Raw genomic sequence first — 56,115 nt, forward strand, 5'->3', positions numbered from 1 at the left:
CGCCACGGGCGCGGGTAACGCCGTGGGCGTGTTCGCGGACGAAATCGGCAGCGTTGGCCACCGCCATGCCCAGCCCTACACGGCGGATCACCGGCAAGTCTGGCAGATCGTCACCGAGATAGGCGACTTCCTCATAGCTTAGGCCCAGTTGCGCGAGCAGGCCGTCGAGCACCACCAGTTTGTCCTCGCGCCCCTGAAACAGGTGCGGGATGCCGAGGTTCTTAGCGCGTCGCTCGACCACCGGGGTCTTGCGGCCACTGATGATCGCCGTTTGTACGCCGGCATTCATCAGCATCTTGATGCCCTGGCCGTCGAGGGTGTTGAAGGTCTTGAACTCGCTGCCGTCTTCGAGGAAGTACAGGCGCCCGTCGGTGAGCACACCGTCGACGTCGAACACTGCCAGTTTGATCGCTTTGCCGCGTTGCAGCAGATCGTTGCTCATTACATGACTCCTGCGCGCAGCAGATCGGAGAGGTTGAAGGCGCCGATCGGGCGATCCTCCTCGTCGACGACTACCAGGGCGTTGATTCGATGGTCTTCCATGATTTTCAGGGCTTCGGCGGCGAGCATGTCGGGCCGGGCGGTCTTGCCGTGTGCAGTCATCACCTGGTCGATGGTGGCGCTGCGGATGTCGATGGCGCGATCCAGCGTGCGGCGCAAATCACCGTCGGTGAAGATCCCGGCGAGCTTGCCATCGGCCTCAATAATAGCGGTCATGCCCAGACCCTTGCGGGTCATTTCCATCAGCGCGTCCTTGAGCAGGGTGCCGCGTTGTACCTGCGGCAGCTCCTGTCCGGCGTGCATGACGTTTTCGACTTTCAGCAGCAGGCGACGGCCAAGGGCACCGCCCGGATGCGAGAACGCGAAATCTTCAGCGGTGAAACCACGAGCTTCCAGCAGCGCCACGGCCAGGGCATCGCCCATGACCAGTGCGGCCGTGGTCGAAGAGGTCGGTGCCAGATTCAGCGGACAGGCTTCGTGCTCGACATGCACATTGAGATTGACCTCGGCAGCCTTCGCCAATGGCGACTGTGGATTGCCGGTGACGCTGATCAGCTGGATACCCAGGCGTTTGATCAATGGCAGCAGCGTTACGATTTCGTTGGTCGAGCCGGAGTTCGACAGGGCCAGAATCACATCGTCGCGGGTGATCATGCCCATGTCGCCGTGGCTGGCTTCGGCCGGATGCACAAAAAACGCCGGAGTGCCGGTGCTGGCCAGGGTGGCGGCGATCTTGTTGCCGATGTGCCCGGATTTGCCCATGCCGACTACGACCACACGGCCCTTGCTGGCCAGAATCATCTCGCAAGCGCGTACGAAATCGGCGTCGATATGGGCCATCAAGCCTTGGACGGCTTCCACTTCGAGGCGGATGGTGCGTTGTGCCGATTGAATCAGGTCGCGGGTTTTGCTCATGTCAGAATCGTATGGGCCGATGAAAAGGCGGCGATTATAGCGGGTATGTGGCAAAGCCTCACGCAAGTTCGACGTGCTTTGTCATTACTGGTTACCAAAACCCTCTGAAAGTCGCTCAGGCCCTCTTCAGTCGGCGATCTTGGCCGGGTTCTCGCTTGGGCGCTCAGCCTTTGCAGTGATATAGTTCGCCGCCAGTTCGGCCTGCCCGGGATGCAGGTGTTTCCGAGGAAAGTCTGGCATCCCAGTGAGAGGCTGCATCGCAAGGAGTTTAGATGAGTGCCGATAACGCCTACGCGGTCGAGCTGAAGGGAGTCTCCTTCAAGCGCGGTGCGCGGAGCATTTTCAATAACGTCGATATCCGCATCCCGCGCGGCAAGGTCACCGGCATCATGGGGCCTTCCGGCTGCGGCAAGACCACGCTGCTGCGCCTGATGGGCGCGCAGTTGCGGCCGTCCGGCGGCGAAGTCTGGGTCAACGGGCAGAATCTGCCGACGCTGTCGCGCAGTGATCTGTTCGATGCGCGCAAGCACATGGGCGTGCTGTTTCAGAGCGGTGCGCTGTTCACCGACCTGGATGTGTTCGAGAACGTGGCCTTTCCGCTGCGGGTGCACACGCAACTGCCGGAAGACATGATTCGCGACATCGTCCTGCTGAAATTGCAGGCCGTGGGGCTGCGTGGCGCCATCGACCTGATGCCGGACGAACTGTCCGGCGGCATGAAGCGCCGCGTGGCGCTGGCCCGGGCGATTGCCCTCGATCCGCAGATTCTCATGTACGACGAGCCCTTCGTGGGCCAGGACCCGATCGCCATGGGCGTGCTGGTGCGCCTGATCCGCCTGCTCAACGATGCACTGGGAATCACCAGCATCGTGGTCTCGCACGACCTGGCGGAAACCGCGAGCATTGCCGACTACATCTATGTCGTGGGCGATGGTCAGGTGCTGGGGCAGGGCACGCCGGATGAGCTGATGAATTCGGATGACCCGCGTATCCGCCAGTTCATGACCGGTGATCCCGATGGCCCGGTGCCGTATCACTTTCCAGCGACGGATTACCGCGCAGATCTTCTGGGGAAGCGTTGATGCGCAGAATTTCATTGATGGAACGCGTGCGTCGGTTCGGCGAATCGGCGATCGACGCGGTCGCGGTGTTTGGTCGGGCGACCCTGTTCCTGTTTCACGCCCTGCTGGGCCGTGGCGGTATCAGCGGTGGTTTTGGCCTGTTGGTCAAGCAGCTGCATTCGGTCGGCGTCATGTCGCTGGTGATCATCGTGGTCTCCGGCATTTTCATCGGCATGGTCCTGGCGCTGCAGGGCTTCAGCATTCTTTCCAGCTATGGTTCAGAGCAGGCTGTAGGGCAGATGGTCGCCCTGACGCTGCTGCGTGAACTGGGGCCGGTGGTCACGGCGTTGCTGTTTGCCGGGCGGGCCGGTTCGGCGTTGACCGCCGAAATCGGCAACATGAAATCCACCGAGCAGCTGTCCAGCCTGGAAATGATCGGTGTCGATCCGCTCAAGTACATCATTGCCCCGCGCCTGTGGGCCGGCTTCATTTCCCTGCCGGTGCTGGCGATGATTTTCAGCGTCGTCGGCATCTGGGGCGGTTCGTGGGTGGCGGTCGACTGGCTGGGCGTCTACGAAGGCTCGTACTGGGCGAACATGCAGAACAGCGTGAACTTCACCAGTGATGTGCTAAATGGCGTGATCAAGAGTGTCGTTTTCGCCTTTGTCGTGACCTGGATCGCCGTATTCCAAGGCTATGACTGTGAACCCACTTCCGAGGGAATCAGTCGTGCCACCACCAAGACCGTGGTGTTTGCCTCGCTGGCAGTGCTCGGTCTGGACTTTATTCTGACCGCTTTGATGTTTGGAGATTTCTGATGCAAAACCGCACCCTGGAAATCGGTGTCGGCCTGTTCCTGCTGGCAGGGATCCTGGCTTTGCTGCTGCTCGCCTTGCGCGTCAGCGGCCTGTCTCCGACTTCGTCCACCGACACTTACAAGTTGTATGCGTATTTCGACAATATCGCCGGTCTGACGGTCAGAGCCAAAGTGACCATGGCCGGGGTGACCATCGGCAAGGTCACCGCAATCGATCTGGATCGCGACAGCTTCACCGGTCGGGTCACGCTGCAAGTGGATAAAAAGGTCGACAACCTGCCGGTCGATTCGACTGCATCTATCCTCACCGCGGGTCTGCTGGGCGAGAAATACATCGGTATCAGCGTCGGCGGTGAAGACACCCAGTTGAAAGACGGTGGAACCATCCACGACACGCAGTCGTCACTGGTACTGGAAGACCTGATCGGTAAATTCCTGCTCAATACCGTTAGCAAAGACGCCAAATGAGGAGCTTTTGAATGATCTCTATCTTGCGACGTGGCCTGTTGGTGTTGCTCGCGGCCCTGCCGTTGATGGCTAACGCTGCACCGGGGCAATCGGCTCATGACCTGATTCAGGACACCACGAACCGGATGCTTGCCGACTTGCAGGCAAACAAAGAGAAGTACAAGCAGGATCCGCAGGATTTCTATGCGGCGCTCAACAACATTGTGGGGCCAGTGGTGGATGCCGAGGGCATCTCCAAAAGCATCATGACCGTGAAGTATTCGCGCAAGGCCACGCCTGAGCAGATGCAGCGCTTTCAGGAAAACTTCAAGCGCGGTCTGTTCCAGTTCTATGGCAACGCTCTGCTGGAATACAACAACCAGGGCATCACGGTTGACCCGGCCAAAGACGAATCGGGCGACCGCACCAGCGTCAATATGACCGTCAAGGGCAGCAATGGCGCGATCTATCCGGTGCAGTACACGCTTGAGAAGATCAGCGGCGAGTGGAAACTGCGCAACGTGATCATCAACGGCATCAACATCGGCAAGCTGTTCCGTGACCAGTTCGCCGACGCCATGCAACGCAATGGCAACGATCTGGACAAGACCATCGATGGCTGGGCCGGTGAAGTGGCCAAGGCCAAGCAGGAAACCGACAAAGCCGCCGCGAAGCCAGCGCAATGAGTGAGGCGGCAGTTCGTATGAGTGATGTCGACGAGCTGGTGCTCAGCGGCGTGCTGGATTACCGCACCGGGCCTGAGCTGCGCAAGGAAGGGCAGGCGCTGATCAAGTCGAGCAAGGCGTCCGCGCTGGTCATCGATTGTTCGGCGGTGCAGAAGTCCAGCAGCGTCGGCCTGTCGTTGCTGCTGTGCTTCATGCGCGATGCCCAGGCGGCCGGCAAGGCCGTCAGCATCCGTGCGATGCCTGAAGACATGCGCGAAATCGCTCAGGTCAGTGAACTGACCGAGCTGTTGGCGCAACCCTGAACCATCATCTATAAAGAAGCCCCCCGTCAGAGTCCTGCGTTGCGGGGTTCGCAGGCGCGGGGCTTTTTTGTATGATGTCCGACCCGTGCGCACAGGGCGCCGATTGAGGTTGAGCATGCAGGCCGTAGAAGTGAAGAGCTTCCTTGAAGGAAAGCTGCCAGGAACGCTGGTAGAAGTTGAAGGCGAAGGCTGCAACTTCCAGCTGAACGTGATTAGCGATGAACTGGCGGCGTTGAGCCCGGTGAAGCGTCAGCAGCAGGTCTATGCCCATTTGAACCCATGGATCACCGATGGCAGCATCCATGCGGTCACTATGAAATTTTTCAGCCGCGCGGCCTGGGCCGAGCGCACCTGAGCCCTAGGGCGTCGAGATACTAATGGATAAATTGATTATTACCGGTGGCGCTCGTCTTGATGGCGAGATCCGCATTTCCGGCGCGAAGAACTCCGCCCTGCCGATTCTGGCCGCGACCTTGCTGTGCGATGGCCCGGTCACCGTTGGCAACCTGCCGCACCTGCACGACATCACCACCATGATCGAGCTGTTCGGGCGCATGGGCATTGAGCCGGTAATCGACGAGAAGCTCAGCGTCGAAATCGACCCGCGCACCATCAAGACCCTGATCGCGCCGTACGAACTGGTGAAAACCATGCGTGCGTCGATCCTTGTGCTCGGCCCGATGGTCGCGCGTTTCGGTGAAGCCGAAGTCGCACTGCCTGGCGGTTGCGCCATCGGTTCGCGTCCGGTCGACCTGCACATCCGCGGTCTGGAAGCCATGGGCGCGGTCATCGACGTCGAAGGCGGCTACATCAAGGCCAAGGCACCTGAAGGTGGTTTGCGCGGCGCGCACTTCTTCTTCGACACCGTCAGCGTGACCGGTACCGAGAACATCATGATGGCCGCTGCACTGGCCAAAGGCCGCAGCGTGTTGCAGAACGCCGCGCGCGAACCTGAAGTGGTCGACCTGGCGAACTTCCTCAATGCCATGGGCGCCAAGGTTTCCGGCGCCGGCACAGACACCATCACCATCGATGGCGTCGAGCGTCTGGGTTCGGCTTTCTACAAAGTCATGCCTGACCGTATCGAAACCGGCACCTATCTGGTCGCTGCTGCCGTGACCGGTGGCCGCGTCAAGGTCAAGGACACCGATCCGACCATTCTCGAAGCGGTGCTGGAAAAGCTGCGTGAAGCCGGTGCGGAAATCACCTGCGGTGAAGACTGGATCGAGCTGAACATGCACGGCAAGCGCCCGAAGGCGGTCAACGTGCGCACCGCGCCGTACCCGGCGTTCCCGACCGACATGCAGGCCCAGTTCATCTCGCTCAACGCCATTGCCGAAGGTACTGGTGCGGTGATCGAGACAATCTTCGAAAACCGTTTCATGCACGTGTACGAGCTGCACCGCATGGGCGCGCATATCCAGGTTGAAGGCAACACTGCCATCGTCACTGGTATCGAGAAGCTCAAGGGCGCGCCAGTCATGGCCACCGACCTGCGCGCATCGGCCAGTCTGGTGATCTCGGCGCTGGTTGCCGAAGGCGACACGCTGATCGACCGCATCTACCACATAGACCGTGGTTACGAGTGCATCGAAGAAAAACTGCAAATGCTGGGTGCCAAGATCCGTCGCGTTCCGGGCTGATCGCTGCATCGGGACACAGGGACGTGTCCACTGAATTCGTTTCGAGTCGAGGGTGTACGCACCCTCGATGTGTGTCCGGCGCCGATTGCGACCGGGCATGAGTACCTTGATAAGGACTGACGTTTCCCATGTTGACCATCGCACTGTCCAAGGGCCGCATCCTTGACGACACTCTGCCGCTTCTCGCTGAAGCGGGCATCGTGCCGACCGAGAATCCGGACAAGAGCCGCAAGCTGATCATTCCCACGACCCAGGACGACGTGCGTCTGCTGATCGTGCGTGCCACCGACGTGCCGACCTATGTCGAGCATGGCGCGGCCGACCTCGGCGTCGCCGGTAAGGACGTGCTGATGGAATACAGCGGCCAGGGCCTGTACGAGCCGCTGGACCTGCAGATCGCCCAGTGCAAGCTGATGACCGCCGGCAAGATCGGCGCGGTCGAGCCCAAGGGCCGTCTGCGCGTGGCGACCAAGTTCGTTAATGTTGCCAAGCGTTATTACGCCGAGCAGGGCCGTCAGGTCGACATCATCAAGCTGTACGGCTCGATGGAACTGGCGCCGCTGATCGGGCTGGCCGACAAGATCATCGACGTGGTCGACACCGGTAACACCCTGCGCGCCAACGGCCTGGAGCCACAGGAACTGATCGCCACGATCAGCTCGCGTCTGGTGGTCAACAAGGCTTCAATGAAAATGCAGCACGCCCGAATCCAGGCGTTGATCGACACCCTGCGCAACGCAGTGGAATCGCGACACCGCGGCTGATCTACCAGCGCGGCCCGAGGCCGCGCCGTCTATCCGCCTCATAGCCAGAATTCTCAGGTGCCCAAGCGGATCGAATGCTAGTTTCGGGCGCCTGAGTTTTTTGCCAATTCCTATGAGGCTCTCGCTATGACCGCACCGACTGCAATTCGCCGACTCAACGCTGCTGACCCGGATTTCGCGCATCATCTGGATCATCTGCTGAGCTGGGAAAGTGTGTCTGACGACTCGGTCAATCAGCGCGTGCTCGACATCATCAAGGCTGTGCGCGAGCGCGGTGACGCGGCGCTGGTCGAGTTCACCCAGAAGTTCGACGGTCTTGAAGTCGCCTCGATGGCCGATCTGATCCTGCCGCGCGAGCGTCTCGAACTGGCCCTGACCCGCATCACGGTGCCGCAACGCGAGGCCTTGGAAAAAGCCGCCGCCCGCGTGCGCAGCTATCACGAAAAACAGAAGCAGGATTCCTGGAGCTACACCGAGGCTGACGGCACGGTGCTCGGCCAGAAAGTCACGCCACTGGATCGTGCCGGCCTGTACGTGCCAGGTGGCAAGGCTTCGTATCCGTCGTCGGTATTGATGAACGCGATTCCGGCGAAGGTGGCCGGCGTGACCGAAGTGGTCATGGTCGTGCCGACCCCGCGCGGTGAAATCAACGAGCTGGTGCTGGCCGCTGCCTGCATCGCCGGTGTCGACCGCGTGTTCACCATCGGCGGCGCGCAAGCGGTTGCCGCACTGGCGTACGGCACCGAAAGCGTGCCGCGTGTCGACAAGGTTGTCGGCCCGGGCAACATCTACGTCGCCACGGCCAAGCGTCATGTGTTCGGCCAGGTCGGCATCGACATGATCGCCGGCCCTTCGGAAATTCTTGTGGTCTGCGACGGCCAGACCGATCCGGACTGGATCGCCATGGACCTTTTCTCCCAGGCCGAGCACGACGAAGACGCGCAAGCGATTCTGGTCAGCCCCGATGCCGAGTTCCTCGACAAGGTAGCCGCGAGCATCGACAAACTGCTGCCGACCATGGACCGCGCGACCATCATCGAAACTTCGATCAATGGCCGTGGTGCGCTGATCCAGGTCACTGACATGGCCCAGGCCATCGAAGTCGCCAATCGTATCGCCCCGGAACACCTGGAGTTGTCGGTCGCCGATCCACAAGCCTGGTTGCCGCAGATTCGTCACGCCGGTGCGATCTTCATGGGCCGCCACACTTCCGAAGCGTTGGGCGATTACTGCGCCGGTCCGAACCACGTGTTGCCGACTTCCGGCACCGCGCGGTTCTCCTCGCCGCTTGGCGTCTACGACTTCCAGAAGCGCTCGTCGATCATCTTCTGCTCCGAGGCCGGCGCTTCCGAGCTGGGCAAAACTGCATCGGTACTCGCCCGTGGTGAATCGCTGAGCGCCCACGCGCGCAGCGCCGAATACCGCATCAAAGACCAAGACTTTCTGAAAGGGCAGGGGAACTGAGCGATGAGTAAATTCTGGAGCCCGTTCGTCAAGGATCTGGTGCCCTACGTGCCGGGCGAACAGCCGAAGCTGACCAAACTGGTCAAGCTCAATACCAACGAAAATCCGTATGGCCCGTCGCCAAAAGCGCTGGCGGCGATGCAAGCCGAACTCAACGACAACTTGCGCCTGTATCCGGACCCGAACAGTGATCTGCTGAAAAACGCCGTGGCCGAATATTACGGCGTGCAAACCAGTCAGGTGTTCCTTGGCAACGGTTCGGACGAAGTGCTCGCGCACATCTTCCACGGTCTGCTGCAACACGATCAGCCGCTGCTGTTCCCGGACATCAGCTACAGCTTCTATCCGGTCTACTGCGGTCTGTACGGCATTGAATTCGATGCGGTGCCACTGGATGCGGAATTCCAGATCAACCCGGCCGACTACGCCAAACCGAATGGCGGGATCATTTTCCCCAACCCGAACGCCCCGACCGGATGCCTGCTTGCGCTGGACGCCGTCGAGCAAATCCTCAAGGCCAGTCCAGATTCGGTTGTAGTCGTGGATGAGGCGTACATCGACTTCGGTGGCGAGACGGCGATCAATCTGGTGGATCGCTATCCGAACCTGCTGGTGACGCAGACGCTGTCCAAGTCACGCTCGCTGGCCGGCCTGCGTGTCGGTCTGGCGGTAGGGCACCCGGATCTGATCGAGGCGTTGGAGCGGATCAAGAACAGCTTCAACTCCTATCCACTGGATCGTCTGGCGATTGTCGGCGCGGCGGCGGCTTTTGCCGATCGCGAGTATTTCGACAAGACCTGTCGTCAGGTGATCGAGAGCCGCGAATGGGTGGTGGCGCAGTTGCAGGCTAAAGGCTTTGAAGTGCTGCCGTCGGCGGCCAACTTCATCTTCGCTCGCCACCCGCAGCATGATGCGGCGGGCATGGCGGCCAAGCTGCGCGAGCAGGGCGTGATCGTGCGGCACTTCAAGCAGGAACGGATTGCGCAGTTCTTGCGGATATCGGTGGGTACGCCGGAGCAGAATCAGGCGTTGATCGACGGCCTTGGCGACCTCTAAAAGCAAAAGCCCCTCACCCTAGCCCTCTCCCAGAGGGAGAGGGGACTGAATGGGGAATATTGCAGAGGTTCACCGACTTGAACGATTTGTATTGAATCCATAATCAACTCGGTCTTTCAGGTCGATGTATCCCGCAAGACAACTCGGTCGGCCCCCTCTCCCAGAGGGAGAGGGGACTGAATGGGGAATATTGCAGAGGTTCACCGACTTGAACGATTTGTATTGAATCCATAATCAACTCGGTTTTTCAGGTCGATGTATCCCGCAAGACAACTCGGTCGGCCCCCTCTCCCAGAGGGAGAGGGGGCTGAATGGGAATATTGCAGAGGTTCACCGACTTGAACGATTTGTATTGAATCCATAATCAACTCGGTCTTTCAGGTCGATGTATCCCGCAAGACAACTCGGTCGGCCCCCTCTCCCAGAGGGAGAGGGGACTGAATGGGAATATTGCAGAGGTTCACCGACTTGAACGATTTGTATTGAATCCATAATCAACTCGGTCTTTCAGGTCGATGTATCCCGCAAGACAACTCGGTCGGCCCCTCTCCCAGAGGGAGAGGGGACTGAATGGGAATATTGCAGAGGTTCACCGACTTGAACGATTTGTATTGAATCCATAATCAACTCGGTCTTTCAGGTCGATGTATCCCGCAAGACAACTCGGTCGGCTCCCTCTCCCGCCGGGAGAGGGCTGGGGTGAGGGTGTGCTTTTATTCGTGATGCGGCTCGCCAACGAATGTCAGCGAACTGAACAACCCACGACTGTCCACATCCACACTGTCCTTCACCGGCACTTCAACCTGCGCCGCAATCACATTCAACCCTTCATTACGCACCAGCACCTGCGCACGCCCGTCCTTGTCGGTCTCGGTGCTCAGGGTGTTTGGCGCGCTGCGATAGTCGCCATATAACTTCACACCTGCCGCCGGTTTGCCATCGAGCAGCACCCGCACCGGTAACGATTTGCCCGGCCCGACCGTCAGCGGATCGACCTCCGGCAGGATCAGCAGTTTGATCTGGTCCAGTTTCGGCAATTTCGCCCCCGGCTGATAGATCGACAGGCTGTACTTGAAGGTCTGCGTGGCCTCGGTAGCGCCGGGCACTTTGCTGCGTCCTTCGTTGATCCACTTCTTGTCCGCCGTCTGCGCCCACATGCCATTATTCAGCGCCACGGCCATCACCGCCGGCGGCTTCAATGGTTTCAAACGGGCATGATCGGCCAGGCGCTCGACGCTGACCGGGATCATTTTGCCGCTTGCGTCATAAGCCCAGGCACCGCTGACTTTTTGTGCCTTGAAGGCGTTATCTTCGGCGCCGTGGCCGTAGATCACTTCGATGTTGCCGCGTCGTTCCTCTGTCCACAGGCCGTGGGCCGACACTTGGCCGGTGAATAGCGCAGCGATGAGCAGAAGGGATTTGCCGTAGTGCATGGTGACGTCCTTTTACAGGTTGAGTGTCAGGCTTACGGTGAAATTGCGCGGCTCGCCGGGGTTGACCCAGTAGTTGCTGTAGGAGCGCTCGTAGTATTTCTCGTCGAAGATGTTGTTCAGGTTCAGGCCGACCGTGACGTTGTCGCTGGCCTTGTAATGTGCGAGCAAGTCGACGGTCTGGTAGGCCGGCAATTCGAAGTCGCTGCCGGATTCGCCCGAGCGATCGCCGACGTAGGTGAACGCTGCGCCGACGTCTGAACCGCGCAGACGGCCATCCTGAAATTCATAGACGCCCAGCAGACTGCCGCTGCGTTTGGCCACGCCGAGGATGCGGCTGCCGGTGGGAATGGTCGCGTCGCCCTTGGTCACCTCGGCGTCGATGTAGGCGAAGGCGCCGATGACCCGTATCGCGTCGGTCACCTGGCCGCTCACTTGCCAATCGAAACCCTGACTGCGCGCCTTGCCCATGGCGCGGCTGGTGTCGGTGCCCGGATCGAGGGCGAGGACGTTTTCCTTGTCGATGTGGAAGAAGGCGAGGGTGCTGCTCACCCGCTCATCGAAGAGTTCGTTCTTGATCCCCACTTCGTAACCGACACCTTCTTCCGGGTCGAAGGATTTGCCCGATGCATCCAGGCCGTTGTTCGGTTTGAACGAAGTCGAGGCGTTGGCGAACAGGCCGGTATTAGGCGTGAGCTGATAGAGCAGGCCGGCGCGTTGAGTCAGCGCGTCGTGGCGTTGCTGACTTTTGGCGTTGCGGCTGTGATCGTCGATGCGCTGATCGAAGTGCTCGAAGCGCGCGCCGACCATGCCGCGCAGCTTGTCGGTGAAGATGATCTGGTCCTGCAGATTCAGCGCATGACTTTCGACGTGTTCGAAGAAGTCGGTGCCCGAGCGTGCGCCGTTGGGTTTCGGCTGGCCGTAGACCGGCTTATAGATGTCGATGGCGTAGGGGCCGCCAGCAATGGTGGTGACGCGTTCGTCCTTGCGGTAATTCTCGTACTCGGTGCCGATCAGCAATTCATGCTGCCACGGCCCGAGGTCGAACAGACCGCGCAGTTCCAGTTGGGTGATGCTGTCGTGCCAACTCGTGTCGCGTTCGCGCAAGCGGCGGTTGACCGTATGGCCGTCGGCGTTCAGCGCGCGTTGTTCCGTGGCGTCGCCCCAGAGCTTGCCTTCCTTGTAGTGGCTGGCCAGACGCAGTTTCCAGCTGTCGTTCAGATGGTGTTCAAGAGTGGCCTGGAGCAGGTTGTTGTGGTTGTCGATGTTGCCGTCGTTGGGCTCGCCCAAGAACGTCGAGCGCGATACGCCGCTCCATTTGTTGTTCGGCGCCACAACGCCACGATCGAACGTCGAGTTGTGACGGACGATTTCGCTCTCCACCAGCAGCGAGGTGTCCGGGCTCAACTGCCAACTGATCGAGGGCGCAACGAAGACCCGCTGGCTGTCGACGTGGTCGCGAAAGTTGTTGTTGTCTTCTACGGCGAGGTTGATGCGCGAGAGCACATTGCCCTGATCATCGAGGGGCGTGTTGACGTCCAGCGCGGTGCGATAGCGGTCCCAACTGCCGGCGCTGGTTTGCACAGTGGTGAACGCTTCTGGCTGCGGTTTCTTGGTGACGATGTTTACCGTGCCGCCAGGATCGCCCCGACCGTAAAGGCTGGCGGCCGGGCCTTTGAGCACTTCGATGCGCTCGATATTGGCCGCATCCGGCGTGCTCGGGTAACCGCGATTGGCGCTGAAACCGTCCTTGTAGAACTCGGACGTGGTGAAGCCGCGCACGCTGTATTCGTAAAGGGTCAGGCCGCCGAAGTTGTTCTGCTTCGATACGCCGCCAGCAAAATCCAGTGCACGTTCCACGCTGCTGCTGCCCAGATCCGAGAGCACACTGGCCGGGACCACGCTGATGGCTTGCGGAATATCGCGAATCGCCGTGTCGGTTTTGGTCGCACTGGCGGAGCGAGTCGCGCGATAACCGCTGACCGGGCCGGTGGGTGATTCGTAGTCGGAGGTGACGCTGATGGCTTCCAGCTCAACGGGCTGCGGCTCATCGGCGAAGGCGGGATCGCAGAGCAAACCCAGAGTCAGGCCCAACAGTGAGGCCTTTTTGCGAGACGACATGTTATGTTGTTCCAATTGCTAAAATTGAAACAATATAACATGCCCGTTGAGAATGTCTGTTATTCGCGCCGTTGGCGCGAAGACATTTTTACTCTTCTTTTTCTTTCACCGGTGCCGGCGGTGGACGCAGGCCGATTTCAGCGGTCAGCTTCAGTTCCTTGCCGTTGCGCATGACCTGAATTGTCACCTTGTCGGTCGGTTTGATCCGCGCCACCTGGTTCATCGAGCGGCGACCATCGCCGGCGGGCTCGCCATCGATGCTCAGAATCACATCGCCCAGTTGCAGGCCGGCTTTCTGCGCCGGGCCGTCACGGAAGATTCCGGCGACGACGATCCCAGGGCGCCCGGACAAGCCAAACGACTCCGCCAGTTCCTGAGTCAGCGGTTGCACTTCGATGCCCAGCCAGCCACGAATCACCTGGCCGTGCTCGATAATCGACTTCATCACTTCCATCGCCAGTTTCACCGGAATGGCAAAGCCGATGCCTTGCGAGCCGCCGGACTTGGAAAAGATCGCCGTGTTGATTCCGGTGAGGTTGCCGTTGGCATCGACCAGCGCACCGCCGGAGTTGCCCGGGTTGATCGCCGCATCGGTCTGGATGAAGTCTTCGTAGTTGTTCAGGCCCAACTGATTGCGGCCGGTGGCGCTGATGATGCCCATGGTCACGGTCTGACCGACGCCGAACGGGTTGCCGATAGCGAGCGCGACGTCACCGATGCGAATGCTGTCGGAGCGGCCGACGGTGATTGCCGGGAGGTTTTTCAGGTCGATCTTCAGGACAGCCAGGTCAGTCTCCGGATCGCTGCCAATCACCCGTGCGAGTGTTTCGCGACCATCCTTCAACGCCACGACTATCTGGTCGGCGCCGCTGGTGACGTGGTTGTTGGTGAGGATGTAGCCTTCCGGGCTCATGATCACCCCGGAACCGAGGCTCGATTCCATGCGCTTCTGTTTCGGCGAATTGTCACCGAAGAAGCGGCGGAACTGCGGATCCTCGAACAAGGGATGCGCCGGTTTGTTGATGACCTTGGTGGTGTACAGGTTGACCACCGACGGCGCGGCGATGCCCACCGCATCCGCATAGGACACCGGCCCCTGTTGCACGATCGTGGTCTGTGGCGCCTGTTGCAGATTGACGTCGAGGCTCGGCAGCCCGACCCACTCGGGGTAACGCTGAATAATCAACAGAGCGATAAGCACACCGGCCAACAGCGGCCAGCCAAAAAAACGCAGCGCCTTGAGCATTAAGCACGTTCCTGGAAAGGTTGCAGGCGAGGTCAGACCGCCCATAATGTCGCGCATTATACGAGGCCGCGCGTGCCTCTGAACGGGATATTTAGGAGTCTTTCATGGCCGTTGCCCTCAGCACCCTCGTCGAAGAAGCCGACCGTTACCTGGGCAGTGCGAAAATTGCCGATTATTGCCCCAACGGTTTGCAGGTCGAAGGCCGCCCGCAGGTGATGCGCATCGTCAGTGGCGTCACCGCCAGCCAGGCGTTGCTCGATGCCGCCGTCGAGGCCGAGGCCGACCTGATCCTGGTCCACCACGGGTATTTCTGGAAAGGCGAAAACCCCTGCGTCACCGGCATGAAACAGCGCCGCTTGAAAACCTTGCTCAAGCACGACATCAGTCTGCTCGCTTATCACCTGCCGCTGGATCTGCACCCGGACGTTGGCAACAACGTGCAACTGGCGCGTCAGCTCGACATCACTGTTGAAGGGCCGTTGGACCCGAGCAACCCGAAAATCGTCGGGCTGGTCGGTTCGCTGAATGAGCCGATGACTGCGCGGGATTTCGCGCGCAAGGTGCAGGAAGTCATGGGCCGCGAGCCGCTGCTGATCGAAGGCAGCGGCATGATCCGCCGCGTCGGTTGGTGCACCGGCGGTGGCCAGGGTTATATCGATCAGGGCGTGGCGGCGGGGGTCGATCTGTTCATCAGTGGCGAGGCCTCCGAGCAGACTTTCCACAGTGCGCGGGAAAACGACATCAGCTTCATCGCCGCCGGCCATCACGCCACCGAACGCTATGGCGTGCAGGCGTTGGGCGAGTATCTGGCGAAGCGCTTTGCCCTTGAGCACATCTTCATCGATTGCCCCAACCCGATCTGAGCTCACCGCAAACTCCTGTGGGAGCGAGCCTGCTCGCGAAGGCGTCAGACCTTCAATACAAAGGTGCCTGACACTCCGCCTTCGCGAGCAGGCTCGCTCCCACGTTCGGCCCTGACGGCCGAACTGGTGGGCATATTCATATACCCTTTCGATCTAGTTGGCGTCCTGATTAGAAGAGGTCGCTGTGCTAGGATTCTTCGCTCGAACACGGCCCGCTGGCCGTTCATAAGAAAGCTTTCGTGAGTAGCCATGGTCGACAAACTGACGCATCTGAAACAGCTGGAGGCGGAAAGCATCCACATCATCCGCGAGGTGGCCGCCGAGTTCGATAACCCGGTGATGCTGTACTCCATCGGTAAAGACTCCGCCGTGATGCTGCACCTGGCACGCAAGGCGTTCTTCCCGGGCAAACTGCCGTTTCCGGTGATGCACGTCGACACCCGCTGGAAATTCCAGGAAATGTACAAGTTCCGCGACAAGATGGTCGAAGACTTGGGCCTGGACCTGATTACCCACATCAACCCCGATGGCGTGGCGCAGAACATCAACCCGTTCACCCACGGCAGCGCCAAGCACACCGACATCATGAAAACCGAAGGCCTGAAACAGGCACTCGACAAGCATGGTTTCGACGCAGCGTTCGGCGGCGCCCGTCGCGATGAAGAGAAATCCCGCGCCAAAGAGCGCGTGTACTCGTTCCGTGACAGCAAGCACCGCTGGGACCCGAAAAACCAGCGTCCGGAGCTGTGGAACGTCTACAACGGCAAGGTCAACAAGGGCGAATCCATTCGTGTGTTCCCGTTGTCGAACTGGACCGAGCTGGACATCTGGCAGTACATCTATCTCGAAGGCATTCCGATTGTGCCCCTGTACTTCGCCGCCGAACGCGAAGTGATCGAGAAGAACGGCACGCTGATCATGATCGACGACGAGCGCATCCTCGAGCACCTGTCCGAAGAAGACAAAGCGCGCATCGTGAAAAAGAAAGTGCGGTTCCGCACCCTTGGCTGCTACCCGTTGACGGGCGCGGTGGAGTCCGAGGCCGAAAGCCTGACGGACATCATTCAGGAAATGCTCCTGACGCGAACTTCCGAGCGCCAGGGCCGGGTCATCGACCACGATGGCGCAGGCTCGATGGAAGACAAAAAACGTCAAGGCTATTTCTAAGGGGCTGTCATGTCGCATGTTTCTGATTTGATCAGCGAGGACATCCTCGCCTACCTGGGCCAGCACGAACGTAAAGAGCTGCTGCGCTTTTTGACCTGCGGTAACGTCGATGACGGCAAGAGCACCCTGATCGGGCGCCTGCTGCACGACTCGAAGATGATCTACGAAGATCACCTCGAAGCGATCACCCGCGATTCGAAGAAAGTCGGCACCACCGGTGACGACATCGACCTGGCATTGCTGGTCGACGGTCTGCAGGCCGAGCGTGAGCAGGGCATCACCATTGATGTCGCTTACCGCTATTTCTCCACCGCCAAGCGCAAATTCATCATCGCCGACACCCCCGGCCATGAGCAGTACACCCGCAACATGGCCACCGGTGCGTCCACCTGTGACCTGGCGATCATTCTGGTCGACGCCCGTTACGGCGTGCAGACCCAGACCCGTCGTCACAGCTTCATTGCTTCGTTGCTGGGCATCAAACACATCGTCGTCGCCATCAACAAGATGGACTTGAAGGACTTCGACGAAGGCGTGTTCGAGTCGATCAAGGCCGACTACCTGAAGTTCGCCGAAGGCTTGAAGATGAAGCCGACCAGCATGCACTTCGTGCCGATGTCTGCCCTCAAGGGCGACAACGTGGTGAACAAGTCCGAGCGCTCGCCGTGGTACACCGGCCAGTCACTGATGGAGATTCTGGAGACTGTGGAAGTGGCGGGCGATCGCAACTTCACCGATCTGCGTTTCCCGGTGCAGTACGTCAACCGTCCGAACCTGAACTTCCGTGGTTTCGCCGGCACCCTGGCCAGCGGCATTGTGCACAAGGGCGACGAAGTCGTAGTGCTGCCGTCGGGCAAGAGCAGCCGCGTGAAATCCATCGTCACCTTCGAAGGTGAGCTGGAACACGCAGGTCCCGGTCAGGCGGTAACCCTGACCATGGAAGACGAAATCGACATCTCCCGTGGCGACCTGTTGGTGCATGCCGACAACGTGCCGCCGGTCACCGACAGCTTCGAAGCGATGCTGGTGTGGATGGCTGAAGAGCCGATGCTGCCGGGCAAGAAATACGACATCAAACGCGCCACCAGTTACGTGCCGGGCTCCATCGCCAGCATCGTCAACAAGGTCGACGTGAACACATTGGAAGAAGGCCCGGCGAGCGCGTTGCAGCTCAACGAAATCGGCAAGGTGAAGATCGCGCTCGACGCGCCGATCGCCCTCGACGGTTACGAAAGCAACCGCACTACCGGCGCGTTCATCGTCATCGATCGCCTGACCAATGGCACCGTTGGCGCCGGCATGATCGTCGCTCAGCCAGTGGCCCATGGCACCGCCACCCACCACGGCAAACTGGCGCACGTGGCGACCGAAGAACGTGCCCAGCGCTTCGGCCAGCAACCGGCCACCGTGCTGTTCAGCGGCCTGTCCGGCGCGGGTAAAAGCACCCTGGCGTATGCGGTCGAGCGCAAGCTGTTCGACATGGGCCGCGCGGTGTTTGTACTGGATGGCCAGAACCTGCGTCATGACTTGAACAAAGGTCTGCCACAGGATCGCGCCGGGCGTACCGAGAACTGGCGTCGAGCCGCCCACGTGGCGCGTCAGTTCAACGAAGCGGGGCTGCTGACCCTGGCCGCGTTCGTCGCGCCAAGTGCCGAAGGTCGCGAGCAGGCCAAGGAACTGATCGGCAAGGATCGCTTGCTGACGGTCTACGTGCAGGCCTCGCCGACCGTGTGCGCCGAGCGTGATCCGCAAGGGCTGTACGCTGCTGGCGGCGACAATATCCCGGGCGAATCCTTCCCGTACGACGTGCCGCTCAACGCCGACCTGGTGATCGACACGCAGTCGCTGAGTCTGGAAGAAAGCGTCAAGCAAGTGCTGGAGCTGTTGCGGCAGCGTGGCGCGATTTAAGCGTTAGCCATCAATGAAAAGCCCGCCGGTGAGTGATCATCGGCGGGCTTTTTAGTGTTGGGTGATCCTTCCCACGCTCCGCGTGGGAATGCCTCATTGGACGCTCCGCGTCCGCTTCGGCAGGGACGCGGAGCGTCCCGGGCTGCATTCCCACGCGGAGCGTGGGAACGATCAACTGTGGAGCGAGCCTGCTCGCGAAAGCTTTATCTCATTCAACATCTTTGCAAGCTGATCCACCGCTTTCGCGAGCAGGCTCGCTCCCACAGGGGTCAGTGTTTGGGTGGATATTCGCGGTGCATCTGCTCCAGCAACGCATCCTTGTCCAGCCACAGCTGATTGATCCAGCCCTGGAACTGCAATCTATACTCGCCGTCCTGGTCGTAGTTCTTGCCGATGAATGCCGGCGGGATTTTGATTTCCTCAAAATGCACCACCACATCGCGCACATTGCCGCAGAGCAAATCCCAGAACCCTGGACGCCCCGCTGGATAATGAATCGTCACGTTGACGATCGACTCCAGCTGTTCGCCCATCGCATCCAGCACAAAGGCGATCCCGCCGGCCTTGGGCTTGAGCAGGTACTTGAACGGTGACTGCTGCTGCGCATGCTTGCCTTCGGTGAAGCGTGTGCCTTCGACGAAGTTGAAAATCCCCACCGGGTTATGGCGGAATTTCGCGCAGGTCTTGCGCGTGGTTTCCAGGTCCTTGCCTTTCTTCTCCGGGTGTTTTTCCAGGTACGCCTTGGAGTAGCGCTTCATGAACGGAAAGCCCAGCGCCCACCAGGCCAGCCCGATTACCGGGACCCAGATCAGCTCCTGCTTGAGGAAAAACTTCAGCGGTTGAATCTTGCGGTTGAGCACGTATTGCAGCACCAGAATATCCACCCAGCTCTGGTGGTTGCTGGTGATCAGGTACGAGTGCTGATAGTCGAGGCCTTGCAGGCCGCTGACGTGCCAGCGGGTGCGCCGAACCAGATTCATCCAGGCTTTGTTATTGCTGATCCACGCCTCGTGAGTGTGGCTCATCAGCCAACCGGCAATGCGCTGGGTAAAGGCAAACGGCAGGGCCTTGACCAGCGCCACACAGAACAGGAACGAGCACAGCAGAATCGTGTTGAGCGCCAACAGCAGCGAGGCGATCACGCCGCGCACGGGGGCGGGTAGAAAATCCAGCATTTACACATCCATAGGTCGGTTGGCGGCTTGAATCGCGGTGAGCGCGATGGTGTAGACGATGTCATCGACTTGCGCGCCGCGCGGCAGGTCGTTCACCGGTTTACGCAGGCCTTGCAGCATCGGCCCGAGACTGACGCAATCGGCGCTGCGTTGTACGGCTTTGTGCGTGGTGTTGCCGGTGTTCAGATCGGGGAACACAAACACCGTGGCGCGCCCGGCGACCTGACTGTTCGGCGCCAGTTGCCGGGCGACGTCGGCGTTGGCGGCGGCGTCGTACTGCAACGGGCCGTCGATCAGCAGCGAATTCTGTTGCTCATGAGCCAGCAGAGTCGCCTCGCGGACTTTCTCGACTTCTTCACCACGAGCCGATTCACCGCTGGAGTAGCTGATCATCGCCACCCGTGGAGTGATACCGAATGCGGCCGCCGAGTCGGCGCTTTGCAGGGCGATCTCGGCCAGTTCTGCGGCGCTCGGGTGCGGGTTCATCACGCAGTCGCCGTAGACCAGCACTTCTTCGGGGAACAGCATGAAGAATACCGACGACACCAGCGTGCAGCCCGGTGCGGTCTTGATCAGTTGCAGGGCGGGGCGGATGGTGTTGGCGGTGGTGTTGATCACACCCGAAACCAGGCCGTCGACCTCATCCAGCGCAAGCATCATGGTGCCGATCACCACGGTGTCTTCCAGTTGTTGCTCGGCCATCGGTGCGTTGAGGCTTTTGCTCTTGCGCAGGGCGACCATCGGCTCGACGTAACGCTCGCGGATGTGGTCCGGGTCAAGGATTTCCAGACCCGGCGGCAGCACGATACCTTGCGCGCGGGCGACCGCTTCGACGTCTTCGGGCTTGGCCAACAGCACGCAGCGGGCGATCCCGCGTTCCTGACAGATCGCCGCCGCTTGCACGGTGAACGGCTCGCTGCCTTCGGGCAAGACGATGCGCTTGTTCGCCGCTTGCGCTCGCTGGATCAATTGATAGCGGAACACTGCCGGCGACAGGCGCATCTCCCGAGGCGTACCGCAGCGCTGATGCAGCCAGTTGGCGTCGAGGTGGCTGGCGACGAAATCGGTGATGATCTCCGCGCGCTCGCGGTCATCGATCGGGATTTCCTTGTTCAGGCCATTGAGCAGATTGGCGGTGTCGTAGGAGCCGGTGCTCACCGACAACACCGGCAAACCGGCCTGCAACGCGCCTCGGCACAGGTCCATGATGCGCGGGTCGGGCAGGGTGTCGCTGGTCAGCAGCAGGCCGGCCAGCGGCACACCGTTGATCGCTGCGAGGCTGACGGCGAGGATGATGTCGTCGCGATCGCCCGGCGTCACCACCAGCACGCCGGGTTTGAGCAGCTCGACGGTGTTGCGCATGGTTCGTGCGCAAATGATGATTTTGCTCATGCGCCGGGTTTCGTAGTCGCCCGCGTTGAGCACTTGCGCGCCCATCAGGTCGGCGACGTCGCGGGTGCGTGGCGCATTGAGTTCCGGCTGAAACGGGATGCAGCCAAGCAAGCGGAAATCACCGCTGCGCAGCAACGGCGAATGCTCCTTCAGACGCGTGGCGAAGGCGTCCATGCTCTCGTCGGTCTTGACCTTGTTGAGGATCACCCCGAGGACTTTCGGATCTTTCGGGCCACCGAACAATTGAGCCTGAAGCTCGACACGGCCAGAAAGCTCGGCGAGCACTTCGTTTTCCGGCGCCGAGACCAGAATCACCTCGGCATCCAGACTCTTGGCCAGGTGCAGATTGACCCGCGCGGCGTAACTGGCACTGCGGGTTGGCACCATGCCTTCGACCACCAGCACGTCTTTGCCGACCGCCGCTTGCTGATACAGGGCGATGATTTCTTCGAGCAGTTCGTCGAGCTGACCGTCGCCGAGCATGCGTTCAACGTGCGCCAGGCCTAACGGCTGCGGCGGTTTCAGACCGTGGGTGCGCGCCACCAGTTCGGTGGATCGCTCAGGGCCGGTGTCGCCGGGGTGCGGCTGGGCGATCGGTTTGAAGAAGCCGACTTTCAGCCCGGCGCGTTCAAGCGTGCGCACCAGCCCGAGGCTGATGGAGGTCAGACCCACGCCAAAATCGGTGGGGGCGATAAAAAAAGTTTGCATGGGAATTCTCTATGCAAGGGTGTCAGCCTATGTCTGGCCGACTACCGAAATTCAGTCGCCAAGGTTATCGCTAACCGAGCCTTGTGCACACCAACCGCAGGCAAAGGGTTGACCTGTTTTTTCAATACGTTGCGCCGGATCCAGGACCCAGGCGCGGGTTTGCCACGGCGGCTGGTGGCGCAGGTGCTGGGTGTGGCCACAGGAAAGCTCGACCACCCAATGGCCATCTTCGTCCTGATGAAAGCCGGTGATGGTCGAAACCCGTTTGTCCGGGTTGTGGTCGCTTTCACGCGATTGCTTCGCTAAACTTGGCCTTTCTATATTCTTATGCAAAAGGTCTCGCCCCATGCTGATCGCCGCCAATAAGGCTGTCTCCATCGACTATACCCTGACCAACGACGCTGGTGAGGTCATCGACAGCTCCGCCGGCGGCGCTCCGCTGGTTTACCTGCAAGGTGCAGGCAACATCATCCCGGGCCTGGAAAAAGCCCTGGAAGGCAAAGCTGTCGGCGACGAGCTGGAAGTGGCCGTTGAGCCGGAAGATGCTTACGGCGAATACGCCGCCGAGCTGGTCAGCACCCTGAGCCGCAGCATGTTCGAAGGCGTTGACGAGCTGGAAGTCGGCATGCAGTTCCACGCTTCGGCGCCGGACGGCCAGATGCAGATCGTCACCATTCGTGACCTGGACGGCGACGACGTCACCGTTGATGGCAACCACCCTCTGGCCGGTCAGCGCCTGAACTTCAAGGTTAAGATCGTTGATATCCGTGACGCCAGCCAGGAAGAAATCGCTCATGGCCACGTCCATGGCGAAGGTGGCCATCACCACTGATTTTCTGCGCTAAGCTTCGAGTACTGGAGAGGCGCCTGTGGGCGCCTTTTTAGTCCGCGGCTGTCCTTGGTGGCCTCGCCAAGTGGCTGTTTCGAGTAGAACACGAGAATCCTGGAGTTCGGCATGAGTGCTTTTCACGACCTTAAGTTGACCGGCCTGGATGGTCAGGAGCTACCGCTGGCGCCGTTCAAGGGCCAAGTCGTGCTGGTGGTCAACGTGGCCTCCAAATGCGGCTTGACCCCCCAGTACGCGGCACTGGAAAACCTCTACCAGCAATACAAGGCCAAAGGCTTCACTGTGCTGGGCCTGCCGTGCAACCAGTTTGCCGGTCAGGAGCCAGGCTCGGAAAAGGAAATCCAGGAATTCTGCAGCCTCAACTATGGCGTGACGTTCCCGTTGGCGAGCAAACTCGAAGTCAACGGCCACGAGCGGCATCATTTGTATCGCCTGCTGGCGGGCGAGGGCGCCGAGTTTCCCGGCGACATCACCTGGAATTTCGAGAAGTTTCTGCTCGGCAAGGACGGCCGGGTGCTGGCGCGGTTCTCGCCGCGCACGGCGCCGGATGATCCGACCATCGTGCATGCGATTGAACAAGCGCTGGGCTGAAAAGCAGCATCAAAAGATCGCAGCCTTCGGCAGCTCCTACAGGGAGAACACCAATCTCGTGTAGGAGCTGCCGAAGGCTGCGATCTTTTGCTTTTCAATCTTTTGATCCTTAATCACCAAAATCAATAATGCTGTTCAGAGCTCTCGACTCTCAATATTATCGGCGTCATATCGATTCATGCCTGTCGCCAACGTTTTCGTGGAGCCTCTCGATGCCTGTTCAAGCCCTATTCAAACCGTTCCACCTCGGTGCCCTCGAACTGCCGACCCGCGTCGTCATGGCGCCAATGACCCGCTCGTTCTCCCCGGGCGGCGTGCCGAATTCCAAAGTCATCGAGTACTACCGTCGTCGTGCGGCCGCCGGGGTTGGTCTGATCATCACTGAAGGCACCACGGTCGGCCACATCGCGTCCAATGGCTATCCAAACGTGCCGCAGTTTTTCGGTGAAGCGCCGCTGGCCGGCTGGAAAAAAGTTGTCGACGCCGTGCACGCCGAGGGCGGCAAGATCGTCCCGCAACTGTGGCATGTCGGCAGCGTACGTCGCCTCGGCACCGAGCCGGATGCCAGCGTGCCGGGCTACGGTCCGTCGGAAAAACTCAAGGACGGTCAGGTCGTGGTACACGGCATGACCAAGCAGGACATCCAGGACGTGATCGCTGCGTTTGCCCAGGCTGCCAAAGATGCGCAAAGCATCGGTATGGACGGTGTGGAAATCCATGGCGCCCACGGTTATCTGATCGACCAGTTCTTCTGGGAAGGCAGCAATCAGCGCAGCGACGAATACGGTGGCAGCCTGGCCAACCGTTCGCGTTTTGCCATCGAATTGATTCAAGCAGTGCGCGCAGCTGTCGGTGAGGGTTTCCCGATCATCTTCCGCTTCTCGCAGTGGAAGCAGCAGGATTACACCGCGCGTCTGGTACAAACCCCCGAAGCGCTGGGCGAATTTCTCAAGCCGCTGTCCGACGCTGGCGTGGACATTTTCCACTGCTCGACCCGACGCTTCTGGGAGCCGGAGTTCGACGGTTCGGATCTGAACCTTGCTGGCTGGACCCGCAAGCTGACCGGCAAACCGACCATCACCGTGGGCAGCGTCGGCCTGGACGGCGAGTTCCTGCAGTTCATGGTCAACACCGACAAGGTCGCGCAACCGGCCAGCCTGGAAAATCTGCTGGAGCGTCTGAACAAAGAAGAGTTCGACCTGGTAGCAGTGGGCCGCGCGCTGCTGGTCGATCCGGACTGGGCGCAGAAAGTCCGTGAAGGACGTGAGCAGGATATTCTGCCGTTCAGTCGTGAGGCGTTGATGACCCTGGTTTAAGCAGCGCCAGTTCGACCTTTTCGCGAGCAGGCTCGCTCCCACCCTCTACTGCATTTCATATGACGGAATGCGGTGCCCATGTGGGAGCGAGCCTGCTCGCGAACGCTGTTTCTATGTCGACGCAAATCTATGGTTGTGTCTGCGCCCCAGGCACCACCAACTCCCCCACACAAGCCCCCCGCAAATACCCCTCGAATTGCTCGATAATCGCCGCCCAGCCCTGGCGACTGCCATGCTGCCGCGCATTCAGCCGCACACAACGCAACCGTTCATCTTCCTCCAGCAACCACGCCGCCGCTTCGCAAAACGCCTGCTCATCGCCGGGCATTGCCGAAACGCCGTTGTAGCCATGGCGAATATGCTGCGCCGCCGCCGCCTGGTCATAGGCAACAACGCCGAGTCCAGAAGCCAGGGCTTCCAGCACCACATTGCCGAAGGTTTCGGTGAGGCTGGGAAATACAAACAGATCCCCTGAGGCATAGTGCGCCGCCAGTACTTCACCCCGCTGCGCGCCGCAGAAGATCGCTTCCGGCAATTCTTTTTCCAGCGCCGAACGCTGCGGGCCGTCACCGACCACGATCAGCTTCAGATGGCGCTGTGGATAAGTCGCAGACAGGGTTTCAAAGCAGCGTTTGAGCAGGCCCAGATTTTTCTCCGGGGCGAGCCTTCCTACGTGGATGACCGCGATATCCGTGTCAGAGAGCCCCCATTGCTCACGCAACGCGCTCTGACGTTTGCTCGGATGAAACAACTGGCTGTCCACACCCCGCGACAACAACGCCAGCCGCTCGAAATGCCGCCGCTCCAACTCCAGGCGCTGACTGGCGCTCGGCACCAAAGTCATTGCCGAACGATTGTGAAACCAGCGCAGGTAGTGGGTAAGCATCCGCGTCAGCAGACCGAGGCCGTACTGGCTGGTGTATTGCTGGAAGTTGGTGTGAAAGCCGCTCACCACCGCAATCCCCAGGCGCCGTGCGGCGCGCAGTGCTGACAATCCCAGCGGGCCTTCCGTGGCGATGTACAGCACATCGGGGCGCTGGCGTTTCCAGCGCCGCAGCAGTTTATGCATCGACGACTGGCCCCATTGCAGCCCCGGATAGCCCGGCAGCGGCCATCCGCGACACAGCAACAGTGCATCGTCTTCGCTGCGTTGTGGATCACCGGCCTGGCGCGGGCGCACCAGCTCCACCTGATGCCCTCGTGCGCGCAAACCCTCGCACAAGCGGCCAAGGGTATTGGCCACGCCGTTGATTTCCGGTGGGAAGGTTTCGCTGATGAGGGTGATATGTAGAGCTGTCGTCATGACCTCAGTGTCGGCTGAGGCCATGTCGACGTTGTGACATTTGGATGATGGATTTGTGACGCGGTCAGTGCTGTATCACCAGATTTTCGGCACCACGTTCACGCACCCAGAACAACGTCGCCCCGGCTACCGCCGCCGGCATCATCAGGATGTTGACCACCGGAATCAGCAACACCAGATAGACGATCCCGCCAAAACTCATGCTCTGCCAGCGCTTCTGCCGCAGCCAGGCGAGCATCTCGTTCCAGCCGAGTTTGTGGTTGTCCGCCGGGTAGTCGATGTACTGGATGGCCATCATCCACACGCCGAACAGCAGCCATAACGGCGCGGCGACGATATTTACCACCGGGATGAACGAAAGGATGAACAGGCCAATGGCGCGCGGCAGGAAGTAGCCGAGCTTGCGCATTTCCCGGGAGAGGGTGCGCGGGATCATCGCGATCAGTTCGCCCCAGCTGAACGCCGGGAAATCATCGGTGCCGCGCACCACCACTTCAACTTTTTCCGCGAGGAAACCGTTGAACGGTGCGGCAATGATGTTGGCGAGCATGGTGAAGGTGAAAAACACCATCAAGGCCACGAGGACCACGAACAGCGGCCAGAGGATATAGCTGAGGAAACTCAGCCATTCAGGCAACGAGGGCATCAGCGTGTCGACCCACAGGCTGAACTGGTGGCCGGCCAGATAGATCAATCCGACGAACAGCACCAGGTTGATAGCCAGCGGCAACAACACGAACAGGCGCAGGCCAGGGCTCAGGACCAGTTTGAGGCCTTCGCGCAGGTATTGCGGGCCTGACAGAACAGGGGCGGGCATAAGGTGCTCCGAAGCAAGGGAAATCGCGCCGACGTTACCGACTTTGCCCCAGCGGCGAAAGCGCGGCAGAGCAATCGACATTCACTGTAACAAAGAGGTCTATCTCGTCACCGTCTCGGCATAGAGACCACCTATGAGCTGGATTGTTAAACCGTATTTCCTTAATCTTGCCCCCCTCGATACGCTGCACCCAACTTTTTACAGGACTGTCGAGTTCAAGCCTTCCCCAAGGTGTCCACGGTCCTTTTTTATTCCGCCGGCCGTCCGGCGTCCGCGCCAGATTTTTTCATGGCCGGCCAACAGGAGCAGATTCATGTCTGAAGTCCGTCATTCGCGAGTGATCATTCTCGGTTCCGGCCCCGCCGGTTACAGCGCTGCGGTCTACGCGGCCCGCGCCAACCTCAAGCCACTGCTGATTACCGGCATGCAGGCCGGCGGTCAACTGACCACCACCACCGAAGTCGACAACTGGCCGGGTGATGTTCATGGCTTGACCGGTCCGGTGTTGATGGAGCGCATGCGCGAGCACGCCGAGCGTTTCGAGACCGAGATCGTCTTCGATCACATCAACGCCGTGGACTTCGCTGCCAAGCCGTACACCCTGACCGGCGACAGCGCCGTCTATACCTGCGATGCGCTGATCATCGCCACTGGCGCCAGCGCCCGTTACCTGGGCCTGCCGTCGGAAGAAGCGTTCATGGGCAAAGGCGTGTCGGCCTGCGCAACCTGCGACGGTTTCTTCTACCGCAACAAGCCGGTCGCCGTGGTTGGCGGTGGCAACACCGCTGTCGAAGAAGCGCTGTACCTGGCCAACATCGCCAGCACCGTGACTTTGATCCACCGCCGCGAAACCTTCCGCGCCGAGAAGATCCTGATCGACAAGCTCAACGCTCGTGTGGCTGAAGGCAAGATCATTCTCAAGTTGAACGCCAACCTGGACGAAGTCCTCGGCGACAACATGGGCGTGACCGGTGCGCGCCTGCGCAACAACGATGGCAGCTTCGACGAGATCAAAGTCGACGGCGTGTTCATCGCCATCGGCCACACCCCGAACACTTCGCTGTTCGAAGGCCAGTTGACGCTGAAAGACGGTTACCTGGTTGTGCAGGGCGGCCGTGAAGGCAATGCGACGGCCACTAGCGTCGAAGGCATCTTCGCTGCCGGTGACGTGGCTGACCACGTTTACCGTCAGGCCATCACCTCGGCCGGCGCCGGTTGCATGGCGGCACTGGACACCGAGCGTTACCTGGACGGCTTGCAGAACGCCACGTTCTAAGACCGCAGGGCATAAAAAAAACCGGCCAGATTGGCCGGTTTTTTTGTGCCCGAGATTCGCAGTCGCCACGCATCCAGGTGGGAGCGAGCCTGCTCGCGAAGCGGTGTATCAGTCGACATCATCGATGAATGTCAGTCCGTCTTCGCGAGCAGGCTCGCTCCCACAGGTGTTATGTGTGGCTGTTGGGGATCAGCGGCGGGTCAGGGGTTGGGCGCTGAACTTCACCCCGGCCAGGCCGTGCTTGATCAACGCGCGGATATTGCCGTGATCGCTGCCCTCGGGCGTCGCCAGGACCGAACGGTAATGCTCGCCGAAAGCCAGCAGCGCTTCTTCATCGCTCAAGCCTTCCAGCAGTGCCAGACCCAGGGTCTTGCACGAGCCTTCGTTCTGCCCGGCAGCGTTTTCCACGCCGCCGTTGTTGAATGCTTGCGGCTGGTAGTCATAACCGGCGGCGATGAACGCCAGGGTGTCGGCGAAAGCATGCTCGCCACTCTTGAGGCTGGCGCGCAGGGTGTTCAGATCAGTCATTGGGTTTTCCTTTGGCAAACGCTGCTTGCTGCTCGGCGCTGGCTTCTTGCTGGTATTGGGCTTTCCACTCGGCGTAGGGCATGCCGTACACCACTTCGCGGGCGTCATCGAGGCTGACCTCGATCTGACGTTGGTCGGCTTCGGCCTTGTACCATTTCGACAGGCAGTTGCGGCAGAACCCGGCGAGGTTCATCAGGTCGATGTTCTGCACGTCCTTGCGGCTGTCGAGGTGAGCGACCAGTCGGCGAAAGGCGGCGGCTTCGAGTTCCAGGCGTTGTTGCTCGGTCATAAGGGGCTCTTCGAGACAGCTTCAAGCGGCAAGCTACAAGCTGCAAGATTGAATTGTGGGGGGCGTTAGATTAACGCTTACGGCTTGAAGCTTGAAGCTAGCGGCTCGCTGCGAGCGTAATCGATACCGACTCGGCGAAGCGCAGGGCGTGCGGTTTGTCGACTTCGACTTCGGCGTACAGCACCGATGCATTGGTCATCACTAGATCGAGCAATTCCTGAGTCAGGCGTTCGAGCAGGGCGAAGCGGTTGCCTTCGACGTGGGCGATGATCGCTTTGGTGATGGTGCGGTAATTCAGCGCGTGGTCGATGTCGTTGTCACGCACCGCTTCCTGCGCTGCGTACAGAATGGTCAGGTTGATCAGCACATCCTGCTTGTTGAGGATTTCGTCCTCGTTGATGCCGATAAAGGTGCGCAGGCGCAGATCCTTGACCCGGATGCGCGCCATTCCCGGTTGAAGTTGTGGCATTGATTTGCTCCGTCCAGTCTATTGCAGGCGTTCAGGTGGATCTTACTCGACTCGCGGCTGAAGCGGGACGGCCTATTTGACGTGCCGGCCGCCGTTGACGGTCAGGGTCGTGCCGGTGACATAGGGATTGTCGAGCAGATAGCGCAGGCTCTGGTAGATCACCTCGCTGCCGGGCTCGATACCCAAGGCGGACTTGGCCAGCGCCTTGGTGCGGTACGCCGCGTCATCGTCGGGGTTGAACAATAACAGCGCCGGGGCGATGCCGTTGACCTTGATGGCGGGCGCAAAGCGCGCGGCAAACGACAGGGTCAGACTGTCGAGCCCGGCCTTGCTGGCGCAATAACCGATGTGCTTGCTGCTGCCCTTGCGGGTGACGTCGTCGCTGATGTGAATGATGTCGGCAGGTGTCGAGCGTTGCAGCAACCCGGCGCAGTGCAGGTTGATCAGGTAAGGCGCGAGCATGTGAATGTTGAACATGCGATTGAAGGCTTGTGCTTCGCTGCCCTGGGTTTCCGCCAGCCATTCGGAGGCGTTGTGCACAATCGCGCGCAAAGTGTCGGTGTGCGCTTTCAGTGAATCAATGAAGGCCAGTATTCCTGCCTCACTGGAAAAATCCGCGAACAGCGCTGTCGCGCCGAGATCGCGAAGGGCCTGTACGCCCGGTCGCTCGGTGCGGTAAGTGAAAATCAGCGGGTGGCCATCCTCGATCAAGCGCTGCGCGCAGTGCAAACCGACACGCTGGCCGGCGCCGGTGATGAGGATCGGGGCTGCGGAATCTGGCATGGGCGGCTCGCATCGCGGTTGAAGCGAAAACTATAACAGGCTCGCCGCCCGCTGCAGATCAGCGATTCTGCGCCGACGGTGCGCCAGCCAATGGCCTCGTCGGCGTGCTGTTCAACCAGTTCGCCAGCAGACGCGTCGACAACGGGATGAAGAAATACACCATCAGCGGCGTCAGGCACGCCGTGCCGATCAAGATGCGCGGCAACAGGCTCAGCTCAGCGAGGAGCGGGCCGAGGGCAAAGTTGAATATCAGCGACACTGGAAAAAACGCCAGCCAGATCGCCACGGCCTGTTTCCAGCGCGGCGGGCGTTGGCCGGCAGCACCAAACCAGCCTTCAATGCCGCTGACCCGGTGCTCTTTAGGGTGTTCGAACAAATCGCTGCCGCGGTTCAGCCAGGCGGTACGCGACGCCGAGTATTCCCACACGTGCAGGGTCTGCTCATCGACAAAGCGGAAGATAATCTGGAATTCGTTGTCACCGGGCGGTGGCGCGAGGACGCCGGAGCCGAGGTAGCCGGGGAAGTCGGTGGCCAGTTGCTCGCCTTCGCGCAACCATGCAATGAGATCGTGATAGCGGCCATCAGCGACGCGACGCGCTACCATCAACGTAACGGGGGAAGTAGACATTTTGTATCTCCGTATTTCGAGTGCGTCGTTCCGGGTAAGAACTTCGCCTGACGCAGGCCGGGGTAGAGGCCTGCGCTTTACGACAAGCAAGGATTATTCCTGAATTTGCCGATTAAACCAGCCACTTTCGTCGCAGATCACTACTTGAAGGTTTCCAGTCCATCATGTTTAAAATGGGATCCAATGAACCGACATGGAAGTTGACCGCCAGATGCCTGTAAACACGGACACTCGCCCGGCTTCAACAGTACTCGGCACGATCGAGCGCGAAGAGCTGTTTCCCATCCGCGAAGTGGCGCGCCTGACCGGCGTCAACCCGGTGACCCTGCGTGCCTGGGAGCGCCGTTATGGACTCATCCAGCCGACGCGCACCGAAAGCGGGCATCGTTTGTATTCAATGAACGATATCGAGCGCGTGCGCAGCATTGTCGACTGGATCGATCGCGGCGTGGCCGTGAGCAAAGTCGGCAAGATCCTGGCGAAGACAGAGCCTCTGAAGGTGCTGGCAAACTTTATCCCCGATGACCATGTGCAGGCTGATTACAAGCAATGGCAGGAGCAGGTTCAGCAGGCGGTCAGTGCGTTCGACGATCAGCAGCTGGATCGCGTCTACGGGCAGATTTTCTCGTCGTACGCGCTGCCGGTGGTGTTCGAAGCCATTCTGATGCCGTTGTGGCGTCAACTGCTGCAGCGCCAGGACGCTTTCGGGCAAACCAGCGAATGGTTGTTTCTCGACGGATTTCTCAGGGTGCGTGTACTGCAGCGCATTGTCATGTTGCGGGGTGCGCAACCGCGCCGGGTGATTGTCAGCGCGCTCGCGGGGCAGTGCAGAGAGCTTGAGTTGCTGGTCGCGGCGTTGTTTCTCAGCGGCAACGACTCTGGCGTGCGGGTGCTGACCACGGGCCAGCCGTTCGATGAACTGACGCTGGTCTGCGAAAAGGTCAAGCCTGACGCACTTGTGTTGTTTTCCAATCATGCCCCCGGTCCAGAGCTGCCCCGGCGCCTGAATCGTCTGGCACTGAGCCTCGATTGCCAATTGATGTTGGCCGGCGATGCCTCGGAACTGGCCGAAGACAGTCTGGCCGGTTCATCCGTTGCATGTCTGGGGAATGAGGGCGCAACGATGCGTCAACGCATGAAGCAATTCATGGCAGGCAAGCTGGATACCTGAGACTCAGGCGTGCAGGGCGGGGTGGGTCAGGCGATGCTGTTGAAGGATGAACTGGCGCAGGCGCTCGGTTTCGTCGGCATCGGTCTGGCTCAGTTCGTAAGCGAAGAAACCTTGCTCGGTTTCACGCTCGAAATGGCCGCGCAACGAGATGCGCTCATAACCGGAAGGGCTGAACCACAGGGCGAAATGTTTCGGTGGTTTGGTCTTGTTGCGCACTTCCAGCAACACACCTTTGTGCGACACCTCGTGCACCCACAGCGTGCCGGGCTGGCCTTTGGCGTTTTCCAATGCCACCGGCTCTTCCAATACCAGGCGCCACGGCCGCACCATCGGGCCATCTTCATAGATGCTCGGCACCCCGAGACGCAGATGCAGTGCGTGGAACTCGTCTTCCACCAGATGCAGCGGGAAAGTCATCTGCTGATTTTCGAAGTTGGCCTGGATCGTCACCTGCTCGTGAGCAGCCAGACGTGTCAGCAGGTCACGGATCTGCGAACCACCATTAACCAGCAGACTCGACGTCGCATCCCGCACGTTCAGTTGCGGGTTGTGCTGCATTGTCTGGATGAAATCCAGCTCGTCCTGGGTGAGGAGGGCGTCGCGCTGCATGGCTAACTCGAAGTGAATAGTTACAAAGTCATTGGTGATTGTAGTTAATGACCGTCAGTTCGCGGTTTTGTTTGCGCCGTTCGTCGCTTTGAGTGCCGCCAGCTCGCTTTGCAGCGCCGCCACTTGAGCTTCCAGCTGCGCAACCCGCTGCTGCGCCTTGACCTGAACCGTTACATCCTTCTGCACGCCGATGAAATAAGTCTGCCCGTCCTCGGCATTCTTTACCGTCGACAATGACAATTCGTTCCAGAACGGCGTGCCATCCTTGCGGTAGTTGCGCAGAACCTCACGACACGAGCCGCCTTCGCGCAATGTGTCGCGAATCGGTTGCAGACTGAGTTGATCACGGTCCCCAGCCTGGAGGAAACGACAGTCCTGATAAAGGATCTCTTCGCTGCTATAACCGGTCATGCGCTCAAAGGCGGGGTTGACGTAGATAAGAATGTTATCTCGGTCACCTTCCTTTTCGGCGACGACGATTCCTTCGTTTGAAGCATTGATCACCATTTGCAGCAGACGGGCGTTGATCATCCGAGAATCCCTTCCGTTATGTCAGTGGCAGGCATTCTAGAAGAAAGCCGCGGACTGTCTATAGGCCATCAGCTTCCATTGAGAGCCAATCGCAACTTCGCAGCATGGGCTGTTACTATCGCGGCTCTTTTTTTTCAGTTCCAGGATCAGATTGATGAAAGTCGCCATCCTCTCAGGTTCAGTCTACGGCACCGCCGAAGAAGTCGCCCGCCACGCCCAGAACCTGCTGAAAGCCGCCGGCTTTGAAACCTTCTACAACTCGCGGGCCGCGCTGGCCGATATTCAGGCGTTCGCTCCTGAGGCTCTTTTGGCCGTCACTTCGACCACTGGCATGGGCGAGCTGCCGGACAACCTGCAACCGTTGTATTCGATGCTGCGCGATCAGTTGCCTGCTTCGTTGCGGGGCCTGCCCGGCGCGGTGATTGCGCTCGGTGACGCCAGCTACGGCGACACCTTCTGCGGCGGTGGCGAGCAGATGCGCGAACTGTTTGCCGAACTGGGCGTAAACGAGGTTCAGGAAATGCTGCGCATCGACGCCAGCGAAAGCGTCACGCCGGAAACCGATGCCGAGCCGTGGCTGGCGCAGTTGATTGAAGCGCTCAAAGGCTGATTGCGGGCAATAATCGCTGCACCTTATAAGCGTTGTTGCATTGCAACGGATCCAGGCTGTTTGCCCGGCTGACTCGTTCAGTCATCAAGCTGGCTGCCAATGCAACTACGCGATGCCCTGCGCCTGACTAGACTGCTGACACGAGCAGAACAAGAAGAACGCAGAGGTGCATACAGTGAGCGTAGCCCCCGTCCAATCGTCGCCGAACGTCAAAGATCAGGTCAGCGCTGCCGAGTGGCAGACCCGCGTTGATCTTGCCGCCTGTTACCGTCTGGTCGCGCTGCACGGCTGGGACGATCTGATCTTCACGCATATCTCGGCCAAGGTGCCCGGCACTGAAGATTTCCTGATCAATCCGTTTGGCCTGATGTTCCACGAGATTACCGCCTCAAGCCTGGTGAAAGTCGATCAGGCCGGCAACAAACTCATGGACAGCCCCTACGAAATCAACCCCGCCGGCTATACCATTCACAGCGCCGTCCACGAGGTGCGCCACGATGTGGTTTGTGTGCTGCATACGCACACCGCGTCAGGCGTTGCGGTGTCGGCGCAAAGGCAGGGGGTGTTGCCGATCAGTCAACAGTCGTTGTTCGTGTTGTCGAGCCTGGCCTATCACGCCTACGAGGGCGTGGCCCTGAATCATGAAGAAAAGGCGCGCCTGCAAGCCGATCTCGGCGACAACAGTTTCCTCATGCTGCACAACCACGGTCTGCTCACCTGCGGCGGGACTATCGCCGACACTTTTCTGATGATGTTCACTTTCCAGCGGGCCTGCGACATTCAGGTCATGGCGCAGACTGGAGGGACCGAACTGATCGCCATCGAACCGCAGATTCTCGCCGGCGCCAAAGCGATGATTGCCGGCGTCACCAAGAGCGCGCAGGGCATGGGCGGCGCGCTGGCGTGGCCGGCGCTGCTGCGCAAACTCGACCTGCAGGATCCGGGGTATAAATTCTAATGCCACTTGCCGAGATTCCTTTGTGTGTCTGGCGCAAGCGCAGCCGGACTTTTGTCTTTCGTGGCCAGTCGATCCGCTACTGGACAGTCGGGCAGGGTGAACCGTTGCTGTTGATTCACGGTTTCCCCACCGCCAGTTGGGATTGGCATTACCTGTGGCAGCCACTGGCCCAGCGTTATCAGGTGATCGCCTGCGATATGCTCGGTTTCGGCGATTCGGCGAAACCGCGCAATCACACCTATAGCCTGCTGGAACAGGCCGATCTGCAACAGGCGCTGCTCGCCCATCTGCAGGTTGAACAAGCGGTGCATATTCTTGCCCACGACTATGGCGACAGCGTTGCTCAGGAACTGCTCGCGCGGCACTACGAAAAGCGCATTGAAGTGGCCAGTTGCGTATTCCTTAATGGCGGTCTGTTTCCGGAAACCCATCGTCCGCTGCTGATGCAGAAACTGCTGCTCAGCCCGATTGGCTGGCTGCTTGGTCGCGCATTCAGTCGTGAGGCGTTGGTCAAAGGTTTCCGGCAGATCTTCGGCCCGCAGACCCAGCCAAGTGAAAGCGAGCTGGATGATTACTGGAGTCTGGTCGACAGCAACCACGGCCCGCGCATCCTGCATAAATTGATCACTTACATTCCCGAGCGCCGGGTGCAACGTGAGCGCTGGGTGACGGCCATGCAGCAGGGTGACATTCCCTTGCGGGTGATCGATGGCGCATTTGACCCGATCTCCGGCGTGCACATGGTCGAGCGATATCGCGAACTGATCCCTGATGCAGACACCGTGCTCTTACCCGGCATTGGCCACTATCCGCAAACCGAGGCGCCGGTGCTGGTACTCAAGCACTATCTGGCGTTCCGCGATCGTCTGGTATTGCCTCCGCGCAAAGTGGCGTACTCCTGATTCTCGCCGAGAGCACGGGCTCTCGGCGTCCTGACACTCGATCATCCCTCAGCCTTATCGCGCACCATTCAGCCGCAGCCGTGTTCGTTGTGACCCAAAGCGCCGTGCCTGACACTCGGGGCAATATCCCTTGGCCTGCTGGAGTTGCCGCGATGAATGAACCTGTGCGTTTCGAAGATAAAGTCGTGATAGTGACCGGCGCCGGTGGCGGCCTCGGTCGTGCGCATGCGCTGCTGTTCGCCAGACAGGGCGCCAAAGTGCTGGTCAACGATCTCGGTGGCTCGACGCAGGGCGAGGGCGCCAACGCTTCGGCTGCCGACCGCGTAGTGGCGCAAATCCGCGAGGCCGGCGGTATTGCCGAAGCCAACCACGACTCGGTGACTGACGGCGACAAACTGGTACAGAACGCCCTTGATGCCTTCGGCCGCGTCGACGTCGTAGTCAACAACGCCGGGATCCTGCGCGACAAGTCGTTTCACAAGATGGACGACGCCGACTGGGATCTGGTCTATCGCGTCCACGTCGAAGGCGCCTACAAGGTTACCCGTGCCGCTTGGCCGCATCTGCGCGAGCAAAACTACGGTCGCGTGATTTTCACTGCATCGACTTCAGGCATCTATGGCAATTTCGGCCAATCCAACTACGGCATGGCCAAACTCGGGCTGTACGGGTTGACCCGAACGCTGGCGATCGAAGGACGCAAGAACAACATTCTGGTCAACGCCATCGCCCCGACCGGCGGCACGCGCATGACCGAGGGCCTGATCCCGCCGCAAGTATTCGAGCAACTGAAGCCGGAACTGGTCAGCCCGCTGGTGGTGTATCTGGCCAGCGAGCAATGCCAGGAAACGTCCGGCCTGTTCGAAGTCGGCGGCGGCTGGATGGGCAAGGTGCGCTGGGAGCGCAGCCTCGGTGCCGGCTTCGATCCGCGCGAGGGGTTCTCGCCGGAAGACGTCGCGGCGCACTGGCAGCAGATTTGTGATTTCGAAGGGGCGGCGCATCCGAAGGACAATATTGAAGCGTTGAAGGAAATGATGGCGAATTTGCAGAAGTATTCGATTTGAAGGTAACGGAGCCACCAGCCTTCGCGGCTGGTGGCTCCAGTTTTCAAATGTATCTTTGTTCTGTCATGAACTTGGGCGGCTTCCAGTTAGGTCCTTTGATAGCGAGGCCCTTTTCCCCCTCCAGCAAAATCCCGGCAGCGAAGAGCCGAGAGTACGACGCTTCCAGGGTCCCATACTCGTTGATCAGGTCTCGATTGTGGCGTCTGATCATCATGTCCAGATGTGGCGTTGCCTGAAGTAACGCGAACACAGTGACTATGTCATTTCATCTCCAGTCTCGTCTGGGTTGAAACCACGCCCGCTGTGCTTTCCCTTTTCGGTTGCCCCCTCATAAGGACTACTGAACACCACATAAAGCGGCTCTATCCCCGAATCAGCCGGAAACACGATGATGAATCGATCCCAGCCTTCGACCAGGATCGGGTTCAGATCCAGCAGCCCTTCAACCGGAAAAATGGAAGCGCCGGAATAGGCGGGCGAATCGGTATCCGCTATTGGCAAGGCGGTCGATTGGTCTCCCGGCGAGATAGCCGGAGTCCAGGTCAGCAAGTCGGTGGGCGAGTTCGATAGCGCGATCTTGTATAAGTCGTTGACCAGATCGTATGCGGCATTGAGAACCAGCACACTTGAGCGAATATGGAAGTCATCGCTCATAGCGACGAACACTTGCGTGCCAGCCCCGAGTCGCCTGACCCCTAGCCCGACCTGCATCTCCAAAGTGCCCTGCCGGTCTGCGATTTCACGCAGCGTCTCGGCCGGCTCGGACGACAACTCGGCCAGTGGAACGCTCATCGCAAAGCGTTCGCCGTTGCCCAGAGGTGACGGCATCAACAGTGCTGCGAATCCCATCAGTACCGGACTGCCGAACAGCGCCGTGCCCGTCGCTGTCAGGGTCGCTTTTGCCGTACGTAACGCATTGAGTATTCCCGCCGAGGTGGCCGGGCTGAGCGGGACGGCTGTCGAAGCGAAAGAAACGGCCGGGCCGTTGCGGGCCACTGCTCCATAAGCCGGAAAGACATGCTTGCGTTCCTCCTGTAACCGAGCCTGTTCTGCCGCATTGGCCAGCGCCGCTGCTTCAGCTTTGGCTTGTGCCTCGGCCTGGGCGATTTTCAACGCAGCCAGCCGCTCTTTCTCCCGAGCTTCAGCCTCAGCATTCAGGCGCGCGGTCTCAGCCGCCAGTCGAGCCTGTTCGGCATCCCGACGCTGTTTCTCCGCCAACGCGGCCAGACGCGCCTGTTCGCGTACGCGGATTTCTTCCTGCTCTCGGCGCACCGCTTCGGCAATGTCACGCTGGCGCGGATCCAGTTCTAACGGTGGAGGCTTTGGCATATTCATATCCTTGTGAATGTGCGTTTTCACTCGCTCGAAAGTGCGCACGGGTGGCGATGACATCCGTGTCACCAGCGAATGGTTGAGGTGTTTCAAGTTACATCAGAGTGGCGGTAATCAAATCCGAGAAGCCCGTCGGTAACAGGGCGTTATGTCGAAAGGGTTTTCGCGGGTTTTCATCGATGCAGAGGGAATTCGTCCGAGCTTCGAAGAAATGTCTGACGCGCTGATCGGAAGCGCTCCCGAACCGCTAACCAGCCTTTTTAAACGCCCATAAAAAAGGCCGCTGCAAACGCAGCGGCCAAGGTAAGACGTTGGATCAAGGAGCTACAAATCAACGTCAGTGAACACCGGGGCGGTAAACCGAAAACATCGATTCATCCAGAATCTGTAGCCAGTCGCTCGCGATTCAGCGTGGCGAGCTTGGCGCTTTGCGGCGTGTGCCGGGGAAGCGCGCTCAGAATAAGGTCTCAAGCCTGTAGGAAAAATACCGATTCCAGACATGCACTGTTACGGGGCGCGCAACAGTGGCGTGCGCATGGATGGCGCTGATGACGCGCTATCCAGCCAGTCCATGAACCGCCCCAGGCCCCGCCGTACAAGGCCATTCATCCTTTCGAGCGACAACGCAAATACCTCCTTGGTGCGCTTATCGACCGCTTCACCCGGCAGTAGGGTGGGGCCTTCTGTCACTCACCGGGGAAGACGCATGACAAAAACAACAATGCGCGCCATCTTCACACCGCAGGCGCTGGCCGCTGCGGTGGCTCTGGGTTGCGGCGCCCAGGCGCACGCGGTCGCCTTCAATATCGGCGAAATCGAAGGCACCTTCGACTCGTCACTTTCGGTCGGCGCGAGCTGGGGCCTGCGCGATGCCGACAACTCGCTGGTCGGCACGGTCAATGGCGGCAGCGGACAATCGTCCACCGGTGATGACGGGCGCCTGAATTTCAAGAAGGGCGAAACCTTTTCGAAGATCTTCAAGGGCATCCATGACCTCGAACTGAAGTACGGCGATACCGGCGTGTTTGTGCGGGGCAAATACTGGTACGACTTCGAACTCAAGGACGAAGACCGCGAGTTCAAACAGATCAGCGACAGCGGCCGCAAGGAAGGCGCCAAGTCTTCCGGCGCGCAGATCCTCGATGCCTTCGTCTATCACAACTACGCCATCGCCGATTTGCCCGGCACCGTGCGGGCCGGCAAGCAGGTGGTGAGCTGGGGTGAAAGTACCTTCATCGGCAACTCGATCAACAGCATCAACCCGGTCGACGTCTCGGCATTCCGCCGTCCCGGTGCCGAGATCAAGGAAGGCCTGATTCCGGTGAACATGCTGTTTGGCTCGCAGAGCCTGACCGACAAACTCTCGGTCGAAGGCTTCTACCAACTGGAGTGGGACCAGACCGTTCTCGACAACTGCGGCACGTTCTTCGGCGTCGACGTGGCGGCGGACGGTTGCAACAACGGCTACACCGTCGGCAGCCCAGCGGTGGCGCCACTGGTGCCGCTGACCACCGCGTTCGGCCAAGGCATCCAGGTCACCCGCGAGGGCGTGGTGATCCCCCGTGGCGGCGATCGTGATGCGCGCGATTCCGGGCAGTGGGGCACGGCGCTGCGCTGGCTCGGCGACGACACCGAGTACGGCCTCTACTTCATGAACTACCACAGCCGTACGCCGACGGTCGGCACCACCACGGCGGGGCTGTCGACACTGGCGGCGTTGCCAGGCATGGTCGGCATTGCGAACGGCCTTGCGCCTGGCAGCGGTGCGGGGCTGGCGCAGAGCGTGATGCTCGGGCGCGGTCAGTATTACCTCGAATATCCGGAAGACATTCGCCTGTACGGCGCGAGTTTCTCCACCACCCTGCCCACCGGCACCGCATGGACCGGCGAGATCAGCTACCGGCCGAACGCGCCGGTGCAGGTCAACACCAACGATCTCACCCTGGCGCTGGTCAACCCGATTGCCGGCGGCACCGCATCGCCACTCGCCACTTCGCCGGGTGCCGACAACAAAGGCTACCGGCGCAAGGAAGTCACGCAAATCCAAAGCACCCTCACGCACTTCTTCGATCAGGTGCTCGGCGCCGAACGCCTGACCGTGGTCGGCGAAGCAGCGGTGGTGCATGTCGGTGGTCTGGAGTCACGCAGTGAGCTGCGTTATGGCCGTGATTCGGTCTACGGCCAGTACGGTTTCGGCGGCGACACCGACGGTTTCGTCACCTCGACCTCGTGGGGCTATCGCGCCCGGGCGATTCTCGATTACGCCAACGTCATCGGCGGGATCAACCTCAAGCCCAACCTGTCGTGGTCGCACGACGTCGCCGGTTACGGCCCCAACGGACTGTTCAACGAAGGTGCGAAAGCCATCAGCTTCGGCGTCGATGCCGACTACCGCAACACCTACACCGCGAGCCTGAGTTACACCGACTTTTTCGGTGGCGACTACAACGTCCTCGAAGACCGTGACTTCGTGGCCCTGAGCTTCGGCGTGAACTTCTGATCTGCCCGAGAAGGATGACTGCAATGCGCAAAACGATTCTGCAATGTGGCGTGCTGGCCTTGAGTCTGCTGGCCGCCAACGTGATGGCGGCGGTGTCGCCGGATGAAGCGAACAAGCTCGGCACCAGCCTGACCCCGCTCGGCGCCGAGAAGGCCGGCAATGCGGACGGTTCGATTCCGGCCTGGACCGGCGGCATCCCGAAAAACGCCGGTGCGGTGGACAGCAAGGGCTTCCTCGCCGACCCGTTTGCCAACGAAAAACCGCTGTTCACCATCACCGCCGCGAACGTCGAGCAGTACAAAAGCAAGCTCTCCGATGGCCAGGTGGCGATGTTCAAACGCTACCCGGAAACCTACAAGATTCCGGTCTACCCGACCCACCGCACTGTGGGCGCGCCGGCGGAAATCTATGAGTCGGCCAAGCGCAGCGCGCTGAACGTCAACGCAATCAACGACGGCAACGGCCTGGCCAATTTCACCGGCAACCGCTACTACGCCTTCCCGATTCCGAAGAATGGCGTCGAGGTGCTGTGGAACCACATCACCCGCTACCACGGTGGCAATCTGCGGCGGATCATTACCCAGGTCACGCCGCAGACCAACGGCAGCTACACGCCGATCCGCTTCGAAGAAGAGATCGCCGTGCCGCAACTGATGAAAGACATCGACCCGGAAAAAGCCGCCAACGTGCTGACCTTCTTCAAGCAATCGGTGACCGCCCCGGCGCGGCTGGCCGGTAACGTGCTGCTGGTGCACGAAACCCTCGATCAGGTGAAGGAACCGCGTCTGGCGTGGATCTATAACGCCGGTCAGCGCCGGGTCCGGCGCGCGCCGCAAGTGGCCTATGACGGCCCGGGTACAGCGGCCGATGGCCTGAGGACTTCCGACAACTTCGACATGTTCTCCGGTGCTCCGGATCGCTATGACTGGAAACTGGTCGGCAAGAAGGAAATGTACATTCCCTACAACAGCTACAAGCTCGACTCGCCGAAGCTCAAGTACGACGACATCGTCAAGGCCGGGCACATCAATCAGGACCTGACCCGTTACGAACTGCACCGCGTCTGGGAAGTGATCGGCACGGTGAAACCGAACGAGCGGCACATCTACGCCAAGCGCCATATGTACATCGACGAGGACAGCTGGCAAGTGGCACTGGCCGATCACTACGACGGTCGCGGGCAACTGTGGCGCGTTGCCGAAGGTCACGCGCAGTACTACTACGATCATCAGGCTCAGGCTTACACGCTGGAAGCGCTCTACGACATCATTGCCGGCCGCTACATTGCGTTGGGCATGAAGAACGAAGAGAAGCACAGCTTCGAATTCGGTTTTGAAGCCAAGGCTGCCGATTACACACCTTCGGCCCTGCGCGCCGAGGGCGTGCGCTAACGGCTCTGCTGTACCGCTGGACAAAAGGCGACCGCACGGTCGCCTTTTTTATGGCCATCAATCAGCGTGCTGAATACTCGTCAACAAGGGCGCGGGAGAGGGCTAGGGTGAGCGCACAACGATAAGAAGGCTCACCCGATGACCGCCATGACCCCGTGCCTGGATCGACCCGGATTTTTGCCGAGGCTGTCTTCACATCATCAGCCTCGCAGTCGCTTGACTGCGCCTTTGCTGACATCGAACGCACGGGTCAGGCTGTTGTGCGCGCCCGCAGGCAGCGGCAAAACCGCACTGCTCACCGAATGTCTTCTTCAGGTGCGCGCGGAGTGCGAGGCAATCTGGCTGCCGCTGGCGGGAGCAGCGCTCAGCGCCGATGAATTTCGCCTGCGTCTGACGCGGGCGCTCGGGCTGGTCGAAGGCCTTGACGATACGCAGCTGATGGCGGAGCTGGCCCATTGGTCGAGGCCGACGTCGCTGTTTATCGACGATTACAGTCGGCTGCCGGATCCGGCTGTGGATGCTCTGCTGGATCGCTTGCTGGCGGTCAGCAGCCCGGCGCTCACCTGGTGGATCAGCACTCGCCGCCGGCCGCAGTGCAACTGGCCGCGCCTGTTGCTCGATGACGAACTCTACGAATTCGAGAGCGCCAGCCTGGCGCTGACTCACGATGAAGTTGTATCGGTGTTGCACCATTTGCCGCCTGACCAGGCGGACCGCGTCGCCACCCGTATCATCCAGCGTACTGGCGGTTGGTGCGCGGGGGCGCGCATGGCGCTCCTGCAGAAATGCGACTGGTCGCAAAACCTGCAACCGCAGCAGCGTGTCGACACTCTGCTCGATTATCTGCAGCATGAACTGTTCAGCAACCTGACGCCGGAGCAGGACGAGGCATGGCGTGTGCTGGCTCACCTGCCACGGTTCAATGCGCCGCTTTGCGAGCATTTGTTCGGCGCCGGCGAAGGCGCGCGGCTGCTGCACGATCTGCAGGTGTTGGGCTGCTTTATCGAGCCATGGCAGCAATCCGCTGACTGGCTCCAGGTGTTCCGCCCGCTGTCGCGAATCATCCAGGAGTCGCACTGGCCGTGTGCGCGTTCCTGGCACCGGCGCGCCTGTCAGTGGTTCAGCGCGACGCAGGATTGGCGAGCGGCGTTCGAGCAAGCGTTGTTGGCCGAGGAATACGAAACTGCCGTCAGCCTGTTGCAGCATTTCGGCTTCGAAGACTTGTTCGAAGACCAGACCGTCGTCCTGCTGTTGCGTTTGCACGAGCAGCAAAGCCAGCAGCTGACCCTGATGACACCACAGCTGATCGTGCTGGTCACGGGCGCCTTATTGTTTGCCGGCCGGTTCGAACAGGCCGGGCAATGCCTGGCTCATCTCGGCCGCTTCATGCCGCAGCCGACAGCGCAACTGGAGCAGCAACTGCTGGCCCGCTGGCAGGCGCAACAGGGATGGCTGTTTCACCTGCAAGGGCAAATGGAGCCGGCACGCGCCTGCTTTCAGGAGGCTTTGTCTGCGCTGGCTGACGAGGCCTGGCAGGCGCGTCTGATGTGCCTGTCGGGACTGACCCAGCAGGCGTTACTGTGCGGCGAGCTGGATCAGGCACATGCCCTCAACCGCGAGGCGCTCTGCCTGGCGCGGGCTCATGGCTCCTTGCTGTTCGAAGGCTTGCTTGAGCTTGACCATGCGCAATGGCTCGAGCAGCGGGGCGCGCCTTTGCGTGCCGAAAGCCTGCTGGTGGAGATCGAGCACTTGCTGCGCCAACGCGCCACACTGCCCGTGCCGCTGCTCGGCCGGATTGCCCTGCGGCGTGGACGACTGGCGCTGTGCATGGGCCTTGAAGCGCAGGCTGCGCAGTTGTTCAGCGAAGGCCTTGAAGATTGCCTGCGCAGTGCAGACAAACGAGTCTTGTATGGCTATTTGGGGCAGGCTCAACTGGCCGGCAATCGCGGCGATTATGCCTGCGCTTTCGAACGCCTGCGCGAGGCCGAAAGGGTCATGCAGCAGCGGCAGATTCCCGATACGGTCTATCGCGGTGTTGTGTTGCAGGTGAGCAGCCAGTTCTGGTTGCAGCAGGGCCGACCGCATCTTGCGCAAGAAGCGTTGAGCCGACTGTTACGGCATTACCGGGGACCTTCGGCGTTGCAGGCGCCACCCGCGACGTTCGAACTGATTATTCGCATCGAATACCTGCTGGCCTGCGCGAATGCGCAATCGGTCCCGGACGAAAGCGCTCTGTCAACCATTGAGCGATTGTTGAAGCGCGCTCAGGCCAAAGGCATGTTGGCGGCGGAAACGGAATTGTTGCTGGCCTTCGCCCAGTTGGCCGAAGCGCACGGTGACACGGCGGCGGCGCAGCAAGCGTTCCAGCGAGCCGCAACGCTGGCGGAGCGTTGCCGATTGCAGCAAGCCGTGCGCGAGTGGGAATTACGCCGAGGTAGCCTCACTGGGTCTGGCAAGGAGGTTTCTGCCTGGCCACGGGAAAACGATGATCAGGCGCCTGGCCTCAGTCGGCGCGAACGCGAAGTGCTGATGTTGATTGCTCAAGGGGCTTCTAATCAGCAAGTTGCCGAGCAACTGTTTATTTCATTACATACAGTAAAAACCCATGCGAGGAGGATTAACGGTAAGTTGGGTGTAGAACGCAGAACCCAGGCTGTGGCGAAAGCCAAGTTGATGGGGATACTGGTTTAGTTTTGTAAATTTCAGTAGCACAACATGGTGTTTGTTGTTGGGTGGCATGTTTTGTAATTTGTTCGAGCTTCATGTCGGCTGAAAAAGAAACTACCTTGCAATTATCGGCGGTGGCTGCACTTGCAGCTCTGGATAATCAAGTAAGGAAAGTTTGTGGACAAGTTATATAAAAGTTTGATGCGTGGTTCTTTCGGTGAGCAGGTTACCTGGCCGGAAGAGTGGGAAAAGGCAACACAGGCTAAAACAGATCTGTTCAAGATCATCGACGCCATGCCGAGCGTGCTGGATATTCTGCGCAACATGCTTGAAGGTGAATTGAAGCGTCTGGGCAAAACAGTTGATATCGACAAGGTCTATATCAATACGGATCCTGCTTTCCCTGCCGATGAAAATCGGCCATCAGGCACTCTTTGGGAGGTGACGGTTCATTGTCTGAATAACCATGTAAGTCCTGCCTATATTATGGGGGGCGATGGGGTTTTTGTTCTGCCGGATACGTTCAGTGAGCAATTCAAAGTCAAGGTGCTCAATACCATTGTTGTTGAAGATCTGATCGCTGCTGTAACTGCCGGACTGGAAAAAACATTGCGAGCCGAGATCGCAAAGTTCTGGGCTGCGCCAGCGAAACCCGTCCATGCCGACAATGCACCGCTGTCGAACAAACAGGCTTTCATCAAGGCCTATGCCGTGGTCACCGGTGCAGAGATGTCGCTGTCGGTCATGGCCAACAATTTCGATGCCCGATTGGGCGAGCGATTCGCTCATCTGCTGGAAGCAGATGCCGGTCGCGCAGCGTTTGAAGTCAACCTGCAACCGGCACAGGATTATCTTCTGGTGCGCCAGCCCTGTTTCGTTCTGGACAACGCCGAGCGTGCGGTCGCAGAGATGCAACTGGTCAACGAGTCGACTTCCTATCTGCTGCACACGCCGGAAAACGGCTTCGAGTTCTTTGAAAGAAATACCGATTTGCACAGCAAACTTCAGCAGAGACTTTCCCTGCGTAGCGAGCAGATCAGTTATCCAAAAGCCACGCAAAGTCCTCATGTCTTTTGTGTCGACACTCACCTCAAAGGTCAGCTTGAAAATGTTTCATCCTTGATCAGGGGCCGGGAACAACTGGAAAAACCACTGATCTCCATGCTTCAGGAGAATCAAGGCCTGCATGTGCTGCGTTACGGTATCGACACCCGTTTCTATCTGCTCTGGGCGGCACTGAAGCGCACCGACTGGCCGCTTTGGCTGCATGCCGCTGGTAGCGATGTTCAACAACGTTATAGCGAGCTTGAAGAATCCAAAGACCAGTATGAGGCTGCATATTCGAGCGCGTTCGATACGTGTTTTTCTTTCAAGGACTATGTGCTGCGCACGTTCTCCGCATGGGCGCAGAGGGCCTTTGACGAACGCCTGGATCCTGAAGCGATCAGTGTCCATAGCTCGTACACTTTGCAGATTGCCGGACGGACCATCGAGCAGGAAGAAACCCGGACGCTGACGGAGTTTCTTGTTTTCGGTCTGCACGACAATGGTTACAAAGCGACTCTGACCATCATCGGCGCTCCCGACGGAAGTCGGCTGACGGCAGTAGCGCTTGAGCAGTGGCTGGAAAATCGTAATCTGCGCCTGGAGTTTACCGGCAGTCTTGCATACTCGCCGTCGGTTGCTTGGCAGGAGGCCTATCGCAACTATCTCTTCAGCCAGATGGAGTTTGCAGTTTTTGTAGCTCGCCAGTCCGGGAAGCTGGATTCCACCGATGCGAACATCATCGCGCGAGCCATGGCCAACGACCCTGCGGTGACTATTCAGGGCTTGAAAATCAGGCTGCAAGTCCCAGCATTGAAAGATGTTCTGATGATTTCGGCCAAAGAATACGCACCGTCGCTGATGTTGGTCAAAACAGCTGACGGGCAATTCGAACTGCAGAAATTTTCCGATATCTACGCGGCGAACCGCTGGCTGGAGTCGGCATTGTCGGCGGATCGTGAATACGCCGCATTGATGATTCATCCCGACTACCTGCACGAGGCGGGTGAGTTGCTTGGCAGCGCTGGTACTCAACTGAGCTACCGCTACACGCTTGATAGCCGGCCGGTCGATCTTTATCTGAACGCCAAGGCACCTTTGGCGGACTACGTAAATGTCGCCTACCGAGCCGAAGTTGCGCTGCACAAGGCCATTGCACCGGCAGCTTATCGGGCGCTTGGCATTGAGGGGCGCAAGCGCTATTCGCGTCTGACAACCGAACTCAAGGCGCTGTCCACGGTTGATGCAAGAGACAATGGTTTTCCGACATTCGAGCAGTTCACCTATGACGCGGTGAAAGCCCAGATAGAAGACCTATTGCGTTCGCGCGGCAGCAACATTTCGGTCAATCCCGACCAGATCATTATTCAGACCGAAGAGTTTCGTAAGAGCGTTACCGACGTCTTGCTTGAGGGACTCGCTTTCGAAGCGGATCATCCGGCCTATGAAACCAAGTACAGCCCCAAATATTACTTGGTGAATGGACATCCCCTCGTTGAAAAACTGGATATCCGGGATTTGTCTTCGCTATCGAAAACCTTCCGCCCTGGTGACCGATACAGCGCGATGCTGGAAGAGCAATATCTGAACAAGGCTCATCCTGATTACGCTTTCAAGCGCGCGGTACACGCCCGGAAAATCCGCTGTGAGATGTATCGCAATGCGTTTGCCGATTTCACCAACGGCAGATTATCGACAGAGTCTTTCTCTGCTGTCCAAGGGGTCATCGATAACCTGAAAGAGAGTGGCGGTTATCAGTCGGTAGGGACCAGCACCGCCGAAGGTGATATCGGGCTGTATAAATTCAATATTGGCGCGCTGGGTCTGACGACTCCTGGGGACCGCGCGGTTGGCGGCGTTTATATTTTTCGACTGAAGTTGTCGTCAGGTTTCTTCGACTTGCTCTATACGCCTGACGCACCGGATCAAGTCAACTTCCGACCGATCGCTGAGTTCATTCCTTCGATTCGTTTTCGAAAAGGCCCATTCAGGAGCTATTACAGCGAGCGGATACTGCTGGTTGACCAGAAAGTGACCAATGACTACTTCGATAATCTGGTCGCAACGGTTGATACCCGACCGGTCATTCGCACACAGCAGCGTTCGTTACTGCCCGATCTGTTCACTTTCCATGACGAGCGAGTGCGCCGTGTATTGAGTGACATCGACGAACGGACCACCAGTCTCAACGAAATAATCGCCAGTGTGGTTTATGAAAATCTGTTGAAGGCCGCAAACATTGTCAGCCTGCTGGTGCCACCCGTAGGCACTGTGGTGGTGGCTGTGCAGGTGATGAAAAGCATCTACGACGCGTCGCAGTCGCACCGGCGCGGTGATTATTCCGCCGCGCTGGGGCATGTGCAGGATGTATTGAGCGGACTGCTGACATTGGGTCAGGCTGCAGCGGCGGGGGCGCCGGCTAAAGAACTTACCCGTGCGCAACGCTCGTTTCTCAGTCTGTTTGAAGACGCCCGCACGGTCGCGGAGCTGGTTACGTATTACACCGGCCATGAAGACCCCGCCGATGAACTGATCGGGTTCTTCAAGTCACTGATGCAAGAGGCTGAGTCTGCATTAAGCAAGACCACGGTTCGCTGAGCCGTTTCGAGCGCTCATAGTCTGATTTATCTTTCGTAACCCATGCGCCAACTCACGGCCCGGGTCGCAGCCAACAACCGCTGCGCCGCCGGGCCGTTTTCGTCGGCGTGGAACAGTGAGGTCGGGCCGACGATGGTCAGCACCGCAGCGATCTGGCCGACCGCGTTGAACACTGGCGCAGAAAGCGCATCCACACCCGGCATCAACAAACCATGCACGTGATGCAGACCGCGTTCGCGGATCTGTTCACACAGCGCTGCATAGGCTTTTTCGTCCTTGAGGGGATGCTTCTCGACAGCGATCTCCTGCTCGCGCAATTCATCGGTTTCCCGGTGCGGCAGGTAAGCGCTGAACACCAGCCCGGTGGACGAGCTGAGCAGCGGCAGCACCGAACCCAACTGCGTCACCACCGTCACCGCGCGCACCGCCGGTTCAATGTGCACGACGGTTGCGCCCTGATTGCCCCACACCGCGAGAAAGCAGGTTTCGTTGAGTTCATCGCGCAGCTCGGACAGCGGCAGGGCGGCAACTTTCAGCACGTCCATGCTGTTGAGCGCGGCCAGGCCCACGCGCAGTGCTTCGCGACCGAGGCCGTAATGGTTGGTGGCGGTGTTCTGTTCGGCAAATCCGGAGGCTATCAACGCCTGCAAATAGCGATGCACCTTGCTTGCCGGCATCTGCACATGTTCGGCCAGACGCGACAGCGAAGTCGACGGTGACAACTCGGCCAAAGCCTTGAGGATGTCGGTGCCGACTTCGGCGGAGCGGACTTTCTGTTTGCCGTTGCTGTCGTTGGTTTTTTCCATGGGGCTGGCGGTTCCGGTTCGAATGGGCGTCTTTATAGCTTGACGCTGGATAGCGAGCAAATTACGTTATGCGTAATCAGATTACGATAATAACAACCCCGGCGTGCCGAGACCTCTGAGCCAGAGCGATGGGCCACTGCCGACTCCCTGTTCAGGAGGCTCCATGAACCCCGATTCAACCGCGCAGGACCTGGTTTACCAGTCCGGCTTCGGCAACGAATTCAGCACTGAAGCGTTGCCCGGCGCGCTGCCCGTTGGCCAGAACTCTCCGCAGAAAGCCCCGTACGGCCTGTATACCGAGCTGTTCTCCGGCACCGCCTTCACCATGCCGCGCAGCGAAGCGCGGCGTACCTGGATGTACCGGATTCAGCCGTCGGCCAATCACCCGGCGTTCGTCAAACTGGAGCGGCAACTGGCCGGCGGACCTTTGGGTGAAGTGACGCCCAATCGCCTGCGCTGGAATCCATTGGAGCTGCCGACCGAGCCAACGGATTTCATCGATGGTCTGGTCAGCATGGCGGCCAACGCCGGTGCCGAGAAACCGTCTGGCATCAGCATTTATAACTACGCCGCCAATCGTTCGATGGAGCGGGTGTTCTTCAACGCCGATGGGGAAATGCTGCTGGTGCCGCAACTCGGTCGCCTGCGTATCGCCACCGAACTGGGCGTACTCGAAGTGGCGCCGCTGGAAATCGTCGTTCTGCCGCGTGGCCTGAAATTTCGCGTCGAACTGCTCGATCCACAGGCACGCGGCTACCTCGCCGAGAACCACGGCGCGCCGCTGCGCCTGCCGGATCTGGGGCCGATCGGCAGCAACGGTCTGGCCAATCCACGGGATTTCCTCACCCCGGTCGCTGCCTACGAAAACCTGCAGCAACCGACTACTCTGGTACAGAAATTCCTTGGCCAGTTGTGGGCCACCGAACTCAATCACTCACCGCTCAATGTGGTCGCCTGGCATGGCAACAACGTGCCGTACAAATACGACCTGCGCCGTTTCAACACCATCGGCACGGTGAGTTTCGATCATCCCGATCCTTCGATCTTCACCGTATTGACCTCGCCGACCAGCGTGCACGGTCTGGCCAACCTCGATTTCGTGATCTTCCCGCCGCGCTGGATGGTCGCCGAAAAGACCTTCCGGCCACCGTGGTTCCACCGCAACCTGATGAACGAATTCATGGGCCTGATCCAGGGCGAATACGACGCCAAGGCCGAAGGCTTCGTGCCCGGTGGCGCTTCGCTGCACTGCTGCATGAGCGCCCACGGCCCGGACGGCGAAACCTGCACCAGGGCGATCAACGCCGAGCTTGCACCTGCAAAAATCGATAACACCATGGCCTTCATGTTCGAGACCAGCCAAGTGCTTCGTCCAAGTCGTTTCGCCCTCGAATGCCCACAGTTGCAACCCAGTTACGACGCTTGCTGGGCGACGCTGCCCGCCACGTTCGACCCGACCCGGAGATAACCCATGACACAGAATTCCATCCCCCGCAGCTGGGTCGCTTCGGCCAACGGTCACAGCGATTTCCCCTTGCAGAATCTGCCGCTGGGCGTGTTCAGCCTCAAGGGTTCTGCGCCGCGCGCTGGCGTGGCGATCGGCGAGCACATCTTCGATTTGCAGGTGGCGCTTGAGGCCGGTCTGTTCGACGGTGTCGCACGCAGTGCGGTGGAAGCCATGCACGGCGGGCAGTTGAACGCGTTCTTTGAACTTGGCCGTGAGGCGCGGGTTGCCCTGCGCGAACGCCTGATCGAACTGTTCAGTGAAGGCAGCACCCTGCGTGGCAACATCGAAGCGCAAGGCGCGAAACTCTTGCCGTTGGCTGCCGATTGCCAGATGCACCTGCCGGCACGGATCAGCGATTACACCGACTTCTACGTCGGCATCGAGCACGCGCAGAACGTCGGCAAACTGTTCCGCCCGGATAACCCGCTGCTGCCGAACTACAAGCACGTGCCGATCGGTTACCACGGTCGCGCTTCCACGGTGCGAGCGTCCGGCACCGACGTGCGCCGGCCGAAAGGCCAGACGCTGCCGGCCGGCCAGACCGAACCGGTATTCGGTCCATGCGCGCGTCTGGATTACGAACTGGAACTGGGTATCTGGATCGGCCAGGGCAATGAGATGGGCGAGCCGATTGCCATCGGTGACGCTGCCGAGCACATCGCCGGTTTCTGCCTGCTCAACGACTGGTCGGCGCGGGATATCCAGGCTTGGGAATACCAGCCACTCGGCCCATTCCTGTCGAAGAGTTTCATCACCAGCGTCTCGCCGTGGGTGGTGACGGCTGAAGCACTGGAACCATTCCGCACGGCGCAACCGGCCCGCCCTGAAGGTGATCCGCAGCCGCTGCCGTATCTGCTCGACAAGCGCGATCAGGATGGCGGCGCCTTCGACATCGAGCTGGAAGTGCTGTTGCGTACCGAAACCATGCGCGAGCAGAACCTGCCCGCCCATCGCCTGACCCTGAGCAACACCCGCTACATGTACTGGACCGTCGCGCAAATGGTCGCGCACCACAGCGTTAACGGTTGCCAGTTGCAGGCCGGCGATCTGTTCGGTTCGGGCACTTTGTCCGGCCCGGAAAACGGCCAGTTTGGCAGCCTGCTGGAGATCACTGAGGGCGGTAAGAAACCGATCGAACTGGCTTCTGGCGAAGTGCGCAAATTCCTTGAGGACGGTGACGAAATCATCCTGCGTGCCCGCTGCGCCCGCGACGGTTTTGCCTCGATCGGCTTCGGCGAATGTCGCGGCACCGTGATCGCTGCGCGCTGACAGGAGCGGCTTATGGATCTCTATGGCTATTACCGTTCCACTTCATCGTACCGGGTGCGGATTGCGCTGGCGTTGAAGGGCCTCGATTACCAGGCGTTGCCGGTCAACCTGATCGCACCGTCGGGCGGTGAACATCGGCAACCGGCGTATCTGGCGCTCAATCCGCAGGGCCGGGTGCCGGCGCTGCGAACCGATGACGGCGCGCTGCTGATTCAATCGCCGGCGATCATCGAGTATCTGGAAGAGCGTTACCCGCAGGTGCCGTTGCTGCCGGATGATCTGCTGGCGCGCGCGCAGGTGCGCGGTGTGGCGGCGGTGATCGGCTGCGATGTGCATCCACTGCACAACGTCAGCGTGCTCAATCGCCTGCGCCAGGCGGGGCAGAATGAGGCGCAAGTGGTGGAGTGGATCAGCCATTGGATCAGCCAAGGGCTGGCAACGGTGGAGCAGTTGATCGGCGACAGCGGTTTCTGTTTTGGCGAATGGCCGTGCGTGGCAGATGTGTATCTGATTCCGCAGTTGTATGCGGCTGAGCGGTTCAACGTCAGCCTGGAGGCGTATCCGAAAATTTGCCGTGTGGCTGCGTTGGCGGCTGAACATCCGGCGTTTATCAAGGCGCATCCTGCCAATCAACCAGACACCCCGTAATTCCTGTGGGAGCGAGCCTGCTCGCGAAGACGGAGTGTCAGTGGCCTTTCATTCAGCTGACACACCGCTTTCGCGAGCAGGCTCGCTCCCACACAGGTTTGTGTGGGCCTCAAGGATGGTGGCAGCCTGCGGAAGGTAGTTAATGCACGACGGAGTTGGGCGGCAGATGGCCGAGGCGTTCGGTCAGGCGCAGGCGCTGGATCGGGTCTTCGCTGAGCAATAATGCATGCTCCAGATCGAAGCGTTCAGCGTTCGGGCAATCCAGCCGTTGATACAGACTGGCCCGGGCCATGTAATCGGAGGCCTTCGCATCGCCCAGTTCGAGCACTCGTTCTGCGTCGATCAGCGCGGCGATGTGATCGTCGTGGGTCAGGTGCAATTGGCGCAGGTTGCGTGACAGACGTTGCAGCATCTGCATTGGCGTTGCGCTCAGCAAATGTTCGGCGCTGAGCTGCATGTTCGGCCCGTATTGGCGTTGCAACAGTTCGCGACAGTCATTGGGATACAGTCGCCGCCCGCCGCAAGGGTCGAGCAAGTGGTCGGCGCCGGGTACCCGCAGCAGAAAATGTCCGGGGAAGTTGACCCCGACCAGAGGAATCTCCAACCCACGCGCCAATTCCAGTGCGATCAACGCCAATGCCAACGGCTGACCGCGTTGGGTGTGCAACACGCGATGCAGCAGCGCCGCCTGCGGGCGCAGCGGCAGGAAATCATCCTGCGCGAAACCGAGATCGACCATGCGCCGCAACAGCGGTTGTGCCAGTTCGCTGACCGGCAGCATCGGCAGCCCATAGCTGACGCGTAGTTGCAGATCCTTGAAGGTGTTCAGCCATGTCTCGGGTTCGAGGGTTTTGTCGTGCTCGGCACTTATCCACAGCGCAGCTTCCAGCAGGGCTGGCGGTGAACGATGCAGGCATTCGAAAAAGCGTTGGCGCGCACTCATCTGAATCTTCCTCCAATGCCTCGTTTTAGCCCCGTCCGGGTTGTTCGTCCAGTGTCGGGCTCACTGAGCGCGAGTTATAGCGGCGCAGCATTGTCCGCTCGGCGGCTCATGCCGGTGCGCGCCAGCAATTTTCAGGGGCAAGCCTATACTGGCGTTCTACAAGAAGTGATTCGGGAGCCTGTCGATGTTCGCTCTCATGCAAAGCACTCGCCTGGAATCGCTGCACCTGAGCGTGGACCCGGCCACCGGGTTGAAGGCGGTCATTGCCATTCATAACAGCCATCTGGGGCCAGCCCTGGGCGGGTGCCGTTACCTTGCCTATCCCAACGACGAATCTGCGGTGGAGGACGCCATTCGCCTGGCGCAAAACATGAGCTACAAAGCGGCGCTCGCCGGCCTCGCGCAAGGTGGCGGGGTGGCGGTGATCGTGCGCCCGGCCCATGTCGAGAATCGCGCCGCGTTGTTCGAGGCTTTCGGACGTTGCATCGAGCAACTCGACGGCCGCTATATCACCGCCATCGACAGCGGTACTTCAGTGGCCGACATGGACTGCATTGCCCAGCAGACCCGCCACGTTACCAGCACCACTTCGGCAGGCGACCCGGCACCGCATGCGGCCATGGGCGTGTTCGCCGGCATTCGCGCCACCGCGATGGCGCGCCTGGGCAGCGACAACCTCGAAGGTCTGCGCGTTGCCATCCAGGGGCTTGGCAATGTCGGTTTTGCGCTGGCCGAGCAACTGCACGCGGCAGGCGCCGAGTTGCTCGTCAGTGACATCGACCACGGCAAGGTGCAACTGGCGATGGAGCAGCTCAATGCTCACCCGATCGCCAACGACGCATTGCTCAGCACGCCGTGCGACATTCTCGCGCCGTGCGGGTTGGGCGGGGTGCTTAATAGTCACAGCGTTTCACAGCTGCGCTGCTCGGCGGTGGCCGGTTCGGCGAACAATCAACTTTCCCATCTGGATGTGGCGGATCAACTGGAACGGCGCGGGATTCTTTACGCGCCGGATTATGTGATAAATGCCGGCGGGCTGATTTACGTTTCACTGAAACATCGCGGTGAGGAGTTGCCGACGATTACGGCGCATCTGTCGAAAATCAGTTCGCGGCTGACCGAAGTCTTCGCCCATGCTCAGGCGGAAAAACGTTCGCCGGCGCGGGTGGCGGATGAGTTGGCCGAAAAGGTTTTGTATCGCTGAAAGCAAAAGATCGCAGCCTTCGGCAGCTCCTACATTCCGAGTGCAGGAGCTGCCGAAGGCTGCGATCTTTCTAATTACTTCGGCGCTTTCGCTGGTTTGGCTGGCTTCGCCGGCGCCTCATCAGGTTCTGCCGCTTCAGCTTTTTCGACAGGCTCGGCCGGCGCATTGATCAGCTCCGACAGCGCATCGGGCTGGCTCTTGAACGCTCTGGCGAACACATCGCGATTCTTCGCCATGTAGATCCCGGCTTCTTCCACTTGCTGTTCAGTCAGGGACGGAACGGCTTTTTGCAGCACATCGGCCAGATATTCGGCCAGTTCGAGCATTTTGTCATGACGATCAGCTTCGGCTTTATCCATGAACAAGCGCTCCAGATCTCGGCTGCTGCGGTATACCACTTCGACGGCCATTCACCACCTCACATGCCTTCACATTAAGTTGTCTTGACGACTACTGTATCCATATACAGCGAAAAGGATAAGCGAATCCCTGCGCCATGGGTAGTGGCTTTTCAATGTAGACCGGATTTGGGGTTTGTCAGGGGTACGGTGTGGCTGCTATTCGCGAGCAGGCTCGCTCCCACGGGGATTGTGCAAAGCCGCGAGCCTGCGACCAAACGCCACGGCGCGGGATTTGCGGCGGATCGCCATGATGCGTGGCCCTGAACCTGCATGAAAACCGTTGCTACAAGGCGCGCGCGCAAAACCGTCACGTGCGATACGCATCATCCGCCCGAAACGGGCTAAGGAAACTCATCGTGAAAATAAATTGGGCCGAGAAACTGCGGCGTAACGTGCATCAACTGGCCGAGTCCCTGGGCAACCTGTTCGTCGAAACCTTTCACTATCTGGCGCTGTTCGCCATCGGTGCGGTGACAGCGTGGGCGGCGGTGATGGAGTTTCTCGGGATGCTCGAAGTCGGGCACATCAAGATCGATGACATTCTGTTGCTGTTCATCTATCTGGAACTGGGCGCGATGGTCGGGATTTATTTCAAGACCAACCACATGCCGGTGCGCTTCCTGATCTACGTGGCGATCACTGCACTGACGCGCCTGCTGATCTCCAACGTCTCGCACCACAACCCGCCGGACATGGGCATTATCTACCTGTGCGGCGGCATTCTGCTGCTGGCGTTTGCGATCCTGGTGGTGCGTTACGCTTCGTCGCAATTCCCCTCAGTGAAGATCGAGAACCCGCAGCGCAAGCTCGGCACGGGCTCCAGCGAACATCCTGAAGTGGAGAAGGGCGAGCTTTAAAGGCCCGCCGCCTGGCCGGGCTGGCCCTTGACGCGTGGCGGTGGCGGGGTCAGCCCGGCGCCGCTGGTCATGGCTTCGAGAATCGACATGGCGCTGTGACCCTGTTCGATGGCGATGCCGAACTGGATGCTTTGCACCAGCCTCTTCAAACGCTCGGGATCGTTGCGCTGTTCGGCGCTGATCATGCGCTTGGCCACGATGCGCCCCGCGTTGGACAGCGTCAGCATGATGCTGCCGTCCAGGCCCTGAATGCTCAGATTGATCTGATAGTCCGGCGCGAAAGCATCGGTAATGATCTGAAATGGGTTGTCCATGATGCGTCACCGCCTGATTGAACGTGCAGTTGTTGACCGGCCATGATCTGATTTGGTTCGCAACACCAGACCACTGGCATCTCGTTCGCTGAGGTTTGCAATGTCCGTTTGCCTCAAGGGTGATGTAGCAAGGGGCATGCCGGAAAAATTGTCGAACAATAAACACGGCGAAAAAAACGGCGAGCCTCGGGGCTCGCCGTTTTTTGTAGCGCGTTTTCAGGGCAGGAATGAGCGGATGATCGCTGACAGTGCAGTCAGGCCGATCAGCACTCCACC

General features: G+C 59.8%; 53 protein-coding genes and 1 pseudogene (2 of these 54 running past the window's edge). 31 read left to right on the plus strand and 23 right to left on the minus strand.

The features are described from left to right. Together AB9L16_RS03875 and AB9L16_RS03880 are read right to left on the minus strand one after the other, a co-directional pair. Window positions 1-442: the 5' portion of an HAD family hydrolase gene (locus AB9L16_RS03875; protein ID WP_016771677.1), read on the minus strand. It extends 83 nt beyond the left edge of the window; 442 of the gene's 525 nt are visible here — the first part of the coding sequence; the start codon lies at window positions 440-442; its stop codon lies off the left edge, out of view. Then, a complete protein-coding gene (locus tag AB9L16_RS03880; protein WP_024011623.1) occupies window positions 442-1,416 on the minus strand; it encodes a KpsF/GutQ family sugar-phosphate isomerase in 975 nt (324 codons plus the stop codon). Before AB9L16_RS03880 ends, AB9L16_RS03875 begins: the two co-directional genes overlap by 1 nt. Before the next feature lie 272 nt (window positions 1,417-1,688). Between AB9L16_RS03880 and AB9L16_RS03885 the strand changes: the two genes are divergently transcribed. The 10 genes from AB9L16_RS03885 to hisC all read left to right on the plus strand — a co-directional run bounded on the left by AB9L16_RS03885 (window position 1,689) and on the right by hisC (window position 9,656). Continuing rightward, entirely contained in the window at window positions 1,689-2,498 is an 810-nt protein-coding gene (locus tag AB9L16_RS03885) for an ATP-binding cassette domain-containing protein (protein WP_056782943.1), read from the plus strand. After that, window positions 2,498-3,295 (plus strand): lipid asymmetry maintenance ABC transporter permease subunit MlaE, encoded by a 798-nt coding sequence (gene mlaE, locus AB9L16_RS03890; RefSeq protein ID WP_016771674.1) that lies wholly within the window; start codon window positions 2,498-2,500, stop codon window positions 3,293-3,295. The genes AB9L16_RS03885 and mlaE overlap by 1 nt, the downstream gene beginning before the upstream one ends. Beyond that, window positions 3,295-3,762 carry an outer membrane lipid asymmetry maintenance protein MlaD gene (mlaD, locus tag AB9L16_RS03895; RefSeq protein WP_016771673.1) on the plus strand — a complete coding sequence of 156 codons (468 nt, stop codon included), beginning with the start codon at window positions 3,295-3,297 and terminating at the stop codon, window positions 3,760-3,762. The genes mlaE and mlaD overlap by 1 nt, the downstream gene beginning before the upstream one ends. Window positions 3,763-3,773: 11 nt before the next feature. After that, window positions 3,774-4,427, plus strand: coding sequence for a phospholipid-binding protein MlaC (locus AB9L16_RS03900; RefSeq protein WP_056782946.1), 654 nt, complete (start codon window positions 3,774-3,776; stop codon window positions 4,425-4,427). Then, on the plus strand, window positions 4,424-4,729 hold the full coding sequence (locus tag AB9L16_RS03905) for a lipid asymmetry maintenance protein MlaB (protein ID WP_056782947.1): 306 nt from the start codon (window positions 4,424-4,426) through the stop codon (window positions 4,727-4,729). Before AB9L16_RS03900 ends, AB9L16_RS03905 begins: the two co-directional genes overlap by 4 nt. Window positions 4,730-4,844: 115 nt before the next feature. Beyond that, window positions 4,845-5,084, plus strand: a complete 240-nt coding sequence (locus AB9L16_RS03910; protein WP_016771670.1) for a BolA family protein — start codon at window positions 4,845-4,847, stop codon at window positions 5,082-5,084. Window positions 5,085-5,106: 22 nt separating this feature from the next. Next, a complete protein-coding gene (murA, locus tag AB9L16_RS03915; RefSeq protein WP_016771669.1) occupies window positions 5,107-6,372 on the plus strand; it encodes a UDP-N-acetylglucosamine 1-carboxyvinyltransferase in 1,266 nt (421 codons plus the stop codon). Between the two features lie 128 nt (window positions 6,373-6,500). After that, window positions 6,501-7,136: an ATP phosphoribosyltransferase gene (gene hisG / locus AB9L16_RS03920; RefSeq protein ID WP_095180378.1), complete on the plus strand. Its 636-nt coding sequence runs from the start codon at window positions 6,501-6,503 to the stop codon at window positions 7,134-7,136. A 126-nt stretch (window positions 7,137-7,262) separates the two neighbouring features. Further along, complete coding sequence (gene hisD, locus AB9L16_RS03925) at window positions 7,263-8,600, plus strand: histidinol dehydrogenase (RefSeq protein WP_041477986.1); 1,338 nt, start codon at window positions 7,263-7,265, stop codon at window positions 8,598-8,600. Between the two features lie 3 nt (window positions 8,601-8,603). Continuing rightward, the gene (hisC, locus tag AB9L16_RS03930; RefSeq protein WP_375123129.1) at window positions 8,604-9,656 is read left to right on the plus strand and encodes a histidinol-phosphate transaminase; all 1,053 of its coding nucleotides are present in this window, start codon (window positions 8,604-8,606) and stop codon (window positions 9,654-9,656) included. Window positions 9,657-10,369: 713 nt separating this feature from the next. On the opposite strand, the gene AB9L16_RS03935 is transcribed toward hisC, so the two are convergent. The 3 genes from AB9L16_RS03935 to algW all read right to left on the minus strand — a co-directional run bounded on the left by AB9L16_RS03935 (window position 10,370) and on the right by algW (window position 14,453). Beyond that, window positions 10,370-11,089, minus strand: a complete 720-nt coding sequence (locus AB9L16_RS03935; RefSeq protein ID WP_375123130.1) for a DUF4198 domain-containing protein — start codon at window positions 11,087-11,089, stop codon at window positions 10,370-10,372. Window positions 11,090-11,101: 12 nt separating this feature from the next. Continuing rightward, the gene (locus tag AB9L16_RS03940) at window positions 11,102-13,207 is read right to left on the minus strand and encodes a TonB-dependent siderophore receptor (RefSeq protein ID WP_375123131.1); all 2,106 of its coding nucleotides are present in this window, start codon (window positions 13,205-13,207) and stop codon (window positions 11,102-11,104) included. A gap of 88 nt (window positions 13,208-13,295) precedes the next feature. Further along, window positions 13,296-14,453: a Do family serine endopeptidase AlgW gene (gene algW / locus AB9L16_RS03945; RefSeq protein WP_016770590.1), complete on the minus strand. Its 1,158-nt coding sequence runs from the start codon at window positions 14,451-14,453 to the stop codon at window positions 13,296-13,298. Window positions 14,454-14,557: 104 nt separating this feature from the next. Between algW and AB9L16_RS03950 the strand changes: the two genes are divergently transcribed. From AB9L16_RS03950 to cysN, 3 genes are all read left to right on the plus strand, one after another. Beyond that, complete coding sequence (locus AB9L16_RS03950; RefSeq protein ID WP_056782960.1) at window positions 14,558-15,316, plus strand: Nif3-like dinuclear metal center hexameric protein; 759 nt, start codon at window positions 14,558-14,560, stop codon at window positions 15,314-15,316. 249 nt (window positions 15,317-15,565) lie between these two features. Then, on the plus strand, window positions 15,566-16,483 hold the full coding sequence (gene cysD, locus AB9L16_RS03955) for a sulfate adenylyltransferase subunit CysD (protein WP_056782962.1): 918 nt from the start codon (window positions 15,566-15,568) through the stop codon (window positions 16,481-16,483). Window positions 16,484-16,492: 9 nt separating this feature from the next. Continuing rightward, window positions 16,493-18,391, plus strand: a complete 1,899-nt coding sequence (gene cysN / locus AB9L16_RS03960; RefSeq protein ID WP_073473760.1) for a sulfate adenylyltransferase subunit CysN — start codon at window positions 16,493-16,495, stop codon at window positions 18,389-18,391. 269 nt (window positions 18,392-18,660) lie between these two features. Here cysN and AB9L16_RS03965 read toward each other — a convergent pair whose 3' ends face one another. From AB9L16_RS03965 to AB9L16_RS03975, 3 genes are read right to left on the minus strand one after another with little or no spacing between them, the layout of a single operon-like run. Continuing rightward, on the minus strand, window positions 18,661-19,566 hold the full coding sequence (locus tag AB9L16_RS03965) for an acyltransferase (protein ID WP_150636116.1): 906 nt from the start codon (window positions 19,564-19,566) through the stop codon (window positions 18,661-18,663). After that, window positions 19,567-21,666, minus strand: coding sequence for a phosphate acetyltransferase (gene pta, locus AB9L16_RS03970; protein WP_024011632.1), 2,100 nt, complete (start codon window positions 21,664-21,666; stop codon window positions 19,567-19,569). 51 nt (window positions 21,667-21,717) lie between these two features. After that, a complete protein-coding gene (locus AB9L16_RS03975) occupies window positions 21,718-22,044 on the minus strand; it encodes a DUF3565 domain-containing protein (protein ID WP_082530248.1) in 327 nt (108 codons plus the stop codon). On the opposite strand from AB9L16_RS03975, the gene AB9L16_RS03980 reads away from it, so the two are divergent. The 3 genes from AB9L16_RS03980 (at window position 22,013) to AB9L16_RS03990 (ending at window position 24,420) form a co-directional block, all read left to right on the plus strand. Further along, window positions 22,013-22,498, plus strand: a complete 486-nt coding sequence (locus tag AB9L16_RS03980) for a peptidylprolyl isomerase (RefSeq protein WP_056782966.1) — start codon at window positions 22,013-22,015, stop codon at window positions 22,496-22,498. The two genes, AB9L16_RS03975 and AB9L16_RS03980, sit on opposite strands and share 32 nt — an antisense overlap. Window positions 22,499-22,621: 123 nt before the next feature. Further along, window positions 22,622-23,104, plus strand: a complete 483-nt coding sequence (locus AB9L16_RS03985; protein WP_056782968.1) for a glutathione peroxidase — start codon at window positions 22,622-22,624, stop codon at window positions 23,102-23,104. Window positions 23,105-23,316: 212 nt separating this feature from the next. After that, window positions 23,317-24,420: an NADH:flavin oxidoreductase gene (locus tag AB9L16_RS03990; protein ID WP_375123132.1), complete on the plus strand. Its 1,104-nt coding sequence runs from the start codon at window positions 23,317-23,319 to the stop codon at window positions 24,418-24,420. 127 nt (window positions 24,421-24,547) lie between these two features. On the opposite strand, the gene AB9L16_RS03995 is transcribed toward AB9L16_RS03990, so the two are convergent. Together AB9L16_RS03995 and cysZ are read right to left on the minus strand one after the other, a co-directional pair. Continuing rightward, window positions 24,548-25,747 carry a glycosyltransferase family 4 protein gene (locus AB9L16_RS03995; protein WP_375123133.1) on the minus strand — a complete coding sequence of 400 codons (1,200 nt, stop codon included), beginning with the start codon at window positions 25,745-25,747 and terminating at the stop codon, window positions 24,548-24,550. 40 nt (window positions 25,748-25,787) lie between these two features. Then, entirely contained in the window at window positions 25,788-26,540 is a 753-nt protein-coding gene (gene cysZ, locus AB9L16_RS04000) for a sulfate transporter CysZ (protein ID WP_038861129.1), read from the minus strand. A 313-nt stretch (window positions 26,541-26,853) separates the two neighbouring features. Here cysZ and trxB point away from each other — a divergent pair, with 313 nt between their 5' ends. Beyond that, a complete protein-coding gene (gene trxB / locus AB9L16_RS04005) occupies window positions 26,854-27,816 on the plus strand; it encodes a thioredoxin-disulfide reductase (protein ID WP_016771656.1) in 963 nt (320 codons plus the stop codon). Window positions 27,817-28,005: 189 nt separating this feature from the next. Here trxB and AB9L16_RS04010 read toward each other — a convergent pair whose 3' ends face one another. From AB9L16_RS04010 to AB9L16_RS04030, 5 genes are all read right to left on the minus strand, one after another. Then, the gene (locus AB9L16_RS04010; protein ID WP_305382229.1) at window positions 28,006-28,344 is read right to left on the minus strand and encodes a HopJ type III effector protein; all 339 of its coding nucleotides are present in this window, start codon (window positions 28,342-28,344) and stop codon (window positions 28,006-28,008) included. Then, window positions 28,337-28,633, minus strand: coding sequence for a DUF1244 domain-containing protein (locus AB9L16_RS04015; protein ID WP_039759325.1), 297 nt, complete (start codon window positions 28,631-28,633; stop codon window positions 28,337-28,339). Before AB9L16_RS04015 ends, AB9L16_RS04010 begins: the two co-directional genes overlap by 8 nt. 97 nt (window positions 28,634-28,730) lie before the next feature. Next, window positions 28,731-29,102: a dihydroneopterin triphosphate 2'-epimerase gene (gene folX / locus AB9L16_RS04020; protein WP_016771653.1), complete on the minus strand. Its 372-nt coding sequence runs from the start codon at window positions 29,100-29,102 to the stop codon at window positions 28,731-28,733. 72 nt (window positions 29,103-29,174) lie between these two features. After that, the gene (folM, locus tag AB9L16_RS04025; protein WP_375123134.1) at window positions 29,175-29,885 is read right to left on the minus strand and encodes a dihydromonapterin reductase; all 711 of its coding nucleotides are present in this window, start codon (window positions 29,883-29,885) and stop codon (window positions 29,175-29,177) included. Between the two features lie 58 nt (window positions 29,886-29,943). Then, entirely contained in the window at window positions 29,944-30,513 is a 570-nt protein-coding gene (locus AB9L16_RS04030; protein WP_375123135.1) for an antibiotic biosynthesis monooxygenase, read from the minus strand. 211 nt (window positions 30,514-30,724) lie between these two features. Here AB9L16_RS04030 and AB9L16_RS04035 point away from each other — a divergent pair, with 211 nt between their 5' ends. Continuing rightward, complete coding sequence (locus AB9L16_RS04035) at window positions 30,725-31,684, plus strand: MerR family transcriptional regulator (RefSeq protein ID WP_252878154.1); 960 nt, start codon at window positions 30,725-30,727, stop codon at window positions 31,682-31,684. Between the two features lie 3 nt (window positions 31,685-31,687). Here AB9L16_RS04035 and AB9L16_RS04040 read toward each other — a convergent pair whose 3' ends face one another. Both AB9L16_RS04040 and AB9L16_RS04045 read right to left on the minus strand, forming a co-directional pair. Continuing rightward, entirely contained in the window at window positions 31,688-32,293 is a 606-nt protein-coding gene (locus AB9L16_RS04040) for a hypothetical protein (protein ID WP_024011639.1), read from the minus strand. A 54-nt stretch (window positions 32,294-32,347) separates the two neighbouring features. After that, the gene (locus tag AB9L16_RS04045; protein WP_375123136.1) at window positions 32,348-32,824 is read right to left on the minus strand and encodes a PAS domain-containing protein; all 477 of its coding nucleotides are present in this window, start codon (window positions 32,822-32,824) and stop codon (window positions 32,348-32,350) included. 154 nt (window positions 32,825-32,978) lie between these two features. Here AB9L16_RS04045 and AB9L16_RS04050 point away from each other — a divergent pair, with 154 nt between their 5' ends. From AB9L16_RS04050 to AB9L16_RS04065, 4 genes are all read left to right on the plus strand, one after another. After that, entirely contained in the window at window positions 32,979-33,434 is a 456-nt protein-coding gene (locus AB9L16_RS04050) for a flavodoxin (RefSeq protein WP_041478001.1), read from the plus strand. 175 nt (window positions 33,435-33,609) lie between these two features. Further along, window positions 33,610-34,392 (plus strand): class II aldolase/adducin family protein, encoded by a 783-nt coding sequence (locus AB9L16_RS04055; protein ID WP_041478002.1) that lies wholly within the window; start codon window positions 33,610-33,612, stop codon window positions 34,390-34,392. After that, the gene (locus AB9L16_RS04060; protein WP_236169712.1) at window positions 34,392-35,294 is read left to right on the plus strand and encodes an alpha/beta fold hydrolase; all 903 of its coding nucleotides are present in this window, start codon (window positions 34,392-34,394) and stop codon (window positions 35,292-35,294) included. The genes AB9L16_RS04055 and AB9L16_RS04060 overlap by 1 nt, the downstream gene beginning before the upstream one ends. Window positions 35,295-35,446: 152 nt before the next feature. Continuing rightward, window positions 35,447-36,358, plus strand: coding sequence for an SDR family oxidoreductase (locus tag AB9L16_RS04065; RefSeq protein WP_041478004.1), 912 nt, complete (start codon window positions 35,447-35,449; stop codon window positions 36,356-36,358). A 255-nt stretch (window positions 36,359-36,613) separates the two neighbouring features. On the opposite strand, the gene AB9L16_RS04070 is transcribed toward AB9L16_RS04065, so the two are convergent. Continuing rightward, on the minus strand, window positions 36,614-37,687 hold the full coding sequence (locus AB9L16_RS04070; protein WP_375123137.1) for an S-type pyocin domain-containing protein: 1,074 nt from the start codon (window positions 37,685-37,687) through the stop codon (window positions 36,614-36,616). Window positions 37,688-38,396: 709 nt separating this feature from the next. On the opposite strand from AB9L16_RS04070, the gene AB9L16_RS04075 reads away from it, so the two are divergent. The 4 genes from AB9L16_RS04075 to AB9L16_RS04090 all read left to right on the plus strand — a co-directional run bounded on the left by AB9L16_RS04075 (window position 38,397) and on the right by AB9L16_RS04090 (window position 47,890). Beyond that, entirely contained in the window at window positions 38,397-40,190 is a 1,794-nt protein-coding gene (locus AB9L16_RS04075) for a DUF1302 domain-containing protein (RefSeq protein ID WP_236169711.1), read from the plus strand. Between the two features lie 23 nt (window positions 40,191-40,213). Further along, window positions 40,214-41,581: a DUF1329 domain-containing protein gene (locus AB9L16_RS04080; protein WP_039759308.1), complete on the plus strand. Its 1,368-nt coding sequence runs from the start codon at window positions 40,214-40,216 to the stop codon at window positions 41,579-41,581. A gap of 138 nt (window positions 41,582-41,719) precedes the next feature. Continuing rightward, a complete protein-coding gene (locus tag AB9L16_RS04085; RefSeq protein WP_375123138.1) occupies window positions 41,720-44,272 on the plus strand; it encodes a LuxR C-terminal-related transcriptional regulator in 2,553 nt (850 codons plus the stop codon). A 153-nt stretch (window positions 44,273-44,425) separates the two neighbouring features. Then, a complete protein-coding gene (locus AB9L16_RS04090) occupies window positions 44,426-47,890 on the plus strand; it encodes a dermonecrotic toxin domain-containing protein (RefSeq protein ID WP_375123139.1) in 3,465 nt (1,154 codons plus the stop codon). A 26-nt stretch (window positions 47,891-47,916) separates the two neighbouring features. Here AB9L16_RS04090 and AB9L16_RS04095 read toward each other — a convergent pair whose 3' ends face one another. Further along, entirely contained in the window at window positions 47,917-48,696 is a 780-nt protein-coding gene (locus AB9L16_RS04095) for an IclR family transcriptional regulator (protein WP_375123140.1), read from the minus strand. Between the two features lie 163 nt (window positions 48,697-48,859). Here AB9L16_RS04095 and hmgA point away from each other — a divergent pair, with 163 nt between their 5' ends. Genes hmgA through maiA form a run of 3 tightly spaced genes read left to right on the plus strand, consistent with a single transcriptional unit; the run spans window position 48,860 to window position 52,120 of the window. Beyond that, a complete protein-coding gene (hmgA, locus tag AB9L16_RS04100; RefSeq protein ID WP_375123141.1) occupies window positions 48,860-50,164 on the plus strand; it encodes a homogentisate 1,2-dioxygenase in 1,305 nt (434 codons plus the stop codon). A gap of 3 nt (window positions 50,165-50,167) precedes the next feature. After that, the gene (gene fahA / locus AB9L16_RS04105; RefSeq protein ID WP_056782995.1) at window positions 50,168-51,472 is read left to right on the plus strand and encodes a fumarylacetoacetase; all 1,305 of its coding nucleotides are present in this window, start codon (window positions 50,168-50,170) and stop codon (window positions 51,470-51,472) included. A gap of 12 nt (window positions 51,473-51,484) precedes the next feature. After that, entirely contained in the window at window positions 51,485-52,120 is a 636-nt protein-coding gene (gene maiA / locus AB9L16_RS04110; protein ID WP_252887342.1) for a maleylacetoacetate isomerase, read from the plus strand. 139 nt (window positions 52,121-52,259) lie between these two features. Here the strand turns inward: maiA and AB9L16_RS04115 are convergent, their stop codons facing one another. After that, entirely contained in the window at window positions 52,260-53,063 is an 804-nt protein-coding gene (locus tag AB9L16_RS04115) for a SirB1 family protein (protein WP_375123142.1), read from the minus strand. 184 nt (window positions 53,064-53,247) lie between these two features. Between AB9L16_RS04115 and AB9L16_RS04120 the strand changes: the two genes are divergently transcribed. Continuing rightward, window positions 53,248-54,267: a Glu/Leu/Phe/Val dehydrogenase dimerization domain-containing protein gene (locus AB9L16_RS04120; RefSeq protein WP_041479665.1), complete on the plus strand. Its 1,020-nt coding sequence runs from the start codon at window positions 53,248-53,250 to the stop codon at window positions 54,265-54,267. A 155-nt stretch (window positions 54,268-54,422) separates the two neighbouring features. Here the strand turns inward: AB9L16_RS04120 and AB9L16_RS04125 are convergent. Continuing rightward, a pseudogene (locus tag AB9L16_RS04125) lies at window positions 54,423-54,677 on the minus strand (YebG family protein); the annotation flags it as partial. A 347-nt stretch (window positions 54,678-55,024) separates the two neighbouring features. Here AB9L16_RS04125 and AB9L16_RS04130 point away from each other — a divergent pair. Then, window positions 55,025-55,525: a phosphate-starvation-inducible protein PsiE gene (locus AB9L16_RS04130; RefSeq protein WP_039759287.1), complete on the plus strand. Its 501-nt coding sequence runs from the start codon at window positions 55,025-55,027 to the stop codon at window positions 55,523-55,525. On the opposite strand, the gene AB9L16_RS04135 is transcribed toward AB9L16_RS04130, so the two are convergent. Beyond that, entirely contained in the window at window positions 55,522-55,839 is a 318-nt protein-coding gene (locus AB9L16_RS04135; protein ID WP_016771632.1) for a DUF3509 domain-containing protein, read from the minus strand. The two genes, AB9L16_RS04130 and AB9L16_RS04135, sit on opposite strands and share 4 nt — an antisense overlap. A 263-nt stretch (window positions 55,840-56,102) precedes the next feature. Further along, window positions 56,103-56,115, minus strand: the 3' end of a protein-coding gene (locus tag AB9L16_RS04140; protein ID WP_375123143.1) for an L-serine ammonia-lyase. It continues 1,364 nt past the right edge of the window; only the last 13 of its 1,377 coding nucleotides appear in the window; its start codon lies off the right edge, out of view; it ends in the stop codon at window positions 56,103-56,105.

The organism is Pseudomonas sp. LW8, from assembly GCF_041956865.1.
GTDB lineage: Bacteria > Pseudomonadota > Gammaproteobacteria > Pseudomonadales > Pseudomonadaceae > Aquipseudomonas > Aquipseudomonas siliginis.

What these genes read in the sequence shown, in the direction of transcription:
- AB9L16_RS03880 (WP_024011623.1), bottom strand. Translation starts at nt 1,416, where the DNA reads ATGAGCAAAACCCGCGACCTGATTCAATCGGCACAACGCACCATCCGC.
- AB9L16_RS03885 (WP_056782943.1), top strand. Translation starts at nt 1,689, where the DNA reads ATGAGTGCCGATAACGCCTACGCGGTCGAGCTGAAGGGAGTCTCCTTC.
- mlaE (WP_016771674.1), top strand. Translation starts at nt 2,498, where the DNA reads ATGCGCAGAATTTCATTGATGGAACGCGTGCGTCGGTTCGGCGAATCG.
- mlaD (WP_016771673.1), top strand. Translation starts at nt 3,295, where the DNA reads ATGCAAAACCGCACCCTGGAAATCGGTGTCGGCCTGTTCCTGCTGGCA.
- AB9L16_RS03900 (WP_056782946.1), top strand. Translation starts at nt 3,774, where the DNA reads ATGATCTCTATCTTGCGACGTGGCCTGTTGGTGTTGCTCGCGGCCCTG.
- AB9L16_RS03905 (WP_056782947.1), top strand. Translation starts at nt 4,424, where the DNA reads ATGAGTGAGGCGGCAGTTCGTATGAGTGATGTCGACGAGCTGGTGCTC.
- AB9L16_RS03910 (WP_016771670.1), top strand. Translation starts at nt 4,845, where the DNA reads ATGCAGGCCGTAGAAGTGAAGAGCTTCCTTGAAGGAAAGCTGCCAGGA.
- murA (WP_016771669.1), top strand. Translation starts at nt 5,107, where the DNA reads ATGGATAAATTGATTATTACCGGTGGCGCTCGTCTTGATGGCGAGATC.
- hisG (WP_095180378.1), top strand. Translation starts at nt 6,501, where the DNA reads ATGTTGACCATCGCACTGTCCAAGGGCCGCATCCTTGACGACACTCTG.
- hisD (WP_041477986.1), top strand. Translation starts at nt 7,263, where the DNA reads ATGACCGCACCGACTGCAATTCGCCGACTCAACGCTGCTGACCCGGAT.
- hisC (WP_375123129.1), top strand. Translation starts at nt 8,604, where the DNA reads ATGAGTAAATTCTGGAGCCCGTTCGTCAAGGATCTGGTGCCCTACGTG.
- AB9L16_RS03935 (WP_375123130.1), bottom strand. Translation starts at nt 11,089, where the DNA reads ATGCACTACGGCAAATCCCTTCTGCTCATCGCTGCGCTATTCACCGGC.
- AB9L16_RS03940 (WP_375123131.1), bottom strand. Translation starts at nt 13,207, where the DNA reads ATGTCGTCTCGCAAAAAGGCCTCACTGTTGGGCCTGACTCTGGGTTTG.
- algW (WP_016770590.1), bottom strand. Translation starts at nt 14,453, where the DNA reads ATGCTCAAGGCGCTGCGTTTTTTTGGCTGGCCGCTGTTGGCCGGTGTG.
- AB9L16_RS03950 (WP_056782960.1), top strand. Translation starts at nt 14,558, where the DNA reads ATGGCCGTTGCCCTCAGCACCCTCGTCGAAGAAGCCGACCGTTACCTG.
- cysD (WP_056782962.1), top strand. Translation starts at nt 15,566, where the DNA reads ATGGTCGACAAACTGACGCATCTGAAACAGCTGGAGGCGGAAAGCATC.
- cysN (WP_073473760.1), top strand. Translation starts at nt 16,493, where the DNA reads ATGTCGCATGTTTCTGATTTGATCAGCGAGGACATCCTCGCCTACCTG.
- AB9L16_RS03965 (WP_150636116.1), bottom strand. Translation starts at nt 19,566, where the DNA reads ATGCTGGATTTTCTACCCGCCCCCGTGCGCGGCGTGATCGCCTCGCTG.
- pta (WP_024011632.1), bottom strand. Translation starts at nt 21,666, where the DNA reads ATGCAAACTTTTTTTATCGCCCCCACCGATTTTGGCGTGGGTCTGACC.
- AB9L16_RS03980 (WP_056782966.1), top strand. Translation starts at nt 22,013, where the DNA reads ATGCTGATCGCCGCCAATAAGGCTGTCTCCATCGACTATACCCTGACC.
- AB9L16_RS03975 (WP_082530248.1), bottom strand. Translation starts at nt 22,044, where the DNA reads ATGGAGACAGCCTTATTGGCGGCGATCAGCATGGGGCGAGACCTTTTG.
- AB9L16_RS03985 (WP_056782968.1), top strand. Translation starts at nt 22,622, where the DNA reads ATGAGTGCTTTTCACGACCTTAAGTTGACCGGCCTGGATGGTCAGGAG.
- AB9L16_RS03990 (WP_375123132.1), top strand. Translation starts at nt 23,317, where the DNA reads ATGCCTGTTCAAGCCCTATTCAAACCGTTCCACCTCGGTGCCCTCGAA.
- AB9L16_RS03995 (WP_375123133.1), bottom strand. Translation starts at nt 25,747, where the DNA reads ATGGCCTCAGCCGACACTGAGGTCATGACGACAGCTCTACATATCACC.
- cysZ (WP_038861129.1), bottom strand. Translation starts at nt 26,540, where the DNA reads ATGCCCGCCCCTGTTCTGTCAGGCCCGCAATACCTGCGCGAAGGCCTC.
- trxB (WP_016771656.1), top strand. Translation starts at nt 26,854, where the DNA reads ATGTCTGAAGTCCGTCATTCGCGAGTGATCATTCTCGGTTCCGGCCCC.
- AB9L16_RS04010 (WP_305382229.1), bottom strand. Translation starts at nt 28,344, where the DNA reads ATGACTGATCTGAACACCCTGCGCGCCAGCCTCAAGAGTGGCGAGCAT.
- AB9L16_RS04015 (WP_039759325.1), bottom strand. Translation starts at nt 28,633, where the DNA reads ATGACCGAGCAACAACGCCTGGAACTCGAAGCCGCCGCCTTTCGCCGA.
- folX (WP_016771653.1), bottom strand. Translation starts at nt 29,102, where the DNA reads ATGCCACAACTTCAACCGGGAATGGCGCGCATCCGGGTCAAGGATCTG.
- folM (WP_375123134.1), bottom strand. Translation starts at nt 29,885, where the DNA reads ATGCCAGATTCCGCAGCCCCGATCCTCATCACCGGCGCCGGCCAGCGT.
- AB9L16_RS04030 (WP_375123135.1), bottom strand. Translation starts at nt 30,513, where the DNA reads ATGTCTACTTCCCCCGTTACGTTGATGGTAGCGCGTCGCGTCGCTGAT.
- AB9L16_RS04035 (WP_252878154.1), top strand. Translation starts at nt 30,725, where the DNA reads ATGCCTGTAAACACGGACACTCGCCCGGCTTCAACAGTACTCGGCACG.
- AB9L16_RS04040 (WP_024011639.1), bottom strand. Translation starts at nt 32,293, where the DNA reads ATGCAGCGCGACGCCCTCCTCACCCAGGACGAGCTGGATTTCATCCAG.
- AB9L16_RS04045 (WP_375123136.1), bottom strand. Translation starts at nt 32,824, where the DNA reads ATGATCAACGCCCGTCTGCTGCAAATGGTGATCAATGCTTCAAACGAA.
- AB9L16_RS04050 (WP_041478001.1), top strand. Translation starts at nt 32,979, where the DNA reads ATGAAAGTCGCCATCCTCTCAGGTTCAGTCTACGGCACCGCCGAAGAA.
- AB9L16_RS04060 (WP_236169712.1), top strand. Translation starts at nt 34,392, where the DNA reads ATGCCACTTGCCGAGATTCCTTTGTGTGTCTGGCGCAAGCGCAGCCGG.
- AB9L16_RS04065 (WP_041478004.1), top strand. Translation starts at nt 35,447, where the DNA reads ATGAATGAACCTGTGCGTTTCGAAGATAAAGTCGTGATAGTGACCGGC.
- AB9L16_RS04070 (WP_375123137.1), bottom strand. Translation starts at nt 37,687, where the DNA reads ATGCCAAAGCCTCCACCGTTAGAACTGGATCCGCGCCAGCGTGACATT.
- AB9L16_RS04075 (WP_236169711.1), top strand. Translation starts at nt 38,397, where the DNA reads ATGACAAAAACAACAATGCGCGCCATCTTCACACCGCAGGCGCTGGCC.
- AB9L16_RS04080 (WP_039759308.1), top strand. Translation starts at nt 40,214, where the DNA reads ATGCGCAAAACGATTCTGCAATGTGGCGTGCTGGCCTTGAGTCTGCTG.
- AB9L16_RS04085 (WP_375123138.1), top strand. Translation starts at nt 41,720, where the DNA reads ATGACCGCCATGACCCCGTGCCTGGATCGACCCGGATTTTTGCCGAGG.
- AB9L16_RS04095 (WP_375123140.1), bottom strand. Translation starts at nt 48,696, where the DNA reads ATGGAAAAAACCAACGACAGCAACGGCAAACAGAAAGTCCGCTCCGCC.
- hmgA (WP_375123141.1), top strand. Translation starts at nt 48,860, where the DNA reads ATGAACCCCGATTCAACCGCGCAGGACCTGGTTTACCAGTCCGGCTTC.
- fahA (WP_056782995.1), top strand. Translation starts at nt 50,168, where the DNA reads ATGACACAGAATTCCATCCCCCGCAGCTGGGTCGCTTCGGCCAACGGT.
- maiA (WP_252887342.1), top strand. Translation starts at nt 51,485, where the DNA reads ATGGATCTCTATGGCTATTACCGTTCCACTTCATCGTACCGGGTGCGG.
- AB9L16_RS04115 (WP_375123142.1), bottom strand. Translation starts at nt 53,063, where the DNA reads ATGAGTGCGCGCCAACGCTTTTTCGAATGCCTGCATCGTTCACCGCCA.
- AB9L16_RS04120 (WP_041479665.1), top strand. Translation starts at nt 53,248, where the DNA reads ATGTTCGCTCTCATGCAAAGCACTCGCCTGGAATCGCTGCACCTGAGC.
- AB9L16_RS04135 (WP_016771632.1), bottom strand. Translation starts at nt 55,839, where the DNA reads ATGGACAACCCATTTCAGATCATTACCGATGCTTTCGCGCCGGACTAT.